The sequence below is a fragment of the Peribacillus sp. NPDC101480 genome (genome assembly GCF_050277335.1).
Classification (GTDB): domain Bacteria; phylum Bacillota; class Bacilli; order Bacillales; family DSM-1321; genus Peribacillus.
Genome location: NZ_JBNNSB010000011.1, coordinates 1 through 57671, shown reverse-complemented (window position 1 = coordinate 57671; position 57671 = coordinate 1). Strand labels below are relative to the sequence as shown.

50 protein-coding genes, 9 tRNA genes, 1 rRNA gene and 1 pseudogene (1 of these 61 running past the window's edge) are annotated in these 57671 nt (G+C 41.8%); 17 read left to right on the top strand and 44 right to left on the bottom strand.

Annotation, left to right across the window (positions count from 1 at the left end):
• The 3 genes in view from ACQKMF_RS24810 to ACQKMF_RS24800 are tightly spaced (at most 15 nt apart) and all read left to right on the top strand, a layout consistent with a single transcriptional unit that may run on beyond the window.
• A protein-coding gene (locus tag ACQKMF_RS24810; protein ID WP_101225699.1) for a FecCD family ABC transporter permease crosses the window boundary here: on the top strand, positions 1–648 show its 3' portion. The gene continues 360 nt to the left of window position 1, outside the view; only the last 648 of its 1008 coding nucleotides appear in the window; its start codon lies beyond the left edge, outside the window; it ends in the stop codon at positions 646–648.
• Complete coding sequence (locus tag ACQKMF_RS24805; RefSeq protein ID WP_402945372.1) at positions 641–1663, top strand: FecCD family ABC transporter permease; 1023 nt, start codon at positions 641–643, stop codon at positions 1661–1663. Before ACQKMF_RS24810 ends, ACQKMF_RS24805 begins: the two co-directional genes overlap by 8 nt.
• Before the next feature lie 15 nt (positions 1664–1678).
• Positions 1679–2500, top strand: a complete 822-nt coding sequence (locus ACQKMF_RS24800; protein WP_402945369.1) for an ABC transporter ATP-binding protein — start codon at positions 1679–1681, stop codon at positions 2498–2500.
• Positions 2501–2819: 319 nt separating this feature from the next.
• Here ACQKMF_RS24800 and nagE read toward each other — a convergent pair whose 3' ends face one another.
• Positions 2820–4730: an N-acetylglucosamine-specific PTS transporter subunit IIBC gene (gene nagE, locus ACQKMF_RS24795; RefSeq protein ID WP_427575408.1), complete on the bottom strand. Its 1911-nt coding sequence runs from the start codon at positions 4728–4730 to the stop codon at positions 2820–2822.
• Positions 4731–5029: 299 nt separating this feature from the next.
• On the opposite strand from nagE, the gene nagA reads away from it, so the two are divergent.
• The 4 genes from nagA to ACQKMF_RS24775 are packed head-to-tail and all read left to right on the top strand — an operon-like array spanning position 5030 to position 8437.
• Positions 5030–6208: an N-acetylglucosamine-6-phosphate deacetylase gene (gene nagA, locus ACQKMF_RS24790; RefSeq protein ID WP_427575406.1), complete on the top strand. Its 1179-nt coding sequence runs from the start codon at positions 5030–5032 to the stop codon at positions 6206–6208.
• Complete coding sequence (nagB, locus tag ACQKMF_RS24785) at positions 6208–6942, top strand: glucosamine-6-phosphate deaminase (protein WP_427575404.1); 735 nt, start codon at positions 6208–6210, stop codon at positions 6940–6942. Before nagA ends, nagB begins: the two co-directional genes overlap by 1 nt.
• A 15-nt stretch (positions 6943–6957) precedes the next feature.
• Positions 6958–7680, top strand: a complete 723-nt coding sequence (locus tag ACQKMF_RS24780; protein ID WP_101225693.1) for a GntR family transcriptional regulator — start codon at positions 6958–6960, stop codon at positions 7678–7680.
• Positions 7681–7714: 34 nt separating this feature from the next.
• Positions 7715–8437: an SIS domain-containing protein gene (locus ACQKMF_RS24775; protein WP_402945345.1), complete on the top strand. Its 723-nt coding sequence runs from the start codon at positions 7715–7717 to the stop codon at positions 8435–8437.
• A 502-nt stretch (positions 8438–8939) separates the two neighbouring features.
• On the opposite strand, the pseudogene ACQKMF_RS24770 reads toward ACQKMF_RS24775, so the two are convergent.
• Together ACQKMF_RS24770 and ACQKMF_RS24765 are read right to left on the bottom strand one after the other, a co-directional pair.
• A pseudogene (locus tag ACQKMF_RS24770) lies at positions 8940–12057 on the bottom strand (MMPL family transporter).
• A complete protein-coding gene (locus tag ACQKMF_RS24765) occupies positions 12057–12521 on the bottom strand; it encodes a MarR family winged helix-turn-helix transcriptional regulator (RefSeq protein ID WP_402945339.1) in 465 nt (154 codons plus the stop codon). The pseudogene ACQKMF_RS24770 and the gene ACQKMF_RS24765 overlap by 1 nt, the downstream one beginning before the upstream one ends.
• A gap of 172 nt (positions 12522–12693) precedes the next feature.
• Between ACQKMF_RS24765 and ACQKMF_RS24760 the strand changes: the two genes are divergently transcribed.
• Positions 12694–13218: a YtxH domain-containing protein gene (locus ACQKMF_RS24760; protein WP_402945334.1), complete on the top strand. Its 525-nt coding sequence runs from the start codon at positions 12694–12696 to the stop codon at positions 13216–13218.
• 318 nt (positions 13219–13536) lie between these two features.
• Here the strand turns inward: ACQKMF_RS24760 and ACQKMF_RS24755 are convergent, their stop codons facing one another.
• The 10 genes from ACQKMF_RS24755 to ACQKMF_RS24710 all read right to left on the bottom strand — a co-directional run bounded on the left by ACQKMF_RS24755 (position 13537) and on the right by ACQKMF_RS24710 (position 25197).
• Positions 13537–14427: a peptidylprolyl isomerase gene (locus ACQKMF_RS24755; RefSeq protein ID WP_402945330.1), complete on the bottom strand. Its 891-nt coding sequence runs from the start codon at positions 14425–14427 to the stop codon at positions 13537–13539.
• 361 nt (positions 14428–14788) lie between these two features.
• Positions 14789–15862, bottom strand: a complete 1074-nt coding sequence (locus tag ACQKMF_RS24750) for an ABC transporter substrate-binding protein (RefSeq protein ID WP_144480945.1) — start codon at positions 15860–15862, stop codon at positions 14789–14791.
• Positions 15859–16662, bottom strand: a complete 804-nt coding sequence (locus ACQKMF_RS24745) for an ABC transporter permease (RefSeq protein ID WP_034304873.1) — start codon at positions 16660–16662, stop codon at positions 15859–15861. Before ACQKMF_RS24745 ends, ACQKMF_RS24750 begins: the two co-directional genes overlap by 4 nt.
• 1 nt (position 16663) lies before the next feature.
• Positions 16664–17467, bottom strand: a complete 804-nt coding sequence (locus ACQKMF_RS24740; RefSeq protein WP_101225717.1) for an ABC transporter permease — start codon at positions 17465–17467, stop codon at positions 16664–16666.
• Entirely contained in the window at positions 17457–18566 is a 1110-nt protein-coding gene (locus ACQKMF_RS24735; protein ID WP_101225687.1) for an ABC transporter ATP-binding protein, read from the bottom strand. The genes ACQKMF_RS24740 and ACQKMF_RS24735 overlap by 11 nt, the downstream gene beginning before the upstream one ends.
• A 62-nt stretch (positions 18567–18628) precedes the next feature.
• Positions 18629–19171, bottom strand: a complete 543-nt coding sequence (locus ACQKMF_RS24730) for a helix-turn-helix domain-containing protein (RefSeq protein WP_230178743.1) — start codon at positions 19169–19171, stop codon at positions 18629–18631.
• 662 nt (positions 19172–19833) lie between these two features.
• Positions 19834–21219: a protoporphyrinogen oxidase gene (locus ACQKMF_RS24725; RefSeq protein ID WP_427575399.1), complete on the bottom strand. Its 1386-nt coding sequence runs from the start codon at positions 21217–21219 to the stop codon at positions 19834–19836.
• A 149-nt stretch (positions 21220–21368) separates the two neighbouring features.
• Positions 21369–21890: a GNAT family N-acetyltransferase gene (locus tag ACQKMF_RS24720; RefSeq protein ID WP_402945322.1), complete on the bottom strand. Its 522-nt coding sequence runs from the start codon at positions 21888–21890 to the stop codon at positions 21369–21371.
• Between the two features lie 119 nt (positions 21891–22009).
• The gene (locus tag ACQKMF_RS24715; protein ID WP_230178699.1) at positions 22010–24043 is read right to left on the bottom strand and encodes a Na+/H+ antiporter; all 2034 of its coding nucleotides are present in this window, start codon (positions 24041–24043) and stop codon (positions 22010–22012) included.
• Positions 24044–24306: 263 nt separating this feature from the next.
• Entirely contained in the window at positions 24307–25197 is an 891-nt protein-coding gene (locus ACQKMF_RS24710) for a diacylglycerol/lipid kinase family protein (RefSeq protein WP_230178700.1), read from the bottom strand.
• Between the two features lie 479 nt (positions 25198–25676).
• Between ACQKMF_RS24710 and yhfH (ACQKMF_RS24705) the strand changes: the two genes are divergently transcribed.
• From yhfH (ACQKMF_RS24705) to yhfH (ACQKMF_RS24685), 5 genes are read left to right on the top strand one after another with little or no spacing between them, the layout of a single operon-like run.
• Positions 25677–25811 carry a protein YhfH gene (gene yhfH / locus ACQKMF_RS24705; RefSeq protein ID WP_137017534.1) on the top strand — a complete coding sequence of 45 codons (135 nt, stop codon included), beginning with the start codon at positions 25677–25679 and terminating at the stop codon, positions 25809–25811.
• 43 nt (positions 25812–25854) lie between these two features.
• Positions 25855–25992, top strand: coding sequence for a protein YhfH (gene yhfH / locus ACQKMF_RS24700; protein WP_082162914.1), 138 nt, complete (start codon positions 25855–25857; stop codon positions 25990–25992).
• 29 nt (positions 25993–26021) lie between these two features.
• The gene (yhfH, locus tag ACQKMF_RS24695) at positions 26022–26159 is read left to right on the top strand and encodes a protein YhfH (RefSeq protein ID WP_095395041.1); all 138 of its coding nucleotides are present in this window, start codon (positions 26022–26024) and stop codon (positions 26157–26159) included.
• Between the two features lie 29 nt (positions 26160–26188).
• Positions 26189–26326, top strand: a complete 138-nt coding sequence (yhfH, locus tag ACQKMF_RS24690; protein WP_101225681.1) for a protein YhfH — start codon at positions 26189–26191, stop codon at positions 26324–26326.
• Between the two features lie 28 nt (positions 26327–26354).
• Entirely contained in the window at positions 26355–26495 is a 141-nt protein-coding gene (yhfH, locus tag ACQKMF_RS24685) for a protein YhfH (RefSeq protein ID WP_072274044.1), read from the top strand.
• Positions 26496–26615: 120 nt separating this feature from the next.
• Here the strand turns inward: yhfH (ACQKMF_RS24685) and ACQKMF_RS24680 are convergent, their stop codons facing one another.
• The 13 genes from ACQKMF_RS24680 to ACQKMF_RS24620 form a co-directional block, all read right to left on the bottom strand.
• Positions 26616–28250, bottom strand: coding sequence for a PucR family transcriptional regulator (locus tag ACQKMF_RS24680; protein WP_402945313.1), 1635 nt, complete (start codon positions 28248–28250; stop codon positions 26616–26618).
• A gap of 157 nt (positions 28251–28407) precedes the next feature.
• Positions 28408–28626: a hypothetical protein gene (locus tag ACQKMF_RS24675; RefSeq protein ID WP_101225679.1), complete on the bottom strand. Its 219-nt coding sequence runs from the start codon at positions 28624–28626 to the stop codon at positions 28408–28410.
• A 17-nt stretch (positions 28627–28643) separates the two neighbouring features.
• Complete coding sequence (locus ACQKMF_RS24670) at positions 28644–30122, bottom strand: NCS1 family transporter (RefSeq protein WP_427575394.1); 1479 nt, start codon at positions 30120–30122, stop codon at positions 28644–28646.
• A 42-nt stretch (positions 30123–30164) separates the two neighbouring features.
• Entirely contained in the window at positions 30165–31583 is a 1419-nt protein-coding gene (gene hydA, locus ACQKMF_RS24665; protein ID WP_101225677.1) for a dihydropyrimidinase, read from the bottom strand.
• A 14-nt stretch (positions 31584–31597) separates the two neighbouring features.
• Entirely contained in the window at positions 31598–32884 is a 1287-nt protein-coding gene (gene preA, locus ACQKMF_RS24660; RefSeq protein WP_427575392.1) for an NAD-dependent dihydropyrimidine dehydrogenase subunit PreA, read from the bottom strand.
• Positions 32885–32910: 26 nt separating this feature from the next.
• A complete protein-coding gene (locus ACQKMF_RS24655) occupies positions 32911–34269 on the bottom strand; it encodes an NAD(P)-dependent oxidoreductase (RefSeq protein WP_427575431.1) in 1359 nt (452 codons plus the stop codon).
• Positions 34270–34979: 710 nt separating this feature from the next.
• Positions 34980–36245 carry a GTPase HflX gene (gene hflX, locus ACQKMF_RS24650; protein ID WP_402945301.1) on the bottom strand — a complete coding sequence of 422 codons (1266 nt, stop codon included), beginning with the start codon at positions 36243–36245 and terminating at the stop codon, positions 34980–34982.
• A 70-nt stretch (positions 36246–36315) separates the two neighbouring features.
• Entirely contained in the window at positions 36316–36465 is a 150-nt protein-coding gene (locus ACQKMF_RS24645) for a hypothetical protein (RefSeq protein ID WP_157831163.1), read from the bottom strand.
• Between the two features lie 52 nt (positions 36466–36517).
• Positions 36518–38641, bottom strand: coding sequence for a heavy metal translocating P-type ATPase (locus tag ACQKMF_RS24640; protein WP_427575390.1), 2124 nt, complete (start codon positions 38639–38641; stop codon positions 36518–36520).
• On the bottom strand, positions 38634–39005 hold the full coding sequence (locus tag ACQKMF_RS24635; protein WP_427575388.1) for an ArsR/SmtB family transcription factor: 372 nt from the start codon (positions 39003–39005) through the stop codon (positions 38634–38636). Before ACQKMF_RS24635 ends, ACQKMF_RS24640 begins: the two co-directional genes overlap by 8 nt.
• A 482-nt stretch (positions 39006–39487) precedes the next feature.
• Positions 39488–39688, bottom strand: coding sequence for a cold-shock protein (locus ACQKMF_RS24630; protein ID WP_034304915.1), 201 nt, complete (start codon positions 39686–39688; stop codon positions 39488–39490).
• A gap of 321 nt (positions 39689–40009) precedes the next feature.
• On the bottom strand, positions 40010–41704 hold the full coding sequence (locus ACQKMF_RS24625; protein ID WP_402945290.1) for a methyl-accepting chemotaxis protein: 1695 nt from the start codon (positions 41702–41704) through the stop codon (positions 40010–40012).
• A 13-nt stretch (positions 41705–41717) separates the two neighbouring features.
• Positions 41718–42887, bottom strand: a complete 1170-nt coding sequence (locus tag ACQKMF_RS24620; RefSeq protein WP_427575385.1) for an ATP-grasp domain-containing protein — start codon at positions 42885–42887, stop codon at positions 41718–41720.
• A gap of 384 nt (positions 42888–43271) precedes the next feature.
• On the opposite strand from ACQKMF_RS24620, the gene ACQKMF_RS24615 reads away from it, so the two are divergent.
• The 3 genes from ACQKMF_RS24615 to ACQKMF_RS24605 are packed head-to-tail and all read left to right on the top strand — an operon-like array spanning position 43272 to position 46758.
• Positions 43272–45029: an ABC transporter ATP-binding protein gene (locus ACQKMF_RS24615; RefSeq protein ID WP_427575383.1), complete on the top strand. Its 1758-nt coding sequence runs from the start codon at positions 43272–43274 to the stop codon at positions 45027–45029.
• Positions 45030–45052: 23 nt separating this feature from the next.
• A complete protein-coding gene (locus ACQKMF_RS24610; protein ID WP_427575381.1) occupies positions 45053–45727 on the top strand; it encodes a response regulator in 675 nt (224 codons plus the stop codon).
• Entirely contained in the window at positions 45724–46758 is a 1035-nt protein-coding gene (locus tag ACQKMF_RS24605; protein WP_427575379.1) for a sensor histidine kinase, read from the top strand. Before ACQKMF_RS24610 ends, ACQKMF_RS24605 begins: the two co-directional genes overlap by 4 nt.
• Before the next feature lie 138 nt (positions 46759–46896).
• Here the strand turns inward: ACQKMF_RS24605 and ACQKMF_RS24600 are convergent, their stop codons facing one another.
• The 7 genes from ACQKMF_RS24600 to sigW form a co-directional block, all read right to left on the bottom strand.
• Positions 46897–47268 carry an iron chaperone gene (locus tag ACQKMF_RS24600; RefSeq protein WP_427575377.1) on the bottom strand — a complete coding sequence of 124 codons (372 nt, stop codon included), beginning with the start codon at positions 47266–47268 and terminating at the stop codon, positions 46897–46899.
• A 358-nt stretch (positions 47269–47626) separates the two neighbouring features.
• Entirely contained in the window at positions 47627–49429 is a 1803-nt protein-coding gene (glmS, locus tag ACQKMF_RS24595; protein WP_101225663.1) for a glutamine--fructose-6-phosphate transaminase (isomerizing), read from the bottom strand.
• Positions 49430–49893: 464 nt separating this feature from the next.
• Positions 49894–51243, bottom strand: coding sequence for a phosphoglucosamine mutase (glmM, locus tag ACQKMF_RS24590; RefSeq protein ID WP_101225662.1), 1350 nt, complete (start codon positions 51241–51243; stop codon positions 49894–49896).
• Positions 51244–51299: 56 nt separating this feature from the next.
• Positions 51300–52664 carry a CdaR family protein gene (locus tag ACQKMF_RS24585; RefSeq protein ID WP_101225661.1) on the bottom strand — a complete coding sequence of 455 codons (1365 nt, stop codon included), beginning with the start codon at positions 52662–52664 and terminating at the stop codon, positions 51300–51302.
• Positions 52657–53481: a diadenylate cyclase CdaA gene (cdaA, locus tag ACQKMF_RS24580; protein ID WP_034304935.1), complete on the bottom strand. Its 825-nt coding sequence runs from the start codon at positions 53479–53481 to the stop codon at positions 52657–52659. The genes ACQKMF_RS24585 and cdaA overlap by 8 nt, the downstream gene beginning before the upstream one ends.
• 205 nt (positions 53482–53686) lie before the next feature.
• On the bottom strand, positions 53687–54310 hold the full coding sequence (locus ACQKMF_RS24575; protein ID WP_101225660.1) for an anti-sigma factor family protein: 624 nt from the start codon (positions 54308–54310) through the stop codon (positions 53687–53689).
• A 16-nt stretch (positions 54311–54326) separates the two neighbouring features.
• Positions 54327–54890, bottom strand: coding sequence for an RNA polymerase sigma factor SigW (sigW, locus tag ACQKMF_RS24570; RefSeq protein WP_048685727.1), 564 nt, complete (start codon positions 54888–54890; stop codon positions 54327–54329).
• Between the two features lie 172 nt (positions 54891–55062).
• Between sigW and ACQKMF_RS24565 the strand changes: the two genes are divergently transcribed.
• Positions 55063–55248 (top strand): aspartyl-phosphate phosphatase Spo0E family protein, encoded by a 186-nt coding sequence (locus ACQKMF_RS24565; RefSeq protein WP_101225659.1) that lies wholly within the window; start codon positions 55063–55065, stop codon positions 55246–55248.
• A gap of 137 nt (positions 55249–55385) precedes the next feature.
• Here the strand turns inward: ACQKMF_RS24565 and rocF are convergent, their stop codons facing one another.
• The 11 genes from rocF to rrf form a co-directional block, all read right to left on the bottom strand.
• Complete coding sequence (gene rocF, locus ACQKMF_RS24560) at positions 55386–56288, bottom strand: arginase (protein ID WP_101225658.1); 903 nt, start codon at positions 56286–56288, stop codon at positions 55386–55388.
• A gap of 207 nt (positions 56289–56495) precedes the next feature.
• Positions 56496–56571, bottom strand: a tRNA-Ala gene (locus ACQKMF_RS24555).
• Positions 56572–56592: 21 nt separating this feature from the next.
• Positions 56593–56664: transfer RNA gene (locus tag ACQKMF_RS24550), tRNA-Gly, on the bottom strand.
• A 3-nt stretch (positions 56665–56667) separates the two neighbouring features.
• Positions 56668–56742, bottom strand: a tRNA-Gln gene (locus ACQKMF_RS24545).
• Between the two features lie 104 nt (positions 56743–56846).
• A tRNA-Tyr gene (locus ACQKMF_RS24540) sits at positions 56847–56930 on the bottom strand.
• 18 nt (positions 56931–56948) lie between these two features.
• Positions 56949–57024 (bottom strand) — tRNA-Thr (locus ACQKMF_RS24535).
• 15 nt (positions 57025–57039) lie between these two features.
• Positions 57040–57115: transfer RNA gene (locus ACQKMF_RS24530), tRNA-Val, on the bottom strand.
• Positions 57116–57132: 17 nt separating this feature from the next.
• A tRNA-Glu gene (locus ACQKMF_RS24525) sits at positions 57133–57207 on the bottom strand.
• Positions 57208–57238: 31 nt separating this feature from the next.
• Positions 57239–57311, bottom strand: a tRNA-Thr gene (locus ACQKMF_RS24520).
• Positions 57312–57314: 3 nt separating this feature from the next.
• Positions 57315–57389, bottom strand: a tRNA-Asn gene (locus ACQKMF_RS24515).
• A gap of 45 nt (positions 57390–57434) precedes the next feature.
• Positions 57435–57550: ribosomal RNA gene (gene rrf / locus ACQKMF_RS24510) — 5S ribosomal RNA — on the bottom strand.
• Positions 57551–57671 lie beyond the last annotated feature (121 nt).

Here is a 57671-nt window from a genome sequence, read left to right as displayed (position 1 = left end):
ATCCTCTTTTCCATGTTAGGTTCTGCATTGGGAGCCGGAATTGTCTTTGGTTTTGGGTCGCTGCTTCCAAATGGATTATCACCCGTTCGATTAGCCATAATCGGAACTGTGATCGGGACATTTTTAAGCAGTATTTCTGCTGCCATAGCATCCTATTTCCAAATTTCCCAGAATGTAAGTTTTTGGTATAACTCGAGATTGCACCAGATCGATCCCAATGTACTAAAATTGGCGATACCGTGTGGAATGGTGGGAATCATCCTCGCCCTATTCATCTCAAAATCCATTACGATATTATCTTTAGGCGAAGAAATTTCCATCAATTTAGGTCAGCGCACAAAAATAGTAAAAGCTGTGGCCCTCCTTTCCGTCATTTGCTTAACGGGAATCGCAGTGGCGCTTGTAGGGAAAATCGGTTTTGTTGGACTTATCATCCCCCACATCACCCGGTTTTTAATTGGAATAGATTATAAGTGGATCGTTCCATGTGCTGGGGTAATCGGTGCGGTTTTTCTAGCTCTTTGCGATGTCTTGAGCCGGTTTGTTAATTATCCATTCGAAACCCCCATAGGAGTCGTTACTTCCCTGATCGGCATTCCTTTCTTCCTGTACTTAATTAGAACGAGAGGAGGAGAAAAGAATGGATAAGAATACTCGGTGGCGCTTCACCATTACGATGACCATCATTTTATGTTTAATCGTTATTACAAGTTATTTTAGTTTGATATCCGGTACATTCGACATGACCGTCAAAGCTGTCCTTCAGACATTATTCAGGGTGAATCCAGTTTCCGATTTTGATTTGGTCATCTTTGATTTCAGGCTCCCCCGCATTGTGATCGCCGGTTTGGTGGGAGTGAGCTTAGGAATTGCAGGGACTGTCATTCAAGGGGTTACGAAAAATGGCTTAGCCGATTCCGGTATTCTCGGTATTAATGCCGGTGCTGGTACGGCCATTGTCATTTTCATGTTTTTCTATCAAGGTCAAAACAGCGGCTCGGACTGGTTCTCCATTATGAGTTTTCCGCTATTCGGTTTGGTAGGCGGGCTTTTGGCAGCCCTATTGATTTTCCTTTTCTCTTGGAAGAATGGCACCCTGGACATGGGCCGCCTTTTACTGACCGGAATCGCCATAGGCTCGGCATTTGGTGCCCTTTCCTTATATTTATCATTAAAAATGAAGTCAACCGATTTTGAAATGGCAACGGTTTGGCTTTCAGGAACGATATATGATGCGAACTGGAAATACATCGCATCGATGTTACCATGGATGATAGTCCTGATTCCGATTATTAAGAAAAAGGCGTATTTACTGGATTTGTATCAGTTGGAAGAATCGAGCGTTAAAAGTTTGGGGGTTTCAGTAGAAAAGGAAACGATCATCCTTTTACTCTGCAGCATCGGATTGGTGGGCGCCTCCGTTTCAGTATCGGGAAATATCGGATTCGTAGGTTTAATGGCTCCCCACATAGCAAAGCACCTTGTAGGTATCCATCACAATCAGGTAATTCCAGTATCGGGAGCAATTGGCGCATTGCTGGTGATCGCATCCGACTTTATCGCAAAAACCGTTTTTGCACCGGCTGAATTGCCAGTTGGGATCGTCATCTCAATTATTGGTGTCCCATATTTTCTTTATTTACTAATTAAAGCTAAATCGTAGAAGGAGAGATGATCAGTGAGTATTCTCCGCATGGAAAATCTAGAAACGAATTACGAGAAATTCACGGTGTTCAAAGACTTGAACTTGGAAATAAAAGAAGGCCTGGTCACTACCATCATTGGTCCTAATGGCTGTGGTAAATCCACATTACTGAAAACGATAGGCCGCATTCTAAAGCAAAAGAGCGGAAGCGTTTTTTTACAAGGTCAGGATTTACATAAGATCCATACGAAGCAGATTGCCAAGCACTTGGCTCTACTTCCCCAAAACCCGGTTGCTCCAGCCCAATTGAAGGTAGAGGAGCTTATTTCATATGGAAGGTATCCGCACCGCAATAATGTAAATAAATTAATGAAAGAAGATAAAGAAACGATTGAATGGGCCATGGATATCACCAAAACCCTTTCATTTAGAAACCGGGAGATCACAAATCTTTCCGGTGGTCAAAGACAAAAAGTTTGGCTAGCGATGGCTTTAGCACAGAAAACGGAGATTTTATTATTGGATGAGCCGACCACCTACCTTGATATGGCTCATCAACTGGAGGTTTTGCAAATAGTTGAAAAGCTTAATAAAGAACAAAAAATAACGACTGTCATGGTGCTGCATGATATTAACCATGCGTCCCGGTTTTCACATGAAATCATAACGATGAAGGAAGGAGAAATCGTTAAAATCGGTACCCCCACCGAAATCATTACACCTCCCGTTTTAGAAGAAGTCTTTCGTATTCATGCAAGGGTCATGATAGATCCTGCCAATGGGGCACCCGTTTGTTTTGGTTATGACAATTTATCACAGCAAGAAGTATATAAAGAAGCCGTTTCATCCAATTGAAAGGTGTGCTTCTAAAAGTGGTTCGGAAAACGTATATTTCATCAAATGATATTCCCGAATCAACTGACCCAAACCAACTCCTCAAGTTCGGTTTCCATCTGAATTTTAAAAACATAGTTGATTGGAGCGAATGTGTGAGACTCAGCAGGCGCAAGCCAAGGAGGCTCCACGATCGCCCGCGGAAAGCGAGTTTCTTGAGTGAAATCAACATCCAAATTGTACAAGCCATAAAAAAAACTGCAGGCAAACTCGCTTTTCATTGAGTTTGTCCACAGTCTAAAGGGATGTCGACAATGTCGACATCCCTTTTTTGATAAATTTATAGTTTTTCCAACTTGATGATATCTGGTGTATTTTGTTTCTGGATCCCTGACTTTTGCAATTTCACTGCCGTTCCTTCAGGTAAGTTAGTGAATATAATAGGAGTGACCGTTGATGGGGCATTCCGTTTTATGAAATCTAAATCAATTTCCAAAAGAGGTGTTCCTTTTGTTAGTCTTTGACCCTCTTGTACAAGAGATGTAAACCCTTCTCCATTTAATTTAACTGTATCTAAACCAACATGGATCAAAATTTCCAGACCATTATCCATTTTCAATCCCAGTGCATGATTTGTCGGGAAGATACTTAGCACTTCCCCATCGATTGGGGATACTAGTTTTCCGTTGACTGGCTCGATAGCAAAGCCATCCCCCATCATTTTCATAGCAAACACTTGATCGGGAACTTGTTCTATCGGTAAAACCGTTCCTTCAATTGGAAGGACAAAGTCATTTGCACCCAAAGCTTGGTTTTCCTCTACTATATCCTCTGCCACTTGTGCAGATGGAACTGCTTTCACTTGGCTTGGGTCGACGCCATTCTTGACAAGTTGTTTCATTGCATTTGCAACGAATTCAACATTCGTTCCAACAATGACCTGCACACTCGATTTATTCAACTTCATGACACCGCGCGCACCATGCCGTTTTAAGGCTGCTTCATTCACATTTCCTGAATCGGCCACATTTAAACGCAAGCGTGTTGCACAGTTATCAATTAGCTTTATATTCTCTTTACCGCCAAGATCTTGAATGAAAAGCGATCCCATATCGGTATATTTATCCCCTGTTTTCACAATAGTTTCTTCTTCCACTTCTTCCTCATCGTCTTCACGGCCAGGTGTTTTTAAATCCATGACCTTGATGACAAAATAGAAAATCACGAAGTAAACTGCCGCGTATACTAAGCCAATCGGTATTAACCATAGCGGTTTTTGCGCAATACCAAAGTTCAAGAAATAATCAATGGCTCCTGCGGAGAATCCAAAACCATGATGGATATCCAATATAACAGCAAGTGCCAGGGAGACCCCGGTTAAAAGGGCATGTATTACATATAACACCGGTGCGATGAACATGAACAGAAATTCAATCGGTTCAGTGATTCCTGTAAGGAAAGAAGTGAAAGCTAACCCAACAAGCATCCCCGTCACCAATTTACGTTTCTCTTTCTTTGCAGCTGCAATCATCGCTAATGCCGCAGCTGGAAGACCGAACATCATGATCGGGAAAAAGCCTGTCATGAAGGGCCCAGCAGTCGGGTCCCCTGCGAAGAAACGATTTATATCACCTGTTGCTCCATTGTACTCACCAAAGACGAACCAAACCATACTATTCAAGACATGATGCAGGCCTACTGGAAGCAATAAGCGATTCAAAACGCCGAATACGCCGGCACCCAATGCCCCTGCACCTGTAATCCAGTCACCAACACTATTGATTACATCTTGAATCGGCGGCCAAACAAAACCGAATATTGCCGCAAGTATAATCATCGCAAGCGAAGTGATGATCGGGACGAATCGTTTCCCTGAAAAGAATCCAAGCCATTCAGGGAGTCTTATGTCGGAGTATCTATTATATAGAAAAGCGGCAACTATACCGGATATAATACCGCCTAAAACAGCCATGTTGATATCTTTATTAATCGCTTGTGTACCATTCGTTAAAACAAAGTAACCAACAAGACCTGCCAATGCCGCAGCACCGCTTCCATCTTTGGATAATCCAATCGCTATACCTAAAGCGAACAATATGGCAAGATTATCAAAAATGGCTTGTCCCGAGGCAGCCATAAATGGAATATTGAGTAAATCCGGTTGCCCTAAACGAAGCAATAAAGCCGCTGCTGGCAAAACAGCAATCGGTAACATTAAAGCCTTACCTATCTTTTGTAAAAAATTTAACATCGAACTCATCTCCCTTGTTCCTAACTTCTTTTGATTCAGCAGAACGAAAAGACGTATAAAGCGTTTTCATTTTATCAATATAATAACTTTTCTTTGGCTTATACTAGCACAGAAAATATATAGATGTCTATACCAATTCACTTAAAAATATACTATTTCCTTCGAAAAAAAAGCAAAAAATGCTTTTTTAATCCTGATATATCCCAACTGGTCTAGACAACTTTTAATAAAAACGATAAAATGAGGGCAAAATATATTGACTCATTCATTAAGTTTTACTTTCATAAAGGAGATTATGTATGAAAACATTCATTATTAATAATCTAATAGTTCATAGCGAAAAGGAAACATACAAAAATGGGTATATTAAAGTCGTAGATGGAAAAATTGCCGAGGTTGGTCCAGTCAGCCAATACAAACAGGATGATGATGCCGAGGTAATTACTCTTTCACCAAATTATCAGGTAATTCCCGGTGCGATCGACATCCACATTCACGGAGCATCCAATTCCGATGCAATGGATGCCACACATGAAGCATTATCCACAATGGCAGAGACTCTTCCCAAAGAAGGAACCACCAGCTTTCTGGCCACTACAATGACTCAAACTGCCGAAGCCATTGAATCAGCACTTCTTAATGCTGGTAAATATATCGAAAATCAATCTCAAGAACACGCTGAAATAATTGGAATCCATTTAGAAGGTCCTTTCATATCACCGGTCCGTAAAGGAGCGCAGCCTGAAGAGCATATCGTTGACCCTGATGTCACTCTATTTAAAAGGTGGCAGGAAATGGCCGAAAATCAAATCAAGCTTGTAACGCTTGCTCCTGAACAACCAAACGGATTAGATCTTGCCGCTCACTTAAAGGCAACTGGCGTCGTCGCTTCCATTGGACATTCAGATGCAACATATGACCAAATCGATGAAGCAATCCAAGCAGGGACTACCCACGTTACACATCTTTATAATGGGATGCGGGGACTCCATCACCGTGAACCCGGTGTTTTGGGAGCTGCTTATCTTCGAGACGAGCTATATGTTGAACTTATTGCTGACGGCATTCATTGCAGGCCGGAAATGATCAAGCTGGCATATAACCAAATTACCAGCGAACGAATGATCTTGATAACGGATTCGCTTCGTGCCAAATGGCTTGAAAAGGGAACCTATGATTTAGGCGGTCAGCCTGTGTATGTTAACGAAACGAAAGCAACGCTTTCAGATGGTACACTAGCCGGCAGTATATTGAAAATGAACGATGCCATCAAGAACACAATGGAATATACCGATTGTTCCATGACTGACATTATAAAAATGACGGCGGAAAACCCTGCCAAACAACTTCGGATTTTTGACAGAAAAGGAAGCATCCAGGTCGGCAAAGACGCCGATCTTGTAATATTGAATGACCGCTTGGACGTTGAAATGACGTTCTGCAGAGGAAATATAGCTTTTAAAAAGGAGAATGTATAATGAATATCATACAAGTGCAGGACTACATGGAAATGAGCCGGACAGCCGCAGAAATAGTGATCGGAAAGGTCAAAGGAAATCCTAATATCAAATTGGGCCTTGCAACAGGCGGTACCCCTAAAGGAATGTACGATAATTTGATTGAAGATCACGTGCGCAATCATACATCTTATGAACATGTAACGTCTTTTAATCTTGACGAGTATATCGGTTTAAAACCAAATGATCCAAACAGTTACCATTATTATATGAATGACTCCCTATTCACTCACATCAATATAAATAAAGAGCGCACTCACCTGCCAAATGGCACAGCAGATGACACCAACGGAGAATGTAAACTGTATGATGAAATGATAGATTCCGTCGGAGGGATCGATCTTCAGATACTTGGCATTGGGCAAAATGGCCATATTGGTTTTAATGAACCTGGAACTTCCTTCACATCAGGAACACATGTCGTGACACTCGAGGATTCAACGCGCCAAGCGAATGCACGTTATTTCGATTCCATAGACGAAGTTCCTACACATGCCGTTACGATGGGCATTTCAACAATCATGAAAAGCAAAGAAATTCTGCTGTTGATATCTGGTGAAGAAAAAGCCGAAACACTGAAGAAATTGATACACGGTGACATTTCAGAGGAATTCCCTGCATCTATCCTAAAAAAACATAATAATGTTACAATTATCGCAGACCAAAAAGCGTTATCCGGAGTATTAATACCCTAAAAGGAGCGAAAGTCGATGATTGATAAAAACTCACCTCTTCCGATTTATTTTCAAATCGAAGAACAAATAAAAAGACAAATAGAAAACGGTGAGTTCCAAGCGCACGATGCCCTTCCATCTGAACGTGAATATGCCGAGCAATTCGGAATTAGCCGGATGACCGTCCGGCAAGCCATAAATAATTTGGTGAATGACGGATACTTATACCGTCAAAAAGGAAGGGGAACCTTTGTCGCCGATAAGAAGTTGGAGCAGCAGCTCAATGGGTTGACCAGTTTTACCGAGGACATGAAAGCCAGGGGTTTGAACCCAAGCAGTAAGCTGCTGAGCTTTGAAATCATTCCGGCCGATAAGAAGATTGCCAGTGAATTGCACATTTCCCTTTATGCTCCCGTTTATGAAATAAAACGCATTCGGTTGGCTGATGATGTTCCAATGGCGCTCGAGACCGTGTACATGTCTGCCAATTTAATTAAAGGATTAACGGAAGAAATCATTAACCTTTCTCTTTACCAATATGTGGAGAACTACGTTAAACTTAAAATAGACTATGCTACACAAACGTTGGAATCATCGATTGCTTCTGAATTAGAAGTCACCCATTTAGCGATTCCAAAGCACTCACCCATATTATTCATTCAAAGGCATACGTTCCTGATAGATGGAACTCCCCTTGAATATGTTAAATCGGCTTATCGTGCGGACAGGTATAAGTTCAGTATCAAAATAAGCAGATAAAATTGATTATTTTCAATCGGAGGGTGTCACATATATGAACTCATACTTTGAAGAAGTGCAGGCTTTACTCACAATTGTGGAAGAACAGGAAAAGCAATCAATTAAGGAATCTGTGGAACATATCGCAAAAGCAGTGATGTCAGATGGAATCATCCATTTATTCGGAAGCGGGCACTCTCATATTTTGACCGAAGAGGTATTCTACCGGGCAGGTGGGTTAGCGGCAATTCGTCCTATTTTCTTTGAAGATTTGATGCTTTTTAAGGGTGCTTCAAGATCATCCCAACTTGAACGGCAAAATGACCTATCAGAGAAATTCATGCATGATGAGGATATCCGTCCTGGTGATGTCTGTATCGTCATTTCATCATCCGGCGTAAATCCCGTTCCCATAGATGTCGCCACTATCGCAAAAGAAAAAGGGGCCTTCGTCATTGGACTAACATCACCGGAGTATGCAAAAAGTTGTCCTTCGCGGCATAAACAGAAGCATTATCTCCACGATGTCGTTGATTTGGTCATAGACAATCATATTGCCAAAGGTGACACATTACTGAAATCAAATAATATACCTTTTGGTTCTGGATCGACCGTGGTCGGGGCCGTTCTCCTCAATATGATTTTCACGCAAGTCATCCAAACGATTATTGAGTCAGGGGAGACCCCTCCCGTATTCCTAAGCAGTAATATCGAAGGGGCAGATGAACACAATCAAAAGATCATCGCGAAATATAAAACAAGAATCCCCCAATTATGAATCGATTTAGCCAAAAAAGAATACATAATTAAAGAAGGCATCCATGCGGATGCCTTCTTACTGTAGACAAACTCGAAGAAAAGCGAGATTGTCTGCAGTTTTTTTATTTGAATATGTTTCCGGAGCCGCAGTTATTCGTCATCCGGAGCTTTTTTCGGCCGTCCACGCAGCTTTTCGTCCTTCAACACACTTTTTTTGGCCGTTCACGATTTTATTCGACCTATCCCGCTCTTTATTCGACCGTTCACGATTTTATTCGACCTACCACGCTCTTTATTCGACCGTTCACGATTTTATTCGACCTTCGCATTCAACACTCATTAAATTCGCTCCTTTTCACCAACTGTCTGCCAAGCCCTCTTCAAAGCAAGCAATCTAGCGGAGTTATTCGGCCAGGAGTGTCGCAAATTTATTCTATCTAGGGAGGTTCCATCCATTCAAGAACCCCCATTCAGTCGAAAAGACTGAAGGCATCCATTCGGATGCCTTCTTTAATTTAAGTTTATTCCTTATTTTTCAAAAACGGCCACCAATTCGCGTTTCCGAACGTCGCAACCATCACTGGAATAAACAATGGCAATATGACAAACGCATATAAAGCAAGCCCCACCAATATTAAAGTGGCTATCTCCAAGAGCGATAAAACTCCTGCTGGCATCATGGCAGCAAAGGTTCCGCCAAGAATTACGGCTGCCGAGATGATCACCGTTCCCATTTTTCTCATGGACAGTAACATCGCTTCCTTGACCGGTTTATCCTTCCATTCGTTAAAGCGATCCATCAAGAAAATGCTATAGTCAATGCCAAGAGCAATCAAGATGACGAAAGCAAAGAAAGGAACTGCCCAGCCGATGCCGGCGTAACCGAGAATATTAACAAAAAGCAACTCGGTAATGGCTGCCGCTGTATAATAAGTCAAAACGAGCGATACAATCAAATAGATCGGCATGACCAGGGATCGCAGCATGAAAAAGAGAATGATTGCGATACCCCGACAGCATCAAAACGACCGTCCGTGAGAAATCCTCCTCAGACATCATGCCCAAGTCATGATGTGTACTTGTGATTCCCCCTATCGCCACTTGCGCATTTTCTAGCTTTGTATCTTTCGTTACTCTTTCAACAGTTGCCTCGATCGAATCAATTTGCTCGATTGCTTCATTGGAATATGGATTCGCCTTGAACACCACATCCATGGTCATGGTTTTACCGTCTTCAGATAAATACGCGTTCAATGCTTCCCCGAATTCTTCGCTTTCGACTACTTCTTTGGGAATGTACATGCCTGTTACCGTTTTATCCGTTTTTGCCAGCCCTGATAAATAACCCTGTGCGGACGATAGTCCATCATGGACTTCATTCAGGCCATCGGCACTTTCATTTAAGCCATCTGTCAAATCAGTAAGTTGCCCGCCGAGGCTTGAAAAACCATTTAGGAGTTCTTGCTGCCCATTACTTAAGCTAGTAAGGCCGCCTTTAAACCCTGACAGATTATTTATGACTTCCCCCTGACCATTGGCCATCGTGCTTAGACCTTTTTGTAAAGTGTCAACACCTGAAATCAATTGGTTCAGGCCCTCCCCGAGAGATGTTTGACCGTTTACGATTTGTGCCATATTTTCGTTCGCCGTATTCAAACCGCCGGACACTGAACCAAGATTCCTATTTAGCTCGGCAAGGCCTGCTGCCATGGGCTCCAAGCCACCCTGTGCCCCTTGCACTGTTTGCTTGATCGTTTGATAGGACTGATCCGCCTGTAATTCTGGATGAGTGGCTTCCATTTGCTCAAAGGAAGGATTTAAGCCAGCAAGGCTTTGTGATACGCCCGTAAGATTAGTTTGAATCTCTTTGTATCCATCTGTGAGCCCTCTTAGCCCATTAGCTGATTGTTTATAGCCTTCGAGGAGCTGTCCGCTTCCGGTGGCGAGCTTCTCCAAGTTTGCCTTGACCTCATTCAGTCCATTTTTTATATCCCCAGTCCCTGAAGAGCCATCGCGAATGCCTGCTTCAATGCTTGTTAACGCCTTCTCCACCTGGCCTACACCGCTCTTTAATTCATTGGTCCCGGATATTAGACCCCCTATTCCGTCCGTCGCTTGCTTCAACCGCGGTCCTGAATCTGAAAGCTCACTGCCTGCCGTTTTTAATCCATCACTTATTTGTTTAATGCCTTCATTTCCTTCTCCGATTCCCTTCTCCAAAGTTTCGGCCTGGTTTGCTACAAATAAATCCTTAATCGGTTCACCTGCCGGGCGGGTCATGGATCGAACTACATCGACTTCATCCACCTTGACGACTTCCTGGCTGATTTTTTCAGCAAGTGCGACGTACTCTTCCGAATCCATGCGTTCGTCATTCTTTATGACAATCTGTGTTGGCATGGATTGTCCTGGTCCGAATTCATCGGAAATGATATTAAATGCCATGATGGAAGGAACATCATCACCCGCTTCTTCAAGGGAGTTATATGAAATCTTCCCATCATACATAAACAAAAAGGGAACACAGACGATTGCAACGATCATTAGCGCCAACAATGGGCGGTTCATGGAGAAGTTACCGAGAATTCCCCATAGTTTACTTTCACTGTGCTCAAGTTTCCCTTTTGCCGGCCAGAATAGCTTTTTGCCAAGAACCGCCATGAAAAATGGAACGATCGTATAGAGGGCGATCATTAAAATAAAAACCCCTATGGCAACGGCCGCCGCAGATTGATAGAGCTTAAAAGTAGAAAAACCGATTGCCGCAAAACCAATCATTACGGTCAGCCCACTGAAGAAGACCGTCTTACCCGCAGTTCGGTAAGTCGCAACGATCGCTTCAGGCAATGACTCCTGTGACGATAGCTCTTCCTTGAAACGACTAAGCAGCAGGATGCAATAATCAGTCCCGATTCCAAATAAAATACCTACCAGGAATATTTGGGTGTAAGACGAAATCGGAAAGTCCCATTTATCCACCAGGAATGAGACGATTGATTGTGAGCATAAATAAGTGAAACCTACCGTTACCAACGGAATGATCGGTGCCACCACTGAACGGAAGACTATCAGCAATACAGCCAGAATGAAGACAACCGTGATGCCTTCAGTTTTCTTCAGCCCTTCTTGGGAATTGGCATTAAGATCTTCATCGATCATCCAGCTGCTTGTGTAATAATGCTCGACATCCACTTGCTCCAGCTCTTTATAAAGGGCATCGATCACTTCCTTAGCTTCTCGGTCCCCCTTGACCATCGTGATGGACGTCAAAACCGTCGTTTCATTCTCCGAGACCAACTGACCTTTTAGCGAGGGCTCTTTAAAATGGGTCATGACCTCTTTGATGCCAAGCTCTGCTTTATTCTTTTCAAGGTTTTGGATCGCTATCTCAATCTCTTTCAATTCCGAGGAAGACAGCTTCTTATCACCATGAAATACGAGGGCCACTTGTGACTCATCCTTATCCTGGATCTCTTTCATTAGCTCATTGGCCATCCCAGAGGAGTACTCTGCCGGTACATCCAGCTGCCCCTTATTCCGGACAAGGTCAGCCATATTCGGTGCCGCAAACAATAGACCTGCCGTAATTGCAACCCAAGCGATAATGACCAGCCATCTTCCCTTTATGATCCCCCTCATTATATTTCCTCCCATTCCTCATTCTTCATTTGTATTAAAATTTGTGCAAGCTTCTCATATGTATCAAGGAATCTAACGATCTCTTCATAATCGAATTTCGTCATGATGCTCTCTACCAACTTATGAATCTTATTTTCCGTTTCCTGTAACAATGCTTCCCCCTCTTTTGAAAGCTTCAAGTGAAAGACCCTTCGGTCAACCAGGTCCTGTTCCCGTTCTATCAATCCTTTGCCTTCCAGCCTATTGATGTTGGATGTGACGGCACTCTTATTAACATAAAAGGCATCACTGATTTCCGTCGATGTACACAACCATTGTTGTTGAATGAACCGTAAAGTATAGTATTGTTCGTTCGTCAGCACATCACAAATCTGGTCTTTTATTAAAAGCTCCCCCATCTTATTGACATAGAAGGAAACCTTCATATATCGATCAATCAATCCAGTAACTTTTACATTAGTCATCGTTGTTGCACCTCCCAAAAAGTAGTTCAGTCATTTAACTATATGTAGATTACTATTGTTTTATTTATTATGTCAATCCCATGACAGTTTATTATTTCCAGTTTAACTTATGGTAAATAAGGGAAAACCCAAAGTAAGCATACAATCTACTATTCTAAAGGAGGAAATATAAATGACTCAATCAACTATCGAAACTCAAACGAATAGCAAACTTTTAAAAGGGATTCTAATCGGGGGGCTTGTTGGTGGTGCGTTGACCTTACTTGACTCCAACACAAGAAATAAAGTAAAGCGTTCAGCCGTCCTTTTAAAAGACAACTCCATGAATATGATTGAACAGGTCAAGGAAAATCCCGGCGAAATGAAGGAACAGATGGTATCAGGAGTCAAAGGGGCAACCGAGACGATTAAAGAGGCAATCAATGACGTCGAAACACTATATGAAACCGTCAATGAAGACGTGGTGGGTAAAGTATCAGAAGTAAAGGATATCTCCACTGATGCCCTTGGTACAGCGAAGGAAGCAACAAGTGAATTAAAAGACATCAGTTCAAAGGTGGTCGTAGCCGGTAAACAGCTGAAAGAAACGCCAGCACAATCATTGAAATCCGATAATGATAAAGGTGAAAAAGAGAGTGATGAAATCGTTAAAAAATCAGGATTATCCAATCAAAAGTCCATCTCATCCAACTTCTAATATATAAAAAAGCTGAGGCATTATGCCTCAGCTTTTATTATGGCTTGTACAATTTGGACGTTGATTGGAACGTAGGGCACTCGCTTTCCGCGGGCGGACGTGGAGCCTCCTCGGCTTGCGCCTGCGGGGTCTCCCCTAGACGCGCTTTTCCCGCAGGAGTCTCGTACCTTCCGCTCCAATCAACTCTGTATAAAATTCAGACAGAACCATACCTATGGAGTTGAAGGTGTTGCTTTGGGCCAATTGGATTGGGGACATCATTCGATGAAAGGTACACCATTACCCTTTTGTTTTTTCATATATCCTTCACTTGATACCTTAGTTAGAGTCCTCCAATTTATTCGTTATCTCATGGTCTTTTTTCACTTCAGCTAACCAAACGGGATATTCCTCTTGTAATCTTTCAGAAAGAAGCGTTTCTTTAATTACATCTTTACTGTCTTCTAAATTAGCTTTTTTTGCTTCCTTCTTACCGGTTACTTTTATGATATGGTATCCATATTCGGATTTAACTGGATCACTGACTTTATTTATATCAAGATCAAAGGCAACATTTTCAAACTCTTCCACCATATCGCCTTTCCCAAAATACCCTAGGCTTCCACCGTTATCCGCCGTTTCGGTATCAGTGGAATATTCAGCTGCCAATTTAGCGAAATCACCGCCATCTGCGATTTCTTTCGCAACCTTTTTAGCCGTTTTTTCGTCTTCGACTAAAATATGACTGGCTTCCACTTGTTCCGCTTGAGCAAATGTATCTTTGTTATCTTCAAAATACGTACTGATTTCTTCATCCGTCACGGTAATTCTCGGTTCTACCAGTTTTTTCGTTTGCAGATAAACTACGATGTCCTTTTTTAAGGCTTCCATTGAAGAACCGCTTGCTTCCAATTGCTCTTTTAGCGACTTTTCATCACCATAGGACTCTACCATAACATCGATTTCTTTCTGGATTTCATCATCCTTAATTTTAATCCCTGCTTTTTCCGCTTCCAATTCAACCAATTTATTCGTAATCAACAGGTCTAAAGTATCTGCTCCGTATCCCGCAACAAGCGCGTCATACAGCTCATCCTTATTGATTTTCTCGCCATCGATACTCGCCATTGTCTTATCCGTGGATGAAATCATCGCAAATGCCATGATCCCGCCAATGATTAAAATGCTCCCTGCCCAAATATATGCCTTCGTGCTCCTTAATAGTTTCATGAATACTCTCCCTTAATTTTTCTATAATGATAGCTTGGAATTATTAATTAATCCTTAAGATTTTAGTTCCACCTTCAATATGCACCAACAAGATCATTATACTAACATACTTATATACCTACATATATTTTAGAGTATTTCCTTCTGCTACCATTTTACATTGAGACTTTGGTTGATCATTACAAAAAAAGATATTATACCGTTATTTCGCCTTTTGATAAATAGGTAACAGAGTGCAATTCGGCTTTCACTCGTGAGTTTTGGGCTTTTACTCGTGGATTTGGAGTAAATACTCGTGAAACACATAATCGAAAAAGCATGGTGTACGGAGGGAATTCCTACACCATGCTTTTTTTGTGTGTTATTTACGATGCATCTTGAATTCAAGGAAGAGTTCGTTGTAATGGGCTAAGTTTTTCTTCCCCAGGTTTTCGTAAACTTCCAGTTTCTTTGTCAGTTCCGGAGATGGATAGAAACGTTCATCCTTCACCACTTCTTCAGGCATATATTTCAGTGCTTCTTTATTAGGTGTCGAGTAACTTACATATTCCGCGTTCTGTGCTGCAACTTTCGGGTCCAGCATGAAGTTGATGAACTGGTGAGCAGCATCGACATTTTTGGTTGTTTTCGGGATGACCATATTATCAAACCATAAATTGGACCCCTCTTTTGGAACAACGTATTCGAGATCTTCGTTTTCAGCCATGATTTCAGAAGCAACTCCCGACCAAACAAGGCCAATCGCCGCTTCCTGGGCTTCCAATAGCATGCGGCTTTCATCTCCGACGATCGCTTTAATATTCGGGGTGAGGGCATCTAGCTTGGATTTTGCCTCTTGAAGGTGTTCTTCATCTATATCATTCAATGAATAATTCAAAGAGTTCAGGCCCATGCCCATCACTTCTCTAGCTCCATCCGTCAAAAGGATTTCATTTTTTAAATCTTTATCCCATAAATCCGCCCAGGCCGTTATTTCCTTTCCACCGAGCATCTTGGAATTGTAAACAATTCCAACCGTTCCCCAGAAATACGGCACGGAATATTTATTCTCCGGATCGAATGGCAGATCGATGAATCGCTCATCGATATTTTTCAAATTCGGAAGCTTGGAATGATCCAAGGGAACGAGCAAGTCTTCTTGCCTCATCTTATCGATCATATACTCAGACGGAATGGCAATATCATAAGTCGTACCGCCCTGTTCGATCTTTGTCATCATGGCCTCATTCGAATCAAATGTCTCATAAATGACCTTTATGCCCGTCTCTTCTTCAAAACGTTCGATTAGATCGGTATCGATGTAATCTCCCCAATTATAGATGGTAAGCGTATTACTGCTCGTAAATCCCTGCGATGAATTCAATCTTGAAATCGCATATAGAAGCAAAGCCGATACGAGGGAGATGATCAAAAACATTTGGACAAGCCTTTTCATCGTTTCCCCCCCATTCCCGTTTGCCTTACACGTTGAGTTATAAAGTAATAAACGACAACCAACAGCAGTGTCACGACGAACAGCAGTGTCGACAGTGCATTGATATTCAATGAAATTCCACGGCGTGCCAATGAATAGATTTCCACAGAAAGAGTGGAGAAGCCATTACCGGTCACAAAGAACGTAACCGCAAAATCATCAAGTGAATAAGTCAATGCCATAAAAAAACCAGCAAAAATACCGGGTAGGATGTATGGAAGGATGACCTTCGTCAATACATCCCACCGGCTTGCCCCTAAATCCCGTGCCGCATCAATTAAAGTAGGGCTCATTTCCTGAAGTTTCGGAAGGACCAGAAGCACAACGATTGGGATACTGAAGGCGATATGCGACAACAGTACCGAGTAGAATCCAAGCTTGATCCCGGCCATCGTGAATAAAATCAGGAAGGAAGCACCGATGATCACATCGGGACTGACAATCAATACATTATTCAATGACAATACCGTATTCTTAGCTTTGCTGCTCGTAAAGGACCGAATTCCAATTGCCCCTATCACCCCGATGATCGTTGCGATCAGTGCAGATAATAAAGCAATCACAAGTGTATTCAATACAATGATCAACAGCCTTGTATCTTGGAACAGCTCCTTGTACCACTCCATCGTGAACCCTTTAAAGTCATACATCGTTCCACCGCTGTTAAAAGAGTAAAAGACTAAAAAGAAAATCGGTGCATAGAGTATGAGAAAAATCAAAACGAGAAACGCTTTTGATATTGGTGATAATTTATTGCCCAATTTACACACCCTGCTTTCGGTTACCCGTTACAAACATAATCAGGAACATTATAATAATCAAAAATACCGCAATTGTGGAACCCATTCCCCAATCCTGTGTTACAAGGAAGTGCTGCTCGATAGCCGTACCTAGCGTAATGACGCGGTTACCGGCAATCAGTCTTGTAAGCATGAACAATGAAAGTGCCGGGATGAAGACTACCTGGCATCCCGTCTTTACACCATCTATCGTCAATGGAAAAATGACTCGGCGGAATGTCATCCATCTGGACGCCCCCAAGTCATTGGCCGCATCCAGAAGGGTTGGATTCATTTTATCAAGCGCATTGAATATCGGTAAGATCATGAACGGGATGAAAATATAAACCGAAACGAATATGAAGCTGAAATCGGTAAAGAGAATCTGCTGTTTTCCGATTCCTACCGCCTCCAGAAAACCATTTGCCACACCATACGTGCCAAAGATACCAATGAAGGCATAAGCCTTCAAAAGTAAATTGATCCAGGAAGGCACGATAATCAGCAAAAGCCATAGCTGCTTATGCTTGGTTTTCGTTAACAAATATGCTGTCGGATAGGCGACTAAAAGGGATATCCCCGTAATAAGGAACGCATACCAGAATGAGCTTAAAGTCATTTTTAAATATACTGGCGTAAAGAACTTTTGATAGTTAATCAAAGATAAATTGCCTTCAATATCAAAGAAGGAGTAGTAAAGGATCAACAAAATGGGTGCGATAACGAATAAAGCAATCCATAAGACATATGGTATGAAGTAAATATTACGGGATATTTTATTCTTCATGACTTTCCCCATCATGATACGCTTCCAGACGCTTATCGAATTCCTCTTCAGTTTCACCCAATCGCATGACATGGATGGATTCCGGATCGAAATACAGACCTATTTCATCCCCAACTGCCACTTTTCTCGTTGATTGGACAAGCCATTCATTTCCATCATGGTCATAGCAGCTGATTTCATAATGAACTCCGCGAAATAGCTGGGAGTCCACACGAACTTGCAGTTTCCCGCGATTGATGGAAGTAATCTCTAAATCTTCCGGGCGGATGACAATATCGACAGCCTCATTACTGTTCAATCCTTGGTCGACACATTCGAACTGTCTGCCGACGAATTCCACGAGGTAATCTTCAATCATTTTTCCTTTTACAATATTGGACTCGCCGATGAAATCGGCAACGAATCGATTCAGCGGTTCATCATAAATATCCGTAGGGGTCCCGCTTTGCTGGATTTTCCCTTTGTTAAGGACAAAAATCTCATCTGACATCGCTAATGCTTCCTCTTGGTCATGAGTGACGAAGATAAACGTGATTCCAAGCCTCTGTTGCAGCTCCCGCAATTCATATTGCATTTCTGTACGCAATTTCAAATCGAGGGCAGATAGCGGTTCATCAAGAAGGATGACTTCCGGTTCATTAACGATCGCCCTGGCAATCGCCACCCGTTGCCGCTGACCGCCGGACATTTCCCTGATCTCCCGTTTTTCATAACCCTCCAAATTAACAAAGCTGAGGGCTTCCTTCACCTTTATTTCCACTTCCGAGTTTTTCATTTTTTTAATCCGAAGACCAAATGCTACATTTTCAAACACATTTAAATGCGGAAAAAGTGCATAATCTTGAAATACCGTATTCACTTGCCTTTTATTGGCTGGCACATCATTGATCCTTTTTCCTTCAAAGTAAATATCACCTTTGGAGGCTTCCGTAAATCCGGCAATCAAACGAAGGATCGTAGTCTTCCCGCATCCGGAAGGACCCAAGAGCGTATAGAACTTCCCTCTCTCGATTTCAAAACTAACATTATCGAGAACTACCGTATCATCATCGAATTGCTTCGTAACCTGATCGAAGCGTATTATATTCCCGTTTGCCATAGCTCTTCCCTCTCTCCATTACCTTACTCATCAATTTTCAGCGATTGCATTTGATTTGAATTCTATAAGTATGATTCCGTCACCACGAGTAATAAATCGGAAGGACCTTCAAAATCATTGATGATTTGATGTTCATCTGAAGCATGAAAATAAATCGACTCCCCTGCCTTGACGAAATACGTATGTTTACCAAGCTTTACAATGACTCTTCCGTTTAATACATAGCCGAATGTTTCCGACAAGGATGGTTCAAATTGTTTGAACTCCCCCTTTTCCTGGAGAGTCAGTCGAATAGGTTCCATTTCCTTCTCATTCGATTCAGGCACGAGCCACTGGATTTGATACCCGCGTTCTTCATCGATGAAAAACGTTTGTGCCTCTTCTTCATACACTACCTTTTGGACTTGATCCTCTTCATCGAAGAACTGCTTCGGCGTGCAGCCAAGCACTTCTAAAATATTGAAAAGAGTTTCAATTGATGGGGAACTAAGATCCCTTTCCAACTGTGAAATATATCCTTTGCTTAAATCCGTTCTTTCCCCCAATTCTTCCTGGGTCAATCCTTTTTTCAAGCGAAGGTTCTTTATTTTTTTTCCAATTTGCATCATATTTACCCTCAACAGTTTACTTATAGTAAACCCACAGTAGATAAAGTTTTATATAAGTAAACTTTCAGTTTAATTTTACGAATATCATTATACAGGAAATGCCGGAAACTTCAAACGGAATTTCCAGCATGCATAAAAAATGGACTGCCACCTGGCAGTCCATTCTGATTTACTATTGGAAATGAAATGAATCAGGTATAGAGAATAGGTAACCTCTCGTGAATCTTCCATTTTTTGATGATCTTCTTTCCGTACATTGTACTAAAAAAATATCCTCAAATATGTTTGGTGGCCTCTTCTAATCACGTTTTCAAAGAGACTCTAGGATATTATTATCATACCTGGTGTTACGATCGTGACGATTACAAAATCGTTCTATTGATCAATTGATCTAAAGTAATCATTTCAAGGATTTAGCGGAAATGTTTTAGAAAGTATTTTTATCACCTTAATTTTAAAACTAGGCAAAAGGGTTCTAATTAAAAGGGAAAATAAAGTTGATTGGAGCGTAAGGTACGAGACTCCTGCGGGAAAATCGCGTCCAGGGGAGACCCCGGCAAGCGAGTGCCTCGAGTGGAAATCAACGTTCCAATTTTACAAACACTCAATTTCCCTCGAGTTTATCTACAGTCTGAGACCGCCATCTGGCAGTCCCCCTTTTACAACTTCAGACATATTTCTTGTGCTTTCTTTTCCCCATCAGCAATACAATCCGGGATTCCGACACCATTGTATGAACAGCCCGCAAGTAAAACATTCGGATAATTCTCGGAGATTTTCTCCTCCAGGGATTTAACGATTTGAGGATGTTTAATATGGTAGTTCGGCATATTTTCATGCCATTTCGTCACTTCACTCGTAATTGGATTACCAGAAATGCTTAGACTGTTTTTAATGTCGCATAAAGCCACGGTGATCAATTCCTGGTTAGTAAGGGACCGTAATCGTTCATAGTCCGGACTTGAGCTTTTATAAAAAAGCCTTACCAAAAGCTGACTGTTTTCAGAAGTATGCTCCCATTTCCGGCTTGTCCATGTACATGCATTGCAGATCAAATCACTATTATCACCTGCAATGAAACCTGTCCCGTCTTTAGGAAGCATGCTGTCCGGGATATCGAATCCAAGATAAACGCTAATCATCGAACTATTGATCAAGCCGTCGAAGTCCTCATCCAGCTCCCGATCTCCCAATAATTTCTGGGCAACGGTATGCGGTGTACTCAACACGATAAAGTCCGTTTCGAACGTTTCACCGTTTGCCAATGAAATGATATACCCCTCATCATTTCTTCCAATTTCATTTACACGGACCCCTTTTAAAATCTCGACCATATCGAGGCTTTCTTCAATTCGTTCAACCAATGTTGATAAGCCATTTTTAAACGAAAGGAACTTCTTATTTCCCTTGCTTTGGTATTTCTGCTTATTTTCCGAAAGACCTCGTATTATACTGCCATATTGATTTTTATAATCCAGCATCTCTGGCAGTGTTTTGGCAATGGTCAATTCATTTAATTTTCCTGAGTATACACCAGAAAGGACAGGCGATATCTGCTTTTGCACCAATTCCTTGCCTAAGAAGCTTTCAAGAAATAAGCCGATGGAGTCATTTTTCGTAAAGGTCTCATTTTTTGTATAGAAATCCTTTAAAGCGTCAACCTTGCCTTGGGCAGAAACCAGATCACTTTTTGCCAGCGACTCCAGGCTCATTGGTATTCCAAAAAGGGCATCATCGGGGATTCCCTTCAGCACCCCGTCTGTATGGATGAATGACTTTCCCGTCGCATTATAGACAACTTGATCCTCCAGGTTCAATTCTTTAAGAAATGGTTGTATATTTTGTTTCCTGGCGACAATCGAATCAGCACCCGCTTCAATTTTAAAAGGTCCTTCGTGCACAGTCCTTATTTTACCGCCAAGCTCTTCATTTCCTTCTATTAATATCAATCGTACCGGGAGACTCCTCGCTTTAACTGTTTTTTGTAAATAATACATGGTTGATAAACCGGTAATGCCCCCACCTACGACTACGACTGTTTTCATTAGGACTACACCTCGATTAACGAATTTTGCATTAAGTAAAGTGTACCATAAGGCAGCGGGATTATTAAAAGCAGCCCTTCTAAATCACTGGTTTAATAATGAAACCTGTAACAAATTGGACAAAAAAAGACCTCTCCTTTTGGAAAAGTCTAATCCCTTACTCCATATCCTTGTTCATCGTAATCTAATCTATACTCCATTATTTCCATCAACCCGCATCTGCCTACTTTTTGAATCCCTGTATCCTGATACCCCACTTTTGCATAAAGCGTTTTTGCAATTACGTTCATGGCGTCCACTGCCAGAATGATCGAATCCTTGTTTGGAAAAATCCCTTTTGCGAATTCCGGAAGGATTTGCAAGGCCTTCTTCGCAATCCCTTTGCCTTGATGTTTTTGATCAACAAGTAATCCACGGAGTAATATCGCTTTTTTATCGCTGGTGAAAGGGGCGATGTTTTCGCCAATGTGTAAAACGAAAAAGCCAACAGGGGTACCATCGGCCAATATTACAATAGGGTGCCTGTCGCAATCTACCCGGCAATATTTCAGTGACTCTTCCGGCAAAGCCGAAAAAGGGGTTTGTGTACCCGGTAAATAAAACTGGGAAAGCTGGTGAAGATGTTCCGGTAAATAAGGCGTTAAGGTGATGGTCTCGATTTCCATTTCCATTAAGTACAGCCTCTTTCATCAATTATTGGATACATTAATGATTCGATGCCCCTTCCGATATTTCCTTCACAAATCGGAAGGAGCACTGCCGAATTTATCGGCAGTGCTCCTTTTGTTAATCAGTGTGTATTTTCATTGATTGTCAGTGCTTCCCGTAAATTGATTTGCTGGCGGAGTATGTTGGCAACATCACGGGAGATTTGTCGTTTTTCAAACATATCCTGCACTTCGTCCCGTTCTGCCTGGATCGCTTTATAGAACAGCTCTCTTTCATATTCGACCATTTTACTCGGGGTACGGCCTCTATTTTCACGTTTGCATTTTAAAATCAACACTTTATACTCGTCTATGATCATCGAGGATGTCTTATGATTATCGGATGTAATTCCGGCTTGTATCTCTTGGATGGCAGCTTTATACATCCTGATTTTAAGATCCCTGACCTTTTCCAATCTCTCAAGATTGATTTTTCTTATTTCACTTTTATTAGGGAAAAATAATTTTAAAACCCTCAGCATACTTCTTCTGAACAGCGTTACTGACCTGAAAAAGCGGAACTTCAGTCGATTTGTTACCGCACCTTCCATACGCTGGATGTATTCCTTGCATATATACGCCGTTTCCCGGTCCACTTTTTCATCCTTAATAAGTTTATCCAAGAATCTTTGCTCTGCTTCAAGGGCCTTGAAGCGAAGATCCTTCTCTTCTTCCCTTAATGCCGCCGGTTCTTTCTCCTGTTCTACATAGGACAGTTCATTGATCTTCGTACAGTACCTGGAAATGATCGATAAAGCCGCTTCCCGGTTTTCATCTGTCATTTGGGACTCAATCACCCGAATAGCAGCTTGATGTGAGTGAATGGCAGCAGCTTTCGTTTTGTCAGACTGCTTGTCCACCACTTCCTCTTCTTCTGACCCTGCCACGATTGGAAGAAATACACTCGCAACAATCAGTGTCAGCAATATGACACCTGCTGCAATGAAAATGATTAACGAACGCTCAGGAAAAGGACTTCCATCTGCCAACACATATGGAATCGAGAACGAACCTGCTAAGGTTACAGCTCCGCGAACACCGGAAATGGTAATGATTCCAGCAGCTTTGAAGTCTGGTTTTTGGGCTCCCGCTTTTTTCGTCATCCAGCCAATCGACCAGGCAGCCGTAAGCCAAATGAATCGTAAAGCGAAGAGGAAAAGTGTAATGATCACGATATAAAGGATCACTTGTCCATTATTGAAGGCTGGATCTTGAAAGATAGTTTTCGCAACGCTTGGGATTTGCAAGCCAAGCAAAACGAATACAAGGCCATTCAATACATATAAAATGACGGACCATGTACTCTTTGAAACGACTTGAAGTTCTACAGTTGGTGATATTTCCCGATCTCGTTCAATGGCATGGACAATTCCCCCAGCCACGACTGCTAAAATCCCAGAAAGGTGGAAATGTTCCACAGCGAGGAAAATAATAAAAGGAGTTAGGATTTGGATCAGCATATGCATCGTGACGTCTTCCATCCCTAAACGGCGAAGAAATACACGAAGCCTGATAATGATGAAAGCTAGTATCGCTCCACCTACAAACCCACCAATTGCAATCCATATGAAACTGAAGGTTGCGTCGACTAGGGAGAAAACACCAGTGACTGTAGCTGCAACGGCAAACTTAAAGGCAACTAAACCTGAGGCATCATTCATTAGCCCTTCGCCTTCGAGAAGGTGCATGATGCTCTTCGGTAACTTGACCCGACTCGCCAAAGCGCTTACTGCCACTACATCCGTAGGTGACAAAATGGCCGCTAAAGCGAACGCTGCCGGCAATGGTATCGAAGGGATCATCCAATTAATTAAATACCCGCCTGCCCAAACCGTTATGAATACCAGGCCTAGTGCAAGCATCAAAATGGGTGCTCTCAACTTCCATAGTGCTGTTCGTGGTACATTTTTGCCATCATTGAATAATAGGGGTGCGATGAATAATAGCAAAAATAATTCCGTCTCCATCTCAACATGCATACCCAGGGGTAAAAGTGCCAATATGACACCCAGTGCTATTTGTATTAATGGTACAGGTATAAAAGGTATAAAATGGTTAATTACATTAGACACTCCAATCAATATAAGAAGCGCTAATATAACAAGAAAAAACTCCATACAAACATCAAACTTCCTCTCTCATCTATAATCATAACTATAAGCGTAACATATTTATACCCAGTCATTCATGCATTAACTATTCTAACCTGGAATCCCCCTGAATAATGATACCTTTTATAAAAGCGAAGGAGCTTACGTTGTGCACGATGAACGCCGCAACCACTCCATCAATAAGCCTTGGGTAACCGCATAGAAAAAAAAGCTGATTGGCTAACCCATGATCAGCTTTTCCCAGTAAGACAATGAACCCACATAACAAGCTATTTAGTTCCCGGGACAAAGAGACGAAGATGTTTGTGCAGTACATTTGCCTGGAAAGGAAGAAGAATGCCTTCATCTCCATCGATATTGACTGCAAGATCATCTGAAGTAGTTAAATGGAGCTTGGATGTTTTAATATATTCAACTTCGTCATTCCCCATGATCTCCCCCCTAATCAAACTGGGAATGATCTTGACGATGAGAGGAAGAGATAAATCCTTAATGATGAATGTGTGCAGCTTTCCATCATTCACTTCCGCCTCTGGTGCAAGTTGTTCGAAACCGCCGACAGAGTTAGTCATTGTTGCAATTAGTAAATGAGCCTCGCCCATCCACTTTCCCTGATCATGTTCAACCGTTAAAGGAAACGGAGTCTTTTTAATGATCGCTTTTGCTCCTTCAATGAAATATGCAAAAGAACCAAGACGGGTTTTTTGTTCAACGGTAACATTATAGGTGGCCTCTGCGATTGCCCCAACTGCCAACACATTCATGAAGTAACGGTCATTGATCTTCCCTATGTCCGATTCCTTAATATTCATATCCTTCAAAATCTCGATGGCAGCATTGGGATTCAATGGTATTCCCAAAGATCTAGCAAAATCATTGATGGTTCCTAGTGGAATGATTCCGAAAGTAGGCCGATGCTGCTGCTCACCCAAACCATTCACTATCTCGTTCACCGTTCCATCCCCACCCATGGAAATGACAGCATCGAACATATCTGCACAGGCCTCCTTAGCAAAACCCGTAGCATCCCCCTCTCCTTCCGTTTTACGAACGCATACCTCATCAAAAATTTCACCAAGTGCCTTTTCCGCTTTCGGCAAAATCTTTCCTGCTTTTTCCTTACCTGAAGATGGATTGACGATAATCATCGCTTTCGACATATGCTACCTCCCATTTTTGTACTTCTACTAGCAAGTTACCTCTTTACTGATGTATTAAAACCACACAGACAGGAACTTACACATAATCGCTGCTGCTTGAATTTTGCTGAAATTTTAGAACAAGCTCTTATATGTTACATCGACTGTGAAACAGGCATTAATTGATCACTGATTTTCCTGTTTCCCATCTGTTACATTAATGCCTATCACAACACATTGAAAATTGTCTGTCCGTTTCGTTCCCTCTTTGTTTTTTCGTTTTATAAAAAGCGTCATTTCTTCCATTTCCTACTTGCCATGAAGGTAAATTCAAAAATAAACAGATGATAATTCCCTTACCTATAGGGTTTTTAGACAATCAGCGAAAAAAATTTCAAATTTTCTGTAAAATACCTATACATTTTCCAAATTCGGGTATATACTGTATTATAACAACAAGCAAACAACAAAAACTGTACTATAAAGAGGGGGAGCGAGACATGCAAGCAAATCAATCGGATTTACTCATAATCGATTCATTTAAACATTGCCCGGAATGTGGTGAAACACATGTGGACCACTCAGATTCCTATCTGATGGAATGCGATCGCTGCCTTTCCAAACGTGAAGAATAAAGCGATCGGAAAATATATCTAACATTAAAAGGAGGAAATCATCATGCAAATGAAAAAATCCATTGAGTTTTTTAACAATATCCCTGCTAAACATTGCCCCGAGTGCGGTGACCATATTATCGAGCATGCTGAATCCTACTTAATGGAATGTGACCGCTGCCTTTCCAGACGCGAAGACTGATTAAACCATATCAAAAAGGAGGAACCATCATGCAAACTATAAATCCACTGGAATTCTTCAGGACACTGCCGCCTAAACAATGTACGGAATGCGGAACCCATATCACTGAACAAGCTGAATCCTACTTAATGGAATGTGACCGCTGCCTTTCCAAACGTGAAGACTGATTAAACCATATCAAAAAGGAGGAATCATCATGCAAACCAAAAACCCATTGGAATTCTTCAGGACACTGCCGCCTAAACAATGTACGGAATGCGGGACCCATATCACTGAACAAGCTGAATCTTACTTGATGGAGTGTGACCACTGCCTTTCCAAACACGAAGACTGATTAAACCAAATCATAAGGAGGAATCATCATGCAAACTAAAAACCCATTGGAATTCTTCAGGACACTGCCGCCTAAACAATGTACGGAATGCGGGACCCATATCATTGAACAAGCTGAATCCTACCTCTTGGAATGTGACCGCTGCCTTTCCAAAAAAGATGAATATTAATATAAGATGCTGACATCAAGATGCTATATAAGCCATTTTGATGTCAGCATTTACCTTGTTTTCTGCCTCCCTTTCCCTGCATTCAAAAAAGGATGTCCTTGGGACACCCTTTAGTCTTACTTATCTTCCAATATATTTGTCTACATATTTCCCTCTGACCTTCCTGCTGCTGTATTGTAAGAAGTCCAATGCAAAAATCATGAATTCTAGGCCCAGACGCTTATCTGAACGCATAAAATCAGAACCTAGCAGTTTCTCCAATTTTTCAAGTCTATGATATAGCGTTTGCCGGACAATGAATAGTTGTTTCGATGTTTCCTGTTTAGAACCGTTACAGGCAAGGTAGGTCTTTAAGGTAGGCATTAACTCACCATTGTTTTGCTTGTCATATTCAATGACAGGACCTAAATATTCGTACACCGTTTCCTCCAGATTACCATGCTTATTTATGAGCGATATCATGCGATGCATATGTAAGTCCTGATAAAAGATGCTCCTGTTATCCTCCGGTAACGTATCCTGAAGCAGCAAAGTTTCACGGGCCGTTTCATAACTTTTATAAATCTCACTTAACCTTTGAACATGCTTACCAAACCCAATGGAAAGCAGACCCATACGATTACGCCCGCTTACATCCATTTTCATGATTCGATCCACCGCGCTTGTAACCCTTGATTTCCAATCTTCAGATGAACGATTATCACCTAAAATAAAAACAAGATGCTGATGTATTTCCATGGAAAATATCTGAAAGCCGTACTGTTCAAAAACAGTTCTAAACATTATCTTAAAATAGGTTCCATCTAATTTTGCGGAGTTTTTATTATACTTTGGGTGTTGTTTGCAAATGCAAACAATTCCGCCATCCAAATGCATTTTCGGATCAATATAGGAAAGCCTCTCCCGGATTGCTTCATCACTATATTCACCTTCAATCCAATTTGTAAGCCATATACTTTCTTCCGACATTTTCTTTTCTTCAATATATAACTCCCTTAATAGATGCTGTGCCAATGCGGTAGCCGTTCGATCCAAAATCAGTGAATCAAAATCAGTCAACTCTCTGCCGTTGCTGCATATGAGCAATTCAGCATAATTTTCACCAAGCACTCGAATCGGCTGTCCAAGAACGGTTTTATCCATGTTCCGCTTCTCTTCGTATATGTCCGCCACCATTTGATAGGTTGTTTTTTTCTTTATTTTTGGAAAGCTGGCTATATCATTTTCATTAAAGATAAGAATAACCTGTACATTTAAATAGCTGTGGAGAAATTTTAGAATTGGTTCATAATGGTCAATTTCGAGGAGATTTTTATTTAGCTGCTGGGAGTAACTTTCTAAGTTGGAGATCATTTGATATTGTTTATTGATGATAAGGGAATGTATATCCTGCGTGATTTCTACGAAAGGGACTTCTTCATGAAATAGGATGATAGGGAATTGCCGTTCATTTGCGAGATCGATGGCACATTGCGGCACTGCCATGGTGTTGGCGCCAATCTCTATACAGAGTCCAGCTGCATCGCATTCAATTAACTGTCTTAAGTAGGATAGAAATGTGTCATCGCAGTCTTTCCACCCTAAACCGGTAGTCAGTATCAGTTCGTTTCCATTTAACAAATGGCTGATTTGGGTGACTTCCATGCAGTGGACCCACTTCACTTGACGCTTTATCCCACTTCTGCCTGCAATTATATCCGTCAGATCAAAATGCTTGCGTGTTAGAATTTCCTCGATTGTAATCGATGTATTCATCCAGCCACATCCTTTTATAAAACTGCTTTAAAATCTATTATAAACGGACAACCCTTAAATCTCCAGACACTTGTCAGAAAATCTAACGTCAAAATTCTACAAAAAACTCGAACAAAAAGGGCCCATTCGTAAGGAATAGGCCCGGTACATGACGATTTCAATTCAATTTTTTTTTGAAAAGCAATGTAGAGAAGTATTTCCTTCCTTCCGGGGTTTTGATGTTCAATTGCTTCCATTCCTGCTTCGTTCCTTCAATCAGTTCAAAATCGAGAAAGGCTCCACTTAAACTTTCGGAAACCCGGGTGATTCGATATCCTCTTTCAAGTAAAAAATCGATTTGTTCCCTTTCTAAGCGATAGTCTTGATATTCGGACATTTCCATTCCCCCCTTTTTCAAACGTTCTCCTTGCCGGTCGTAAAAGCCATCTCTTCCTCAAGTTCTTGACCTTTCCCAATTATCCAATCCCTGCCGACGGAAATGCCTAAATATTTCTCATCGCTCGGATCAATGATTTCAGCTTGTTCATATCGCTTGAACCACCAATACTTAGCTAATATAAAATAACTTGCACCGCCGAGAAGAAAGCCAATAATAAACGAGTAATTTGAAAAAATCGTTGCACCGATTCCTCCAATCACCCAAGAAATGATTCCTGCCCAATTCACTCCATTCAAGTATTTATACTGGCCTTCACTTTCATAGAGTTCTTGTACATTCACTCTCCGTTTACGAAGGAAATAGTAATCCGCTACCAGGATGCCGACAATGGATGCCAGGATTCCGCCTATTATTAATAAAACTTCTATTATGATGCCGAACAGGCTCCATGGCTGAACTACTATCCCAATCACCCCCGCTACAACGACTCCCGCCCAAAATGGCATTTTAGGACCCATGACATTGGAGAAAATGGTAGCTGCGGGAATGACATTGGCCGTAGTATTCGTCGACCATTGAGCAAATACGATCATGATCAAAAGGACGCCGAGGGCAATTCCACTTGCTGATCCCTGTATGGCAACTACAGGATCATAATTGGAAACAGCCATATAAGAAACCGCCCCGATAATCACCATGAACGTCTGAGTGATGGGATAGGTGATAATATTCCCAATTATTTGCCCCTTATTGCGCTTGAACCAATTTTTTTCATTTTTTGGTGCCTTTATATATCGGGAAAGCGTTGGCATATCTGCAGTCAACGTGCCCCAAAATCCCATATTTGCCATAATGACGACCATGAAAGCCGTTGCGGCGGCCCCGCCAGTGACCGGACTTTCAATCCAGGACCATACATCTCTTCCTTGGGCTACAGCCTGATCGGATAGGGTGAAATACATCCAGCCGGAAATTAATATGATGACGGGCGCCGCCAAGTCGGCGAATCGTTCTATCGACTTTATTCCCATTGCCGTGTTGACTAATTGTAAAACGGCAAAAATGAGGAAGCAGATAAACCAATTATCAAAATCAAAAAGGGTTGTGAAGATAGCGTTCATTGCAGTGGCTCCAAAGTAAGTATTTAAGCCGAACCAGCATGACGCTACAAAACCGCGTACAACCGAAGGGATGTGGGTGCCAATCGTACCGAACGGCGCCCTCATATAAACAGGGAATGATATTCCATGTTCAACACCTATATCCCCTGTCATTGTCATCAAAAAGCCGAGAACCACACAGGCAATGACCGTTGCAAGAACGACCCAGCCTAAGGATAAACTTTGGACACCGTTCCCACCGATTGCGAAGGCAGCCAATACTACAGCCATGCCCACCCAAATGAAACCAAATCCGGCTGCACTTATGTTTTTCTCACTATGAGGTATAGGCAGCAAATCGGGAGACTTTAAATAATCTTTCTTCTCACTCATAGAAAATCCCCCTAATTTAATTTGCAAGATTCCTTACCAAAGTTAGACTGTAAGCTTTTTCCCTGTATCCGGCTTCAGCGCCGCATTATATTTTGCCCGTTTCAGGAATTGCCCTTTTCCAGCTTCGCCTACAAATTGTTTGTCTTTAATGACGAATTGACCTCTCGATAAAACGGACACCGGTTCACCTGTAATTCCCATACCTTCAAAAGCATTATAATCTACAGCCATGTGATGGGTTTCTGCAGAAATGGCTCTTTCAACTTTCGGGTCAAAAATGACAATATCAGCATCCGAACCTACCGCTATCGTACCTTTCTTCGGGAATAATCCAAATAGCTTGGCGGCACGCGTGGATGTCATGTCGACGAATTGATTCAAGGTAATACGCTCTTTCATGACCCCTTCAGAAAAGAGGATACTCATGCGATCCTCAATCGTTGGCCCGCCGTTCGGTATTTTCGTGAAATCTTCACGTCCAAGTTCCTTCTGTCCCTTAAAATCAAAAGAGCATTGATCGGAGCCGATCGTTTGCAGCTGGCCCGTTTTCAAAGCATTCCATAGCACTTCCTGGTTTTTCTTCTCCCTTAACGGCGGGGACCATACATATTTAGATCCCTCGAAATGGGGCTTTTCAAGATAAGATTGGTCAAGAACTAGATATTGCGGACAAGTCTCCCCCCAAATATCCACCCCTTTATTTCTTGCCTCAGTAATCTTTTCAACCGCATCTTCACAGGTGACATGAACGACATAGAGCTGGCCATTTGCCATTTCCGTAAGTTTGGCAGCCCGTCCAGTTGCTTCCCCTTCAAGCTCTGGAGGCCTTGTTAATGCATGGTAAATTGGATCGGTGTTACCTTCAGCCAGCGCCTGCTTCGTAAGATAATCGATGACATCGCCATTTTCAGCATGAACCATGACAAGTGCCCCAAGTTCCTTTGCTTGCAACAGAGTGCGGTATAGCGTAGCATCATCAGCCTGAAAAACATTCTTGTAAGCCATGAACACTTTAAAGGAAGAAATCCCTTCATTATCGATGATGCTCGGCAGCTCAGCCAATACATCATCATTAATCTCACTGATCATTAAATGGAAACCGTAATCTATGGCCGCTTTTCCAGTGGCCTTTTCATGCCATGTTTCTATCGCTTTCTTTAACGGCACCCCTTTTTCGGTCAAACAAAAGTCGATGATCGTTGTCGTGCCTCCATATGCAGCGGCAATCGTCCCCGTTTCATAATCATCCTTTGTCGTTGTCCCGCCAAACGGCATATCGAGATGTGTATGCGGATCAATGCCCCCCGGAAAAATATAAGCGCCTTTTGCATCAATGATTTCAGCCCCCTCAGCCGGGAGGTCCTTGCCAATCATTGCAATCTTCTCATTTTCAATCAATATATCGGCTTGATACGTATCTGCAGCCGTTGCAATCGTTCCATTTTTAATGATCTTCTTCATATTAGACCCCTCCATCATTTTACGAAATCAACACTTTCACTGCTTATGCCCCCAAGGAACGATTGGCGTTCATTCCACGTCATTGGCGGTAATTCATTTGTCAATTCGATCATATCAATCGCCCCATCGGCCGGACAGACGATCGAGCATAGATTACAGCCTACGCAATCTTCTTCGCGCACTCTCAAAAAGGAGCTGCCTGACGTGTCCTTGAACATATCTATACATTGATGAGAAGTATCTTCACATGCAATATGGCATTTATTGCAGTTAATGCACACATCATTATTAATGCGTGCAACGACCTTATAATTAAGATCTAAATTCCCCCAGTCGGAATAGCGCGGTACGGACTTACCGACAATATCCATCACGGAGGATATCCCTTTTTCATCAAGGTAATTGGAAAGTCCATCAATCAAGTCTTCTACTATTCTAAAACCGTGATGCATGGCAGCCGTACAAATTTGCACGCCAGTCGAACCCATCAATAAAAATTCCACCGTATCCTGCCAATTTGAAATGCCGCCTATTCCGGAAATGGGAACATTGATCTTATTATTCCTTGCACACTCTGCCACCATATTCAAAGCGATCGGCTTCACAGCGGGACCACAATACCCTCCGTGAGCCCCCTTGCCGCCTACATGGGGAATCGTATTCCATGAATGGATATCCACTCCTGCCAAGCTGTTGATCGTATTGATCATGCTTATTGCATCCGCACCGCCGCGCACCGCCGCTTCAGCCGTGACCGTAATGTCGGTTATATTCGGTGTAAGCTTGACGATGACGGGTTTGGATGCAGCTTCCTTGGCCCAGTATGTTTGCTTTTCCACAAGTTCAGGAACCTGTCCCGAAGCAGCTCCCATCCCACGCTCTGCCATACCGTGCGGGCAGCCAAAGTTCAACTCGTAACCATCGACCCCTACATCTTCTATGCGCTTGATGATTTCATGCCACTTTTCCTGTTGCGGCTCCACCATCACCGATGCAATGATTGCATGATCAGGGAACCTTTTCTTCGTTTCATATATTTCTTTAAGATTCACTTCAAGCGGACGATCCGTAATCAATTCTATATTGTTGAACCCGGCAACTCTCTGTCCATTAAAGCTGACCGCTGCAAAACGTGATGAGACATTCAGGATGGGGTCACCCAATGTCTTCCAAACGGCTCCTCCCCAGCCAGCTTCAAATGCGCGCTGGACTTGATAACCTGAATTAGTAGGTGGTGCTGAAGCAAGCCAAAAAGGATTGGGAGATTTAATACCTGCAAGATCAATTGATAAATCAGCCATGATAAGCCTCCTATTTTTCATAGTTATTAAGCAATATCCACCGCTTCGCCCATCAAAATCGAGTCAATTTCATAGGCTGTCTTTTTCCCTTGCTGGGCAGCTGAAACAACCATTGCCTCACCTTGGCCTTTTCCGAAGATCACGTCACCGCACGCAAAGATCTTTTCATGCGATGTCTTATAGGAATCACCATCCAATGTAACGACACCATCATCATGTTCAATGCCGAACTGTTCAATCAATCCTATATATCTGGATTGGCCTATAGCACGAATTACCCCATCGACCGGTATGACGAACTCCGACCCGGGAATTTGGACTGGACGGCGCCGCCCATCTTCCCCTGCCTCGCTAAGCACCATCTTCACGCACTCGATGCCCGTAACCTGACCTCTTTCATCCGAGAGGATCCTGGAGGGTACAGTCAGCCAGTGAAACCCGACACCTTCTTGTTTGGCAAACTCATATTCAAAATCATAGGCTGTCATTTCCTTTTGGGTACGACGATAAATAATGCTCACCTGTTCGGCGCCCAGGCGTACAGAACAGGTTGCGGCATCGATCGCCGTGTTTCCAGCTCCAATCACCGCCATCTTCTTCCCAATGAATTTATCAGTGATTGCCCCTGTTTTCGTTGCTTTTACGAAATCGATTGCATCATAAACTTCAGCCAAATCCTCCCCTTCAATTCCAAGCTTAGGGACATCGGACATGCCGATAGCTAAAATGACCGCATCATAGTCGGCAGTCAGCTGGTTTGCGGAAACATCCACTCCGACCCGTGTATTCGTTTTAATATCAACATCCAAACTCTTTACTTGTTCAACTTCCCAATAAGAAATGCTCTGAGGCAAACGGAACGATACAATCCCGTAAGTATTTAATCCGCCTGGATTCTTTTCAGCTTCGAAAATGGTTACACTGTAGCCAAGCAAGGCTAACTCCCTTGCTGCAGACAAACCCGCGGGACCGCTTCCTACAATGGCAACTTTTTTGCCATTCTTCTTCCCGGCCTTGAATAGGGCTTGTTTATTTTGGATGGCCCAATCTGTGGAATAACGCTGGAGATTGCCAATCATGATTGGCTTTGTAGAGTGGTTCAGGACACATGCTCCCTCACATAACTCTTCAGTCGGACATACCCGAGCACAGCTGGCACCGACAGGATTGGCAGTCATGATCGTCTTGGCCGACCCTTTAAAATTACCTGAAGCTATCTTCTTAATAAAACCTGGAATATCTATTCCCGTCGGACAGGCTTGGATACATGGGGCATCATAGCAGTATAAACATCGATTCGATTCTTCCAAAGCTTCCCTTGGGGATAAACCCCTCTCCGCTTCCTGAAAGTTAATCTCTAGACCACCTTTTAACGGGCTCGTCATACTCATCCACTATTTCTCCTTCCAAACATTTATTTTTGAAAAATAAAAAGGGAGGAATTGCATGCATTTCTCTCTACTGTCCTCATATTTAAACGATTGAAATGATTGCCAACATGGTTTCCGTCAATTTATTCAGCTAACAAGTCATGGCGATTTCCCAGCCAAAATTCTCTCGTTTTGTTTATTATTTCTATCATTCTCTCACTGGTCACTCCTCTATCCCTGCTTCCTTCTAACACAAAAAGCCCCCCCTACTAATCTTAAAAAATCAAAACCTGATGATAAATCAGAGAATTGAGTATTCTTTATTTTATAATGTTGAAAAGCAAGTTACATTATACAAAGTGTAAAGTATTTCCAGATGCTAGATATGCAATATGTAATATTCATGTTATATTTCCTAACAATAAATGATAAACATCGTCATTTTTCTACATTCAAACTCACGTTTCATCATACTTCCTGATATTATTTGGATGATTTGTTCCAAAACCTACTTATCAACACTTTGTCCACATAAAAAAAAGCCCAGAAACTCAATTCAAGGTTTCCTGGGTCTTTTCACTTTTATCCACAACTTATTCACATATTATATGGTGATATTCTCTTTGTTTTTGCGGAACAGAAGCATTTTAACAAAAGTTATCCACATATGAAAATCAACTTTTCCACTTATCAACAAACCGTTAACAATTTATCAACAGGCAGGCTCATTCCGGATGAATAACGTATCGTTTATATTTCTCATAATCCGTTTTCTTGCACTCAAGCTTTATTCGATATCCATTTGCCTCATATTCAGTTTCCGTTATGTGACCATTTTCATTGAAATAGGAAACCAGCTGCCCTTGATCATATGGAATCAGCATTTCACAGTGAGTATAGTCGACAAAAATACGCTGGCGAATTTTTTCGATCAATTCCTCGATGCCGACTTTGTTTTTTGCTGACATATATACAGAGTCACGATTCACCTTAGGGATTTCCAAATCGGTAAGGTCCGCTTTGTTATAGGCAAAAATCGTCGGAATCCCTTTAATGCCTATCTCATTTAAAGTCTTATCCGTTATCTCTATTTGCTGCTCATGATTTGGATTGGAAAAGTCGACAACATGGATCAACAGATCCGCTTCCACCACTTCTTCTAGTGTTGATCGGAATGCTTTTACGAGATGATGGGGCAATTTAGACACAAATCCCACCGTATCAGTCAATAAAAATTCCTTATTATCCGGCAGCGGAATGTTTCGGACGGATGTTTCAAGCGTAGCGAACAGCATATCCTTCTCAAACACCTGCTTCTCTGCTGTTGGATGGAACATTTCGATCAAAGCATTCATGATCGAAGATTTACCTGCATTGGTATAACCGACCAAGGATACGACAGGGATGGCATTCTTTTTCCGCTGTTTCCTCTGCGTTTGCCGGTGTGCAACAAGGTCTTCCAGTTCCTTATTCAATACACTTATATTTTCCTCGATTCTCCTGCGGTCAAGCTCCAACTGCTTTTCACCTGCACCCTTGTTTGTACCGACCCCGCCACTCTGACGCCCTAATGACTCCCTCAAACCTACAAGACGCGGGAGCATATACTGCAGCTTCGCCACTTCTACCTGAAGCTGTGCTTCCTTCGTTTTCGCCCGATGCGCGAAGATGTCCAGAATCAAGATTGTCCGGTCAATCACCTTGCAATCCATGTCCCTCTCCAGATTGCGAAGTTGCGAAGGGGAGAGCTGATCATTAAAAATGACGACATTAGCTTCTTTATACTCAACGAGATTTTTTACTTCCTCGATTTTCCCGGTACCGATAAAATGTGATGAGTTCACCCGATGCAAATTTTGTGTGATGGTCCCTGCAACCTCTACCTCACATGCTTCCGTTAAATTGGCCAATTCCTCCATCGAATACTCAAAATCCCTTGAACCGTTGAGATTAACTCCAACCAAGATAGCCCTTTGCTGTAATTCCATCATTTCAAATCCTTTCCGTACATACCTTACTCCCTATATTATACTTAAACAAACCTATCATGCTGCCTAAAAGTCAGCCACATTGTAGCATACCAGACATCGCCTGCATAACGATTGCTGCCAAAGCAATATTTTTCATTGAACCTCCTTTAACTTTCAACAAAAAAATAAGAGGACCGACTGCTTTTTTCAAAGTTTCACATGAAACAATTGGAAAGTTCATAAATAAAAGCTCCCTGGTGCACCTTAAGATGCGCCAGGGAGCTTTTATTATTCTATTCTTTTATTCTCAACAACCTAAGACTGTTCAAGGTCACTAATAACGTCGCACCCATGTCGGCAAAAATCGCCATCCAAAGTGTTAACCAGCCCGGCGCTATCAATAATAAGGCCAGGATTTTAATCACCAATGAAAACGTGATGTTCTGCTTTATGATTTTTAATGTTTTGCGGCTTAAGCGGATTGTATAAGGCAGCTTCGATAAGTCATCACCCATTAAGGCGATATCGGCAGTTTCAAGGGCCGTATCCGTGCCCGCCCCGCCCATTGCAATCCCTACCGTGGAAGCTGCCAAGGCTGGAGCATCATTGACACCATCGCCTACCATGGCCACTCGATCATATTTTTGTTTCCATCGTTTGATCATGTTCAATTTATCCTGCGGCAATAGCTCCGCCTCAATCTCATGAACGCCAGCCGCCGCTCCAATTGCTTTAGCTGTTCCGATATTATCGCCAGTCAGCATGATCGTTTTTTCAATGCCCAATTCATGCAGTTTCCGAATCGCTTCCTTACTGCTTTCCCTTATTTCATCTGAAACTGCGATCAGTGCCAGGAGCTTCACTTGATCACCAAGCACCATCACCGTTTTCCCTGTATTTTGAAAGCCGCTGATTAATTTAAGCACATCCTCAGAGAACACTATACCTGGCTCTTCTTCAAAAAGATGGGGCTTACCAATGTAATAGATTTCTTGATTGATTTTCCCCTTTATGCCTTTACCGGTGATAGCAGTAAAATCCTCTACCAATAAAGAATGATAGTCCACATCGTGGTTTTCCGCCTTTTGAAGAATGGCCGTGGCAAGGGGGTGCTGTGATCTGCTTTCTAAAGCAGCAGCGATAGCCAGCACATCCTGTTCATTCAACACATCAGATAACAACTTGAAATCAGTCACTTCAGGTACGCCCTTTGTTAAAGTACCCGTTTTGTCAAACGCGATCGCCTTTAAGGCTCCTGCTTCCTCCAAATGGACCCCGCCTTTAATCAGCACACCATGTTTCGCAGCATTTCCGATAGCGGTCACGATGGCGATGGGAGTGGAAATGACCAAAGCACAAGGACAGCCGACAACCAGTACAGCCAATCCCCGGTAAATCCATTCACCCCAATCCCCGTTCATCACAATCGGGGGTAATACGGCAATGGCCAAGGCAATGAGCATGATGGCCGGCGTATAGAATTTTGCGAATTTATCCACGAAGGCTTGGGATGGGGCTTTTTCGGCCTGTGCTTCTTCAACAAGATGGATGATTTTTGCAATCGTCGTATCCTCGACTCGCTTCGTGACCTCCACTTCGAGCAGCCCTTCACCATTTAAGGTTCCGGCAAACACTTCACCCTCAACCGTTTTAAAAACCGGCTCGGATTCCCCAGTAATGGCTGCTTGATTAAGTGTCGAGGCCCCTTTCATGATCCGGCCATCCATTGCAAGCTTTTGACCCGGTTTAACGATCATGATGTCGCCCACTTCAATCTCATCAACCCCAACCATCATTTCGTGATGCCCTCTAAGGATCAAGGCTTCTTTAGGTGCGATGTTCATTAATGATTCGATGGAATTACGTGCTTTATCCATCGAATATTTTTCCAATGCCTCACTTATCGCAAATAGAATGACGACGGTAGCGCCCTCGCCCCATTCACCAAGCACGGCCGCTCCGATGATGGCAACCGTCATTAGGGTGTGCATATCAAAGCGAAGCCTTACAAGGTTTTTCAATCCATTGAAAAATAATGAATATCCTCCAACTATGATCGCAGCTGCATAACCGATTACCGGCATGATGCTTCCATCAGCATATCGATTATCCAATATCCAGCTGACCAGCAATAGGATAACCGAAAACACCACTTTAATATTTTCTTTTTGCTTCCAAAATGGTTCCTTTTGCGTTACCAGTTCCTGTTCACCGCGGATCTTCAGGTTATCAAAGGCTCCCGCCTTTTCAATCTCTTCAATGGTTGCGCTGCCCTGTACCGAAATCTTCGACGCCCCAAAGTTGATTTTGGCATCATTCACACCCTCTAGTTCACGGACATTATTCTCAAATTTAGCCGCACAATTCGTGCAGGATAGACCCTGGATACGATATGTTTTCATTGGGGACTCAGCCATCGACCCTTACCTCCTGCTGATGTTCTAACGCAATCAGAATCAATTGCTTTATATGGTGATCATCTAAAGAATAAAAAGCCAGCTTTCCTTCTTTTCGGTATTTTACGATTGCGTGTTTATAAAGGGTCCGAAGATGATGTGACGTTGTTGCCATCGAAGCACCAATGATATTGGCCAGATCGCACACACACAATTCCTCTTCCGTGCAGAGTGCATAAGCTATCTTCGCCCTATTTTCATCGCCTATAACTTTAAACAGCTTCGACATGCTGGATATATCCACCTGGCCCATTTCTACTTGAATGCGGTTAACCTTCACTTCATCATGCAGGTGAACATCACATATATCTTTCAGTTCCGTCATCTTCTCACACCTCTCATTCAAATATTCGTTTGATTATAATATAACACAATTCCCTGAATATTCAAATCTATGTTTGAATGTATAAGAATCTTTTCTCCTTCCCAAAGTTAATGAAAGTGCCCTTATGTCTTTATATGTGGGCCATCGTTTTTTTGTTTCACATCGGAGTGGCTCCCCAGGAATTTTGCTGAGATGTCCCCTTTCCTATATTCAGGCAAAAAAAAAGAAGGGGCATAAATTCCTTTACCCCCTTCAATCCAATGATTTCAGTAATTACCTATCGGTACCTTGATAAGTATAATATATTTAATTTAGTATTTTTTAGAAAAACTATGATATACTTAGTCAAACCTTTTTAAGCGTTTTACTTTACTTGTACCATTTACCCTGCTCATCGTTGAGCAGGGTTTTTTGTTATGTATTTTCACAAAACAAAAAAAGACAGACCCTATAACAAGGATCCGTCTTTTTTGTTTTTGAAATTATGCTTTTTGAACGTTAGAAGCTTGAGGTCCGCGTTGACCTTGTTCTACTTCAAAAGTAACTTCTTGACCTTCGTCTAAAGATTTGAAACCTTCGCTTTGGATAGCTGAGAAATGTACGAATACGTCGTCTCCGTTTTCGCGTTCGATGAATCCAAAACCTTTTTCTGCGTTAAACCATTTTACTTTACCTTGTTCCATTGTTGTTGCCTCCTAGTGCATCTAAGCACAATGTATTACTATCCTTGCTCTAAGTCATCATCGAAAACGAAAAGTAGTACTTTTAGTATCCTTAGTACCGAACAAAAATAATTAAGACTAAGCATAACATTAAATGGTAGCGATTGCAAATGGTTTGGTTAAACTTTTTTCCAGCAATTTTTAATACTCTCTCAATTCGATGAAAAAATAAGCAGTAACGAAAGTGACTCTATCTATTACACATGAACTCTTACATGCATTCATCCAAACAAAAACCTCTCGTTATAACGAAAGGTTTTTGTAGATGATTACATCAAATATTTATTTTTCGGTAATGAACTTTTCTACCATTTCTTCTAAAATCGCCGATTCATTTGCTAAATCTTGATTTTGCTCCTTCAATCCAGTCATTATGGTATTTTGTTGAATGGCAGCTGCCGAGATTTGCTCCGTCGTTGCGACTCCTTCTTCTGAAATCGCTGCAATTTCCTGAATGGATGCCAGGCTTTCATCCGAAGACTCATTGATTTTTTTCGAATGGGCGGCTAATTGTTCCGTGCCTTTCAGCAATTTCTCTACGGATTCAAATATCTTATTGAAAATCTCGCCATTGTTTTCCACTAAGGAAACACCATTTAATATATCCTGAAAACTCTCATCATTATTTTGGATGACTTTGGCTGTTTGTTCATTAATCCGCATAATGGATTCTGAAATGATATCGATGGATTCATCTGTTTGCACAGCCAATTTTTGCACCTCTTGAGCGACTACGGCAAACCCTCTGCCCGCATCCCCAGCCCGTGCCGCTTCAATGGAAGCATTCAGGGATAGCAGGTTCGTTTGAGAAGCAATCACCCTAATTAGACCAATCACTTCATTTATCTTCACTACATCCTCTTCCAGGCTCACCAAATTGGCTTTATTCGCTTGGCCGTTTTCCATGATTTTATCCATCTGGCCCGTTACATCTTGCACTTGCTTACTTCCTTGTTCAGCAAGTGTATTCGTATGCATCGTAAATTCATTCATTTCATTCGTTTGCTCGTTCATAAAACGGATTGTATCCGATAAGTCACTGATCATATTGGAAATTCGATCAATATGATGGGCACGTTCTTCCGAAGCTTTTGCTTCTTCCGTTGTCCCCGTCACTATCTGGCCATAGGATTCCACCATCTCTTCAAAGGATTGCTGAATGGACACTGTCGTTTGATTCATCGTTTGGGCATGTTCACGGACATTCTGGATAATATGCGCCAAACTTAATCTCATATCTTCAAATCCACTTGACAGATCGCCAATCTCATCCCGTCTGACAACGGGAATCGATTTACTTAAGTCTCCTTTTGCCATTTCATTCGTGTAACCAACAAGTTCATTGACGGGTCCCGAAATCTTTTTCCCGATGACAACGGCGCATAACACACCTAATATAATGGCACTTGCCAGAAATAAGATATTATAGAATATCATTGTACTTTTCAATTCATCAATGAATTTTGCATCCATATCGATTCCGACAATCGCATCCGTTCCATCGATTGGCGTAAAGTATGACTTGTGTGTACCCCACTTATCTTTATATATTTCACTTAATACATCTTTTTTTCCATCTATCGATTTTGCCTGTTCCGGCGTGAAGGGGGATTCCACCATGTAGTCCTCGCTGCCGTTCAGGGCTACGATCATGTCGGCATCGTTCTCCCGCTTCAAAACATAAACATATTCGATTCCCTTTTTATCTTTAACAAAGGCATCCAACTCACGCTTAATCTCTTCTCCCCGTACCGAAGCCTTGTTTATCAAAGTGGGATTGAGGCTTGCTGCCAAACTGTGGGCATTTTCAGAAAGACGATCATCGAATTGCGGAAGGACATTCTCATTGATCATTTTATTAGTAATATAGGAAAAGCAAAGGCCCATGGCCCCTGCGAAAAGTACGAAAGGAATAATATAAAACAAGAATAGTTTTGCCAATAGAGATTTTTTAGGATTCAGCTTTGAAAATCTCATTTCCATGTCCCCCTTAGTTGAAAACCAGGTGTTTTATAGTCAAATATGGTATTAAATCCAAATGAAGCAATCGGAGATTTTTATTCAAATCCTCACTTCTATAAAAGATGATGGCCATGCTCCGGTCATTTTGAAAAGGAAGCTGCCTATATTCCAAAACATGTTCGAATTCATGACGAAGTCCTTCATGATCAATACGCGCAACATCTTCCAGATTTATTTCCAGTGGAACCTCTGCAAAGAAAAAGCTATATATATGATCGTCCATCTCTTCCAATATCCGATTCCAATCCGGTTTCGTTCCAGAAAAATAGTGTTCATACATATTCATTCCATAGGCATGGTAACCTAGATCCGTTGTACCCGCCCCAGCAAAACGCAAGGGATTGATTTCGATGGGTATCACCCGATTTCCTTTTTTGCGAATTTCAAAGTGTACCGGGTAATTCCTTAGTGGAAGGACCGTTTGGATATTCCTCATGAACTTCAGTGCATCATGATAGATTTCATTAATGGCCAACTTCGAAGTATAATAAATTCGATCGGAAGTATCGTAATCATCCCTGAATAGTCGCTTAAAGACATTCAAAATGACCGGTTCACCATCTTGATTGTAATAACCATCAATCGCATACTCTTCACCCTGAATCCACTCTTCTATTAAAACGGTCTGGGAACCGATCACCTCTGAATCATATAATCCATCCGAATGAAGTAAATCCGCTTTAAGCTGGTTCACGGCTATATCCCAATCCTGCTCATTCTTGACTTTGTGCACCCCTACACTTGAATAGCCAATATTGGGTTTGATAACTACCGGAAACGGTATTTGATTTTTATCCAGGTCACTTATTATGGATAAATCAATATCTTGGAAATAGAAATCAGGATATAAAGATTTCGTCAAATTTCGTACCTGACTCTTATCCTTCAATAACTTTGACCAAATGTATTCATTGCTATTCGGTTGATAATGCCCTAATAATGTTATGCCATTTTCAGAGTTTGTAAGAATTCTTTTGTCCATTTCCATGGAGTTGAAAAATTCTGTATCCTTTTGAATGTTTAGCTTTTCTGATGTTAATGTGTCTCCCCATTGCCCTTGTTCCAGCACTGGAATCTGCTTTTCCTCTAACACCTTTAGAAGAATTGGCGACACAATGGACTCATTCAAAATAATCATTTTTTCCACCTAACTTATACTGTTTTTTGTATCTCCATATTTAATCGGTTAAAACCGGTAAGTTTTTAGCTTATATAGGTATTTATTATTAAAAATCAAAATATCACTATATCTTTTTACCTATTCGACATAAGTTGAAAATTATTTGAGGACAAGGGAAAAGCCCGGATCTAGCCCCGGGCTCTCCTTTTTCCTATGCTCATGTTAAAGGAACTCCTTCATTCTTGTACATCTACAATAATACTTGGCAGAGAACAGTGACGGTAGTATTGAAGAAAAATAGAAAGAAAAGGTTCACCAGAATTTTCGTGGAATAACTAAGAGTAGTTCATATTCAATTCACAACTTTTTTATATACTTCTCTGTAATGAAAACCAAGAAAGGATGTATTTACATATGTCAGAAGCAAAAAATCAAAAAGGATGGCGCCAGTTCATTCGGTTGGTTCAACAAACGAAGCCTTCTAAACTAATGATAGGGCTAGCATTAGCATTAAGCCTAGGTACAACAGGTGTAGGTTTAATGGTCCCTCTATTCACAAAAAATCTAATTAATGATTTTTCAATCAGTTCACTAAGCACTGAACGGATCACACTTCTCGTGCTTGCCATCATCGTTCAAGCATTGGCCAGTGGATTTTCCATCTATTTATTAAATCGGATCGGTCAATCTGTAGTGGCCGGTATCCGCGATCAACTATGGAAAAAATTACTCGTATTACCCGTGAGTTATTTTGATGAACATCCATCGGGAGAAACAGTCAGCCGAATGACAAATGATACAACAGTAGTGAAGGGATTAATCTCTGAACACCTCTCAAATTTCGTTACTGGAATCATTTCCATCGTAGGCTCCATGATCGTGTTATTCGTTCTGGATTGGAAAATGACATTATTGATGTTCACTGCAATTCCGCTCTCTGTTTTGATATTAATGCCATTAGGGAAAAAAATGCATAAAATTTCAAAAGGAATGCAGGACGAGACAGCAAGCTTCACCGCAGTCCTTCAGCAGGTGCTAACGGAAATACGCCTTGTTAAAGCTTCGAATGCAGAAGCTTTGGAATATCAAAATGGAAAAAAGGGCATCCATAAATTATTTCAATTCGGATTAAAAGAGGCAAAAATCCAAGCATTGATTGCGCCGCTAATGAGTTTTGTCATGATGGCATTACTCGTGCTGATTTTAGGTTATGGGGGAATGCGAGTTTCTTCAGGAGCCCTGACAGCTGGAGCTCTAGTTGCATTCATCATGTATCTTTTCCAAATAATCATGCCAATGGCTCAATTAGCCAGTTTCTTTACACAATTCCAAAAAGCAACGGGTGCAACAGAGCGCATCATTTCCATTCTGGATTCAGTGGAGGAAGAAGATGCAATGAAGCTAGTTCAAAATATAGGTCAATCAATCAGCGTGGAGAACCTGAACTATAGTTATAATAATGGAGAACAGGTACTTAAAGATATAAGCTTTAACGTTGAAGCCGGAAAGGTCACTGCAATTGTCGGCCCAAGCGGCAGCGGAAAAACGACCCTTTTTTCATTATTCGAGCGTTTCTACAAACCACAGCAAGGGTCCATATCCATAGGCGGGGAAAACATAAATGATTTCACACTCCTTTCATGGAGAAGCCAGATTGGATATGTTTCACAAGAAAGCCCGATTGTATCAGGTACAATTCGAGATAATATTTGTTATGGTATCGAGCGGGATATAACGGATGGAGAATTAAATCAAGTGGCTAAAATGGCGTATGCAGATCAGTTCATTTCTGATCTGCCGAACGGATATGATACAGAGGTTGGTGAAAGGGGCATGAAATTATCAGGCGGTCAAAGACAAAGAATCGCGATCGCTCGTGCATTTTTAAGAAACCCCAAAATATTAATGCTTGATGAAGCTACCTCCAGCCTGGACAGCAAATCAGAAAAAGTGGTTCAACAGGCATTGAATGATTTAATGAAAGGCCGAACAACAATAGTCATTGCTCACCGCCTATCGACCGTTGTTGGTTCAGATCAAATCATCTTTCTGGAAAAAGGGAAAATAACGGGCAGCGGAACACATAAGGAGCTATATAAAACGCACTCATTATATCGCGAATTCGCTGAACAGCAGTTAAACAAACTTGAACTGGCCTAATTCACCGAAAGGAAAGAAGAAGGATGACAAAAATATTGGTAGTCGATGATGATGCACATATTCGCGAACTTATAAACCTGTTGTTAAGAAAAGAAGGCTTCGATCTATATGAGGCCTCAGACGGACTGCAAGCATTGAAAGTAATGGAGAAAGCGAAAATCGATTTGGCAGTCATCGACATTATGATGCCTAACATGGATGGATGGCAATTATGCAAGGAGTTACGGGAATTTAGTGATATCCCCATTTTAATGCTGACTGCAAAAGGGGAAACAACACAGAAAGTAAAAGGTTTCGGGCTTGGGGCAGATGATTATCTTGTAAAGCCATTTGAACCGATCGAATTGGTTCTGAGAATAAAGGCATTACTAAAACGCTATAAAATCACTATTTCACAAACATTAAATATCGGCGAATTAAAGATGAATCGAAACACACATGAAATTTCATTCAAAGAACTGGAATATACGATTCCCTTAAAAGAATTCGAATTGTTGTTTAAATTAGCAAGCTATCCTGGAAAAACTTTTTCCAGGGAAGATCTTATCGAAGACATTTGGGGCTATGATTATGAAGGTGATGAACGAACTGTTGATGTTCATATTAAAAGAGTGCGAGAACGGTTTCCAGAATCGGAATTCCCCTTCCGGATTAAAACGATTTGGGGATTGGGCTACCGCTTGGAGATAACAAGATGAGAAGCAATCGATTTTTCAAACAAATGTTTGGCACGCTGTTTTTTGTTACGTTTATTTCAATTTGCTTTTCCGCCGGATATTATATCATTGAACTATTGCCCTTAAGGTTAACCGATTATGTTCGGTTTCTGGCCACTATCATGACAAGCATCGCAATCATGATATCCATCGGTTATCTTATCCGCGCTATCCATCACAATAAACGGGTAAATATTTACCTCGAGATCATAGATGCCTTAAGGAAAATAGCAAATGGCGATTATAATGTACAATTGGATTTTAAAATGGAAAAGAAAAACGAAATGACGGATATCATTAACCACTTCAATCACATGGCCAAGCAATTGAAGCAAATGGAAGAAATGCGGCAGGAATTCATCTCTAACGTCTCACACGAAATACAGTCGCCCCTTACCTCCATTGTAGGATTTGCCCAAGCTCTTCAATTTAATAAGCTGACACCCGAAGAACGAAATCATTATCTTCATATAATAGAGACAGAGAGCAGGAGATTATCTAAATTAAGTGATAATCTTCTAAAGCTTACATCCCTTGAATCCGAGCATCATCCTTTTGAAAGAACAAATTTCAGGGTGGATCAGCAAATACGAACCATTATTTTGGCTTGTGAACCCGCTTGGTTGGAAAAAGAACTCGAATTGGATATATCCTTAGAAAAAGTTCCAATAGTTGCAGACCAGGATTTAATGAGCCAAGTATGGACAAATTTAATACACAATAGTATCAAATTCACCCGCCATCGCGGAAAGATCACGATTCGATTACAACAGATAGATGACCTGGCATCCATAACGATATCCGACAATGGAATCGGCATTTCCGAAACGGACCAGTTCCATATATTCGAGCGATTCTATAAAGCCGACCTGGCAAGGGACCGCTCAAAAAGCGGCAGCGGTCTAGGCCTATCCATCGTGAAAAGAATTATAGAGATGCATGAAGGGACCATATCCGTGAAAAGTGAACTCGAAAAGGGAACGACCTTCACCATTCTGCTTCCTATTTCGTGAAGGACTTTGTGATTTTGAAGTTTATTTTAAATCCATAGTAATAAAAAACAGCTGCAATGGCAGCTGTTTTTTATTACTATTTGATGGTTTAGTATAAAGTTTGATTAAAATTAATTTCACCCTTAATAATCCAATTTATTATTTCCGCCAAAAAGTTGAACAGTCTGCCTTATCAAAAATATTAAACTCGATCATTTTTTCAAGTAATGAGTAATCAACCGGGCTGTCCCACTTGATACGTACCAGCTGCTTGGTGTGATCATAGCCAGCCTGCACGATTTCATCAGAGAAATGATCGACCCCTGCCTTTTCAGGGGCAACAGCCATATGATGTTTGGCTACGCTAAAGCCAATAATATATGTGTCATGATCGGTAAACATAGGCTGATTCCACGCAATTTTCGGCATTAGATTTGGAAACTTCTTAGTTACCCAAGCCAAGACCTCTTCCGTTCGTTCCCTATGTTGCGGGTTATCAATATTCGCTAAAAATTCTGCAAAGACTTCCATGTCATTCTCCCCTAAATTAAAAAATTTTTATGAAGACTTCATTTTCAACATCGCCTAAATTTAATGCCAATACGGGTTTCTTTCAACAATGCACCATAGGAAGATCATTAACATTGCTCTATTGGATGCCGTTATTACCTACCGATGGATTTGATAGATTGCATTAAACAACTTTATTGTCACTGCACACCTTTTCCTATTCCTTGGCATGCTTTAAACCGCTTGTCAGCATGAGAGGTTCTCGTTGTTTTTGACATTAAAAATACCCCTTTGGCTAATCATAGCCAAAGGGGTAAAGCTTCGCAACTTTTTATAAACAGTTGAACTTTATTTAGATCTACATTGCATTCATTGTAACTTACTCAACCGTTACACTTTTCGCAAGGTTACGCGGTTTATCCACGTCACATTCGCGGTGCAAGGCTGCGTAGTAAGCAATGAGCTGCAGCGGGATAACAGAGATAAGGGGTGTTAATAGTTCATTCACTTCCGGGATGACGAAACGGTCATCCTCTTCTTCAAGCCCCTTCATGGAAATGATGCAAGGGTTGGCGCCACGGGCAACCACTTCCTTCACATTACCACGGATGCTTAGGTTGACGCCTGCTTGCGTAGCAAGTGCTATGACAGGTGTACCTTCTTCAATCAAGGCGATCGTTCCATGTTTAAGTTCTCCGCCAGCAAAGCCTTCAGCCTGGATGTATGAAATTTCCTTCAGCTTAAGGGCCCCTTCAAGAACGACATAGTAGTCAAGGGAACGGCCGATGAAGAAGCAGTTTCTCGTAACGGACAAATATTCACGAGCAATTTCTTCCATCTCTTCTTTCGAATCACATAGGGCTTCCATTGCAGTCGCTACGATTCCAAGCTCTTTTACAAGGTCGAAACCATACTCCATGTTACGGAATTGGCCAGTTACATTTGCCAGGATGGATAAGACCGCAACTTGAGCTGTGTATGCCTTTGTAGAGGCAACGGCAATTTCTGGGCCAGCATGCAGCAAGAGCGTATAATCCGCTTCACGTGACAATGTAGAGCCAGGTACGTTCGTGATGGTCAGGGCTTTATGACCAAGCGCTTTGATTGACACTAATACGGCACGGCTATCTGCAGTTTCACCACTTTGTGAAATGAAGATGAATAACGGTTTTTTTGATAATAACGGCATATTGTAAGTGAACTCCGATGCCACATGTACCTCAACCGGAATTTCAGTCATTTTTTCGATGAATTGCTTACCAATCAACCCTGCATGATAGCTGGTTCCGCAAGCGATGATATAAATACGGTCAGCCTCACTTACGGCTTCAGTAATATTATAATCGATTGCAAGTTTACCTTCTTCATTTTGGTATGCTTGAATGATTTTACGTATTACAGCTGGCTGCTCGTCGACTTCCTTGAGCATATAGTGAGGATACGTACCTTTTTCAATATCACTTGCATCCAGTTCAGCAGTGTATGGAGCACGCATGACTTCTTCGTTGGAAAGGTTCTTGATCGTTACCTTTTCATTTGTCACGATAACCATTTCCTTATCCATCAGTTCAAGGAATTGATCTGTGACTTGCAGCATCGCCATTGCATCCGAAGCGACAACGTTAAAGTCTTTTCCGACGCCGATCAGCAGCGGGCTTTTATTTTTTGCGACTAAGATGGTTTCATCATTTTCAGCATCCAATAGGGCAATTGCATATGAACCCTCTAATAGAGTGAGTGTTTGACGGAACGCCTCTTCCACTTCCATGCCCTCGTTCACGAACTTCTCTATCAGTTGAACGATGACTTCCGTATCCGTTTCACTTTTAAAGGCAACATCCTTCAAATATTCACGTTTTAGAATCGCATAGTTTTCAATGACCCCATTATGAACTAAAGTCAATCGACCTGAATTACTTTGGTGTGGATGGGCATTTTCACGGCTTGGCACACCATGGGTGGCCCAGCGCGTATGTCCAATTCCGGTTTGTGCCATAGTATTATCATCCACGGCTGCTCGTAAGTCCGCGATTCTTCCCTTTTCCTTAAAGATTGTCACGCCTGCTTCATTTCTCACAGCAATCCCTGAAGAGTCATAACCGCGATATTCAAGTTTTTCAAGACCTTTTAATAAAATTTCCTTTGCATCGTTAAGTCCAATATATCCAACAATTCCACACATAATTTCTGTTCCTCCAACCGATTCGAGGGAACAGGAATGCACGGGGGCATCCCTGCCCCCTCATCTCTAATATATTTTTATAAAGGAAATGCCCTAAAGCACTTTTTCCCATTGTGCATTTCCAACCCTTTGTGCAGTAAGTTGCCCTACTGTTTTAAGATTGGAATTATTGCGGCTGTGCACTTCAGCCGGGAGGTATCCGCCGATCATTCGATAAACCTCCTCCTCGTCAACTAAGCCATTTCTCGTCCAGACTTAGTTCAGGCGCTTTTGTGAATCCGTTTCTCCTTGCCTACCCTCCTTTTTAAAACAGCCATTTTCAAGAAAATGAGTTGTAAATCAGGATAATCATACCTTAAATAAGGGACATAGGTCAATTCTTTATTACCAAGACCTGCGAAAAAGAACTTCTTTATAAAAATATGCATAAAAGGAAATTTAGTTCCTTTTATGCATAGGATTGGTTATTCGTTTATTCCCATTTCCGCTCTTACAACTGCGACGATGCGATCTACATAATTAGTGCATTCCTCAACTGTCGGTGCTTCAGCCATAACACGGACTAGCGGTTCAGTACCGGATGGTCTCACCAAAATACGGCCATTTCCGTTCATTTCCCCTTCAACAGCCTTGATGACTTCCTGTACCTTTTCATTATCGGTTACAGCGTGTTTATCGGTAACTCTGACATTGATCAGCGTTTGTGGATATTTCTTCATCTCGCCAGCAAGCTCCGATAAGGTTTTTTGGGTATCGCTCATGATGTTCACAAGCTGTAGCCCCGTCAATAAGCCATCACCTGTCGTGTTATAGTCCAGGAAGATGATATGTCCGGATTGTTCACCGCCAAGGTTATAGCCGCCTTTTCGCATCTCCTCGACCACATAGCGATCACCCACTGCCGTCTGGGCGCTTTGTATGCCATGCTCTTCAAGACCTTTATAAAAACCAAGGTTGCTCATGATCGTAGAAACCACTGTTCCCTGTTTCAGACGGTTATTTTCTTTCAAGTATTTCGCACAGATATACATGATTTGGTCGCCGTCCACGATATTTCCTTTTTCATCTATGGCAATGACACGGTCTCCGTCACCATCGAAAGCAAGTCCAACATCCGCACCTTTTTCTTTTAAGAATTCAGCAAGTGCTTCAGGGTGGGTGGAACCTACCTTATCATTAATGTTCAATCCATTTGGCGATGCCCCCATAGTAGAGATGTCTGCATCAAGATCTGCAAACAGGTGCATGGCCAAGGCAGATGTCGCCCCATGTGCACAATCAAGAGCAACATGAATGCCTGTAAAGTCTTCATCCACTGATTGTTTCAAGTACTGGAGATACTTTTGCCCTCCTTCAAAATAATCGTTCAAATGGCCTAAATCTCCGCCAACCGGGCGTGGAAGCTCATCCTTTTCCATATCTAATAGTGCTTCAATTTCCGCTTCTTGGTCATCGGATAACTTAAACCCATCCGGTCCAAAGAATTTAATGCCATTATCCGCTACCGGATTATGCGAAGCGGAGATCATGACACCTGCTTCAGCACTTAAGGCCTTTGTTAAATAGGCAACTCCCGGTGTCGAAATGACCCCAAGGCGCATCACTTCAGCCCCAATGGATAAAAGACCGGCAACAAGCGCACCTTCCAGCATTTCACCTGAAATACGAGTATCGCGCCCTATCAGCACTTTGGGTTTTTCTGTATTTCTAGTAAGAACATAGCCACCAAAACGGCCTAGTTTAAATGCCAACTCCGGTGTTAATTCGCTATTCGCTATACCCCTTACTCCGTCTGTTCCAAAATATTTACCCATCTTTATCGCTCCTTCTTCGAATCGTTACTGAATTAAATGATGTTGTTAAAGCAAGGTCATGTCTCTTCGTCTTTTTGTGTGATGGTGACCGAGATCGTTTCAGAATCCAGTTCCCATTCCATTCCCTCAGGCACTGATACCGCCAAATCCACATCATGCGTACCTTCATCTAAATTACTCACATCTACTGTAAGATTAATGTCGTCTTTAGTTATTTTCTTCAAATCATCCGCCTCACCAAGCAAAGTGATGCTAGTTACATCGGATTCCAATTCGGCATTTTGGCCATCCTGTATGCCCACAGGAACAATTTGTATATTGTTGAAAGTTTTGGACTCAACGGCAGCCGTTTCATCTTTTTCTTTTTCTTCTTCTTTTTCGACTACTGGCTCTTCTTGTTTTTGTTCAGTTTCAGGTTCTTCCTCTTCTACGACTGGCTCTGAACTCTCTTCATCCACATCAACTTTCTCGGTGCGAATCTTGACCTTTGCCTTACCCAAGGACATTTTTTGTACACTTTCCGGTTTATTAAGATCGAGTTCCAATTCTGTATCACCATCGATTTTCGAGATATTTACAGGAAGATTTATTTCATCTATTTTCTCCAGTTCCGATTCCGAACCGAATAAGGTGACCTCTTTTGGGTCGACACTCATACTTGTGATCCTGATGCCATCCTTTGTCTTGCCAGTTTGCTTCGGTTCTATCGAAACCGTCTTGGAAGGAATGCTCACTTTTAAGGAAACGGCAACTGAAGATGGCTCGATCGTCACATCCAGCTTATTCAAGTCTCTGTCCAGGGCTTTAACGGTAGCCTTGGCGTTCACCGTTTCGCTAAGTCCCTTACTTATTTCAAGGTTTGCCTTTACATACGAAATTTGTTCAATCGCATCTTTAGCACCCGTAATTTTGACAGTTTTCGGGCTGACTGTTGGCTGACCAGCGGTATAACCTTCTTCAAGTAAAGAGCTATTATACTCGGCTTCAACGGAGAATTCCTTCGTCACCCGTTCCTGAACGTTGACTTCGGCATATTCCGGATCGATCGTCGCCACTAACTTTTCATTCAACTCACTTATTTTAAATGTGACAGTTCTGTCCCCCATTGAGATTGCAGGATCGGAAAGGTCTACATACACTTTAAAGTCCCTTTGATTTTTCGCATTTATCAAGAGGCTTTTTGCTCCCTTAAGCGTAACATCAACCGTCTCCGGCACTCCGCTCACCACTAGATTCTCACGGTCATAGTACACTTCAACCGGTACATTTTCGATGGTCTCCGTACTGATTTCAGGGGCTGTCGATAAACCAAGCGATTTTTTATCCGACTCCATCTCAAAGTTAATGGAAATGAACAAAAGTGCTGCCAAGGCGAAAGCTACGATTCTCATAAACCAAGCGCTATTGGTGAATTTATCCATTCTTTTTCCCCCTCCAGTTAAAGATGCTTGAGGAAGTTGATTTGATGTTTTCCACTACCAGTTCACTTGTAAGCATGGCCCTAAATGATTCTTGATTCAAATCCCGGTAAAGTTCCCCGTTTTTAGTGACGGATATTCCTCCCGTTTCTTCTGAAACGACAATCGTAAGACTATCCGTAACTTCACTCATGCCTATGGCTGCCCTATGCCGTGTACCAAGTTCCTTTGATATGAATGGACTCTCTGATAATGGCAAATAGCAGGCTGCAGCCGCCACTTGGTTATTTTGCAAAATAACTGCGCCATCATGGAGCGGCGTATTAGGGATGAAGATATTAATGAGCAGTTCTGAAGAAATGTAGGATTTCAGGGGTATCCCCGTTTCAACATAATCCCCAAGCTCCGTACCTTTTTCTATCGTAATCAAGGCTCCTATACGCCTTTTTGCCATATAGGTGGACGCCTTTAGGATTTCCTCGACTAAACGCTCTTGCTGATTCTCTTCTGGAACGGTGCCCCTTGCAAAGAGCTTCCCGCGTCCTAATTGTTCAAGTGCCCTTCTCAGTTCAGGTTGAAAAATGACGAGAATCGCCAATACTCCCCAATTCATGACTTGTGCCATTAACCATCCGAGTGTATTGAAACCAAACAGGTTGCTTAAGCTTTTTACAATGACAATTACAAAAATTCCTTTTAGCAGCTGAATAGCCTTCGTGCCTCGAATAATAGTTAACAATTTATATATCACAAACCATACAAGGAGAATATCAATGAAATTTACTACATAGTCCCAAACAGTCAAATTGGTTAAAGACATGTTGTTTCCTCCAGTCAGTATTACTCCAAATACCAATTACAATCTTTATACGATAACCTTAATAGTATACCATTTTTTAAATGATACATCTAAAAACTAGTGTGAGAAATTTACACAGGAAAAAAGAACCATGAATAATGGTCCCCTAAAAAAATAAAGCTGGGCGAAGTCACCTTAAATGAAAAACGGTTCCCTCACCCAGCTTCTATTCCCTATTCTCATCTTTAGCAGGAACCAACGAGGTTGCAGTGTCCTTTACTTTATACCACATCCACTCAAAAGCTTGGTCAATAACATGGATGCTCCCGGTCACATTCCCTGCCTTAGACATATATTTATGCCCATTTATGACTGTTACATCTCCCTCTACTTCACCATCTATTTGAATGTTACCATTTTGAACTACCACATTTCCCTTGATTGTCTCACCCTCAGGCACAATCACCGTTTCACCATCGACCACTAAGTTAGGCTGCTTTGATACTGAAAAATGTTCGTCCTGATTATAAGTCGAAAAAACAGATCCTGTCATCAATATGATGAACATCGCTGCCGCTGTCATGAAGGGATGGCTTTTGAACCAACGTTTGGCACCTGTTGTTTTCGTTTCCTTTGGCAATTGAGCCATAACCTTTGCTGTAAAGTCATCCGGGGCCTTTATATGGGAAGTGCTTTGTACAAGAGCGACCGCCTTTTTCATTTCATGAAAGTAATCCCGGCATTCAGCACAGTTATTCAAGTGCTCCCGTAAAACTTCTTTATGCTCCGGTTTGATGTCCTCATCTAAATAATCATGCATATATTCAATGATTTCCTCATGGCAGTTCATTTTTCTCACCTTCTTTTTATAAATGGCGTAGTTGTTTACGCAAGGCTTCCCGACCGCGATGTATCCTCGTCTTAACCGTACCGACCGGCAAATCGAGTATTTCACTGATTTCCTTTAGTGATAGCTCTTCAATATACTTCAATACTATTACCGATCGGTATTTCTCGGGCAATTTCATTATTTCCACTTGAATCGTTTCCTGCAGTTCTAAAGATTCAACTTCTTCCTCGGGTTTCGCCATATCCGATGCAATTTGGGAATACATATTCAATCCCTCTGTTCCTGCCACCTCTGCATCTAGATAGTAGTCCGGTTTTTTCTTGCGAAGCCGGTCAATACAAAGATTGGTCGCAATCCTATATAACCATGTAGAAAATTTCATTGTTATATTGAAACTCCGAATATTCACGTAGGCCCTTACAAAGGCCTCTTGCGCCAAATCTTCTGCTTCTTGCCTGTTTCCGAGCATCCTGAAACATATTTGGAAAACTTTGTCCTTGTAAATTTCGACAATTTCCCCAAATGCATTATGGTCTCCCTTTAATACTTGATTAATTCTCTCTTTAATGAGTGCATCCATTTTCCGGTATTACCCCCGCTCATGCGGCTATACGATTACTACGAATCGTAAGCTAAAAGGTTTCAAAAATTTAATACATTAATTTTAACAAAGTTTTACATTTTATGTTTAAGAAAAAAAAAACAGGGCTATATAGTAAGAAATTGTAAAATTCAAGGGAGTGATTCTCTATATGACTGCTGAACAAATTTTAGACCATATTGAACAATACAGACAGAAGATGATGTTTTTGGCTTCCCGTTCTTCGATGGTGGATAATGAGGTTGTTGAAGTTAGCAGTAAACTGGATTCTTTAATCATCCAATACATCCATTTAACTAAAAATGGAGATCCCACAGACAGAAGTGCTCTAAAGTGAATACGGATATACGATTGCAACCATCTATCTATAACTATGTTCCTGTTACATACACCCTGGAAAATAAACCTACGTCTTCTAGCATATAAAAAACAGTAACCCATTACAAGCCGGTTACTGTTTCTTTTAATTTTCAGTTATAATAATTTTTCTCCAAATAGGGAACCCATTAGGGCCACGGCAACGATCGCCGTCTTATTTCGCTCATCTAAAATGGGATTCACCTCTACGAATTCAGCTGATGTAATCAAGTTGGATTCCGCAAGCATTTCCATGGCCAAATGACTTTCCCGATAGCTTATACCACCAATCACCGGTGTGCCCACTCCGGGTGCATCTGCTGGGTCAACTCCATCCAAATCCAATGAAAGGTGGACGCCATCCGTTCTTTCCCTTAGGTAATCAATGCATTCTTCCATGACCCGTGTCATTCCCAAACGGTCAATCTCATGCATCGTGAATACCTTAATCCCTTTCTCACGGATAAGTTCTTTTTCTCCTTCATCCAATGACCTTGCCCCAATTATTACGATGTTTTCCGGTTTCACTTTTGGAGCAAAACCATGGATATTTATTAGGTCCGGATGTCCAAGCCCGATACTGACAGCCAGGGGCATACCGTGTATATTCCCGGATGGTGAAGTATCTTCCGTATTTAAATCCCCGTGTGCGTCGTACCAAATCACGCCTAATTTTTCATAGTGCTTTGCGACTCCTGCCAGTGTACCTATGGCTATCGAATGGTCTCCTCCCAATACAAGCGGAAAGGAGCCTCCTTCTATTATTTCATCAACTTTTGTGGCAAGCAGGGTGTTACCCTTTGCTACAAGCTGTAAGTTTTTTAGATTTGTCCCAGGCTCATCTGCACTTTCAGGACGCCCCACAATTATATCCCCTAAATCCTCTACTTCTATATTCAATCTTTCAAGCCGCTCGACAATCTCTGCGCAGCGAATGGCACTAGGTCCCATATCCACCCCTCGCCTTGCTTGACCAAGGTCCATAGGCAACCCGATGACGGAAATTTTCTGAATAGACATACAATTCCCCCTTTCCACCATTTTATAGCGTATATGCCGGTTGGTTCAACTCGACATTTCCATGTATAAAGATGCACGTTTTCCTATCACATATGTTTTTGGTGAAAAAAGATCTTTCTTGCGATTAGTATACCCAACTAGCCTTAAACAAAAAAAAGTCTTAAACCATTTTTGGCTTAAGACGTAAGTTTTGGTGTATGTAGTTGATGGTGGAGCCTAGCGGGATCGAACCGCTGACCTCCTGCGTGCAAGGCAGGCGCTCTCCCAGCTGAGCTAAGGCCCCTAAGGGATATGAAATATATTAAGCGGAAGACGGGATTCGAACCCGCGACCCCAACCTTGGCAAGGTTGTATTCTACCACTGAACTACTTCCGCAAATGGCTGGGCTAGAAGGGATCGAACCTTCGCATGACGGAATCAAAATCCGTTGCCTTACCGCTTGGCTATAGCCCAATATATGATATGCAATAATTAATATTCAACAAAATAAAAAGGTGGTAATCATATAATTCCCCAATATAGAGAATATATAACTGATCCACAGGATTTTATTAAAATGGTGGAGGGGGGCAGATTCGAACTGCCGAACCCAAAGGAGCGGATTTACAGTCCGCCGCGTTTAGCCACTTCGCTACCCCTCCGCAATATATGGTTGTAAGTGGTGCCGGCAAGAGGACTTGAACCCCCAACCTACTGATTACAAGTCAGTTGCTCTACCAGTTGAGCTACACCGGCAAGTAAAGAATAAAATGGTGGAGGATGACGGGATCGAACCGCCGACCCTCTGCTTGTAAGGCAGATGCTCTCCCAGCTGAGCTAATCCTCCGGATTAATGATTTGAAATGGTGACCCGTACGGGATTCGAACCCGTGTTACCGCCGTGAAAGGGCGGTGTCTTAACCGCTTGACCAACGGGCCGAACTGTTTTGTGTTCATAGATAGAATGGGAAGCTCCCAAGCGGATTCGAACCGCTGACCTCTTCCTTACCATGGAAGTGCTCTACCTACTGAGCTATGGAAGCATATGGCTCCGCAGGTAGGACTCGAACCTACGACCGTTCGGTTAACAGCCGAATGCTCTACCACTGAGCTACTGCGGAATAATATAATGTTTCCTAAAACCCATTTGAAGATTTAAATGAACAGCCTGGCAACGTCCTACTCTCACAGGGGGAAACCCCCAACTACAATCGGCGCTGAAGAACTTAACTTCCGTGTTCGGAATGGGTACGGGTGTGACCTCTTCGCCATCATTGCCAGACTATATTCATTTTTGAAGAATTTTCATTCCTTCAAAACTAGATAATAAGAAGGTATTTCATTTTTTAAAAAGCGTTGGTTAAGTCCTCGATCTATTAGTATCAGTCAGCTCCACATGTCGC

Bases quoted from the DNA above. Each gene is read 5' to 3' on its own strand.
- ACQKMF_RS24805 (WP_402945372.1), top strand. From the start codon at position 641: ATGGATAAGAATACTCGGTGGCGCTTCACCATTACGATGACCATCATT.
- nagE (WP_427575408.1), bottom strand. From the start codon at position 4,730: ATGTTAAATTTTTTACAAAAGATAGGTAAGGCTTTAATGTTACCGATT.
- nagA (WP_427575406.1), top strand. From the start codon at position 5,030: ATGAAAACATTCATTATTAATAATCTAATAGTTCATAGCGAAAAGGAA.
- nagB (WP_427575404.1), top strand. From the start codon at position 6,208: ATGAATATCATACAAGTGCAGGACTACATGGAAATGAGCCGGACAGCC.
- ACQKMF_RS24780 (WP_101225693.1), top strand. From the start codon at position 6,958: ATGATTGATAAAAACTCACCTCTTCCGATTTATTTTCAAATCGAAGAA.
- ACQKMF_RS24775 (WP_402945345.1), top strand. From the start codon at position 7,715: ATGAACTCATACTTTGAAGAAGTGCAGGCTTTACTCACAATTGTGGAA.
- ACQKMF_RS24765 (WP_402945339.1), bottom strand. From the start codon at position 12,521: ATGACTAATGTAAAAGTTACTGGATTGATTGATCGATATATGAAGGTT.
- ACQKMF_RS24760 (WP_402945334.1), top strand. From the start codon at position 12,694: ATGACTCAATCAACTATCGAAACTCAAACGAATAGCAAACTTTTAAAA.
- ACQKMF_RS24755 (WP_402945330.1), bottom strand. From the start codon at position 14,427: ATGAAACTATTAAGGAGCACGAAGGCATATATTTGGGCAGGGAGCATT.
- ACQKMF_RS24750 (WP_144480945.1), bottom strand. From the start codon at position 15,862: ATGAAAAGGCTTGTCCAAATGTTTTTGATCATCTCCCTCGTATCGGCT.
- ACQKMF_RS24740 (WP_101225717.1), bottom strand. From the start codon at position 17,467: ATGAAGAATAAAATATCCCGTAATATTTACTTCATACCATATGTCTTA.
- ACQKMF_RS24735 (WP_101225687.1), bottom strand. From the start codon at position 18,566: ATGGCAAACGGGAATATAATACGCTTCGATCAGGTTACGAAGCAATTC.
- ACQKMF_RS24730 (WP_230178743.1), bottom strand. From the start codon at position 19,171: ATGCAAATTGGAAAAAAAATAAAGAACCTTCGCTTGAAAAAAGGATTG.
- ACQKMF_RS24725 (WP_427575399.1), bottom strand. From the start codon at position 21,219: ATGAAAACAGTCGTAGTCGTAGGTGGGGGCATTACCGGTTTATCAACC.
- ACQKMF_RS24720 (WP_402945322.1), bottom strand. From the start codon at position 21,890: ATGGAAATGGAAATCGAGACCATCACCTTAACGCCTTATTTACCGGAA.
- ACQKMF_RS24715 (WP_230178699.1), bottom strand. From the start codon at position 24,043: ATGGAGTTTTTTCTTGTTATATTAGCGCTTCTTATATTGATTGGAGTG.
- ACQKMF_RS24710 (WP_230178700.1), bottom strand. From the start codon at position 25,197: ATGTCGAAAGCGATGATTATCGTCAATCCATCTTCAGGTAAGGAAAAA.
- yhfH (WP_137017534.1), top strand. From the start codon at position 25,677: ATGCAAGCAAATCAATCGGATTTACTCATAATCGATTCATTTAAACAT.
- yhfH (WP_082162914.1), top strand. From the start codon at position 25,855: ATGCAAATGAAAAAATCCATTGAGTTTTTTAACAATATCCCTGCTAAA.
- yhfH (WP_095395041.1), top strand. From the start codon at position 26,022: ATGCAAACTATAAATCCACTGGAATTCTTCAGGACACTGCCGCCTAAA.
- yhfH (WP_101225681.1), top strand. From the start codon at position 26,189: ATGCAAACCAAAAACCCATTGGAATTCTTCAGGACACTGCCGCCTAAA.
- yhfH (WP_072274044.1), top strand. From the start codon at position 26,355: ATGCAAACTAAAAACCCATTGGAATTCTTCAGGACACTGCCGCCTAAA.
- ACQKMF_RS24680 (WP_402945313.1), bottom strand. From the start codon at position 28,250: ATGAATACATCGATTACAATCGAGGAAATTCTAACACGCAAGCATTTT.
- ACQKMF_RS24675 (WP_101225679.1), bottom strand. From the start codon at position 28,626: ATGTCCGAATATCAAGACTATCGCTTAGAAAGGGAACAAATCGATTTT.
- ACQKMF_RS24670 (WP_427575394.1), bottom strand. From the start codon at position 30,122: ATGAGTGAGAAGAAAGATTATTTAAAGTCTCCCGATTTGCTGCCTATA.
- hydA (WP_101225677.1), bottom strand. From the start codon at position 31,583: ATGAAGAAGATCATTAAAAATGGAACGATTGCAACGGCTGCAGATACG.
- preA (WP_427575392.1), bottom strand. From the start codon at position 32,884: ATGGCTGATTTATCAATTGATCTTGCAGGTATTAAATCTCCCAATCCT.
- ACQKMF_RS24655 (WP_427575431.1), bottom strand. From the start codon at position 34,269: ATGACGAGCCCGTTAAAAGGTGGTCTAGAGATTAACTTTCAGGAAGCG.
- hflX (WP_402945301.1), bottom strand. From the start codon at position 36,245: ATGATGGAATTACAGCAAAGGGCTATCTTGGTTGGAGTTAATCTCAAC.
- ACQKMF_RS24645 (WP_157831163.1), bottom strand. From the start codon at position 36,465: ATGAACTTTCCAATTGTTTCATGTGAAACTTTGAAAAAAGCAGTCGGT.
- ACQKMF_RS24640 (WP_427575390.1), bottom strand. From the start codon at position 38,641: ATGGCTGAGTCCCCAATGAAAACATATCGTATCCAGGGTCTATCCTGC.
- ACQKMF_RS24635 (WP_427575388.1), bottom strand. From the start codon at position 39,005: ATGACGGAACTGAAAGATATATGTGATGTTCACCTGCATGATGAAGTG.
- ACQKMF_RS24630 (WP_034304915.1), bottom strand. From the start codon at position 39,688: ATGGAACAAGGTAAAGTAAAATGGTTTAACGCAGAAAAAGGTTTTGGA.
- ACQKMF_RS24625 (WP_402945290.1), bottom strand. From the start codon at position 41,704: ATGAGATTTTCAAAGCTGAATCCTAAAAAATCTCTATTGGCAAAACTA.
- ACQKMF_RS24620 (WP_427575385.1), bottom strand. From the start codon at position 42,887: ATGATTATTTTGAATGAGTCCATTGTGTCGCCAATTCTTCTAAAGGTG.
- ACQKMF_RS24615 (WP_427575383.1), top strand. From the start codon at position 43,272: ATGTATTTACATATGTCAGAAGCAAAAAATCAAAAAGGATGGCGCCAG.
- ACQKMF_RS24610 (WP_427575381.1), top strand. From the start codon at position 45,053: ATGACAAAAATATTGGTAGTCGATGATGATGCACATATTCGCGAACTT.
- ACQKMF_RS24605 (WP_427575379.1), top strand. From the start codon at position 45,724: ATGAGAAGCAATCGATTTTTCAAACAAATGTTTGGCACGCTGTTTTTT.
- ACQKMF_RS24600 (WP_427575377.1), bottom strand. From the start codon at position 47,268: ATGGAAGTCTTTGCAGAATTTTTAGCGAATATTGATAACCCGCAACAT.
- glmS (WP_101225663.1), bottom strand. From the start codon at position 49,429: ATGTGTGGAATTGTTGGATATATTGGACTTAACGATGCAAAGGAAATT.
- glmM (WP_101225662.1), bottom strand. From the start codon at position 51,243: ATGGGTAAATATTTTGGAACAGACGGAGTAAGGGGTATAGCGAATAGC.
- ACQKMF_RS24585 (WP_101225661.1), bottom strand. From the start codon at position 52,664: ATGGATAAATTCACCAATAGCGCTTGGTTTATGAGAATCGTAGCTTTC.
- cdaA (WP_034304935.1), bottom strand. From the start codon at position 53,481: ATGTCTTTAACCAATTTGACTGTTTGGGACTATGTAGTAAATTTCATT.
- ACQKMF_RS24575 (WP_101225660.1), bottom strand. From the start codon at position 54,310: ATGAACTGCCATGAGGAAATCATTGAATATATGCATGATTATTTAGAT.
- sigW (WP_048685727.1), bottom strand. From the start codon at position 54,890: ATGGATGCACTCATTAAAGAGAGAATTAATCAAGTATTAAAGGGAGAC.
- ACQKMF_RS24565 (WP_101225659.1), top strand. From the start codon at position 55,063: ATGACTGCTGAACAAATTTTAGACCATATTGAACAATACAGACAGAAG.
- rocF (WP_101225658.1), bottom strand. From the start codon at position 56,288: ATGTCTATTCAGAAAATTTCCGTCATCGGGTTGCCTATGGACCTTGGT.